Origin of the sequence: Alkalithermobacter paradoxus (assembly GCA_002029295.1) — a bacterium.
Taxonomy (GTDB): Bacteria; Bacillota; Clostridia; order Peptostreptococcales; family Peptostreptococcaceae; genus Alkalithermobacter; species Alkalithermobacter paradoxus.
Genome location: MZGW01000003.1, coordinates 288,357 through 334,557 on the forward strand (window position 1 = coordinate 288,357; position 46,201 = coordinate 334,557).

The following is a 46,201-nucleotide window of genomic DNA, read 5'->3' on the forward strand; positions in this document are numbered from 1 at the left end:
ATTTATAACTTGAAAATCTTTTAGATTAAATTCCTTTTGTATTATACTTTGTATATTCATGCTACTACCCCCATAAAATTCATCATAAAGCAATTATACCAAAAAAAAAAGAAGTGCTTAGCAATTTTTTTTGCTAAACACCCATATTTTGACTATATTTTCTAAATTTTAAGATTTTTAACCCTTATCCCATCTATTGCTGTCATTTACCACATAATCGTTAAGATGTCCTTTTCCATAAGTAGCTCCTGATACAATAGAAGGTCCTTTAGGTTTAGTACTTTCTTTTTTAGCTATCTCATTTCCTAATTCTACCCAAGCTTCGTATATAGGAGTTATAACTTTTATAGCGTCTTTGAATTTACTTTCGTCTTTTTTTACTTGTCCTTCAGTTATAAGCTTATTTGTGTATATATACAAACTTCTCAAATTATTAGCTATATCAGAGTTTCCTTTTAATGTAGCTAAAAGTTCGCTTACTATATCTCTACATTTATTTGCAGATTTATCTAGATTCTCTTTTTCATTTTTATTTATATAAGATATTCCTTCATTTAATGTATCTATCAATCCTTCATACAGTATAGCTACAAGCTGTGCATCGTTAGATGACATAACTCTACTAGCTAAGTATTCCTTTTCTATCATCTATTATACCTCCTTTTAGCCTAGGAGCTTAAGTATAGCTTGTGGCTGTTGATTAGCTTGAGCAAGCATAGATACTCCTGCTTGTTGAAGTACATTGAATTTAGTAAAGTTAGCCATTTCAAGAGCCATATCAACATCTTCTATACGAGATAATGAAGCTGTTAAGTTCTCTGCTGTGTTATCTAGGTTTTGTATAGTATGTTCTAATCTATTTTGAGTTGCTCCAAGTTTTGAACGTTCAGCTGTTACTTTAAGTATAGCATTGTCTATAACTGTTATTGCTGCTGAAGCTTTTTCTTCACTTGATATATCAAGTGCGTATTCTATTCTATTAGCAGAAATTCCATCTGTTACATTAGCTATAGCTACATATGAAGCACCTTTAACTCCTGGGTTTCCATCTGGATTGTCTGAACTTATTCTTAAGTTAAGAGATCTTATATCTCCTATTTCAAGTCTAAATCCTTGTCCTGAGTTTGATCCTATTTGAAGATTTGTAAGGAATTCTTTAGGGGTTCCCTCTAAGTAAATTAAGTTTCCTTTGAATCCTACTTCTTCAGCTTCTATTTTAAGTCTTGAAGGAACATCTGTATCTTGTAATAACTTTATTCCATCTATTTGTATGTTTTCTTCTATTTCCTTAACTATATCACTAATGCTTTTATATTGAGAGTTTTCACTATCATATATATCTATTCCTCTATTTGATCCTATATAAGGCTCTTTGCTGCTGTCATAAAACTCTATTTTTTCACTTCCTATTGTAAGAGTAGATTTAACTTGTGGAAGAGCTTCAAAATAGAAACTTCCTTTTGATTTATTGTTTGCATTTTCTGCTTTTCCAGTTGCTGTATAATTAGCACCTGCCGTATTATCAAATATAATATTAGCAGCACTTCCTGTTATTTCTATTTGACTTGATCCTCCAATAGAAGTAGTTCTTATTTCTATTGTATTGTCCTTTGTGTATATAGCTTTAGCTGATTCTCCTAGAGCATTATTTATAGATTCTAATAATACATCTTTTGTAGCAGCATCTGATCCATTTAATCTATTTAAATTTACTACCTTTTCTTCTCCATCTATCCATATAGAAAGATTTTTAGAAGCTAAATTACCTAGATTTTTAACATCACTATCATTAGCAAATGCTATCTTAGATACATAAGCAGCAGGCTCTCCTGTAGACATTCTATGAACTGTAGTATTACTATTTGGACCTTCATTTCCTCTTAATATCTTTCTTGTATTGTATTCTGTTCCATTTCCTATACGATTTATTTCTGATGTTAATTGATTTATTTCGTCTTGAACTGCACTTCTATCACTTTCTGTCATAGTTCCGTTAGCAGCTTGAACCGCAAGTTCTCTCATTCTTTGAAGCATAGCAGTAACCTCTGCCATAGCTCCTTCTGCAGTTTGTACCATAGATACTCCATCTAAAGTATTTCTTGAAGCTATTTTAAGACCATTTATTTGAGCTCTCATCTTTTCAGATATAGCCATACCAGCAGCATCATCAGCAGCTTTATTTATTCTTTTACCAGAAGAAAGCTTTTCTAATGATTTTGCCGCAGTTGTATTATTCACATTTAATATACGGTGAGCATTCATTGCAGATATATTATTATTAATTCTCATTATTTTTCCTCCCTAATCTCTTGAGTATTACATTTATTTTATCGACACAATATTTTAAAACTTTACTATTTTTATTTATTTAATTTGTCTATATTTTCTATAAATGAAACCATTCCCCCTACGAGCTCTAGTATTTCCTTAGGGATTTTTTTTTCTGCATTTTTATTTTCTACTTTATCCTTTTCATTAGCTTTGTTAGGCTTATCCATTTCACACCTCTAAATTTTTATATCAAGAAAACCTCTAGACATATTTATCTTTTCTTTTTCTTCTTCAGGTAAAGAAGTTATATTTTGACTTTTGTCTACATGAAAAGATATATTATTGATGCTATATCCTAGCTTTTCAAATATATTTTTCACTGTAGATTTATTATCTTCAATACTGCTTTTATATTTATCGCTTTCTAAACCGATTCTAAGATTTATATTCTTTTTGTTTATATCCATATATATATTTAGATTTCCTAAAGTCTGTGTATCTAAGTTCATAGCTACGGATACATTTTCTTTATTTATTTTTCCATTCTTACTTTTTTGATCTCTTATATATACTTGTAAATTAGACAATACATTGTTCATATATATAGGAAGCTGAAATAAATCACCACTCTTATTAAGGTTAGTTTGAAACTTCATACCTTCTTCTATTTGGTCTATTTTTTTACTCACTAAAGTCTCACTCTTACTATCAAGTTCATAAGTTTTTATATTTTTTATTTCTTTTTCTATTTCTTCATAAACATTTTCTATATCTATAGTTCCATGTTTAACATCGCTTGATATTTCTTTGCATATATTTTGAAGTCTAGTGCTACTTTCTTCTTTAAGAAGCTCCACAATATCCCCTATATTGTGACCTATCTGCTCTTTATTTCTTAGGAGCATATATGCACTTTTTATATTTTTCATAACTATGGGAATATTATTTTTCATAAGTAGCGATATAATATTTTCTTTTTCTTTATTTTCAAGCTTCATATTTGGTATCAAAGTATTATCTGATGTTTTATATTTTTCGTGTTTCAGACCTTCAGTCTCATTGCTTTCTTTAACTTTATAAGAATCTATATACTGTGATACATTTTCTATATCGATATTGTAAATATCTATGTTTGACTTCATAGTATCTATTACCATATTGCTCGATATATTCTCTTTTATATTGTTAAAGTACCCATACACTTGTTGTATCTTGCTTATATTTACCTTATTTATATTGAGGCTATTTTGCATCAGAGCCTTTACGCTTTCAAATGTAGACTTTATGTCTATTTTTTTATCTTCGTAAATACTGTTTATATTTTTATTTATATATTTATAAAGATCTAAAGCCTTATTATTATCAAGTTTCTTAGGCATTTGCAGTTCAGTACTTTGAATATTATTTGTTATTAATTTATGACTGCTTTCTAAACTACTTAGCGTCATAGGTAGCTTATTTTTTATCTGAAACGCTACTGTGTTAAGATCTAAATTTTTAAGACTTTCTAGTGTACTTTTCATCTTAACAATTGCATTTAGCTCTATATTGCTATTTATAGCTTTATCTATACTTTGTACTTGATCTGTATTTTCTTTTGAATTTATTACAATATTTATTTTGTCTATATTAAAGTCTATATTCTTTTTTATTAATACTAAAAGCTCTTTATCCGTAACTTTTTGTAGCGATTCTATTTTTTTTAGTATACTTTCTATACCATTTGTATCATCTTTATTAATAGTTTCTTTTGTATCTACATTTTGTTCTTTATTTTCTGTATTTATCTTTTCTACTAGCTGTCTTATATCAGTTTTTTCTATGTCTAATCCACTACTTACAAGAGCTGCAGCTTTCTCGCTATCAAAATTACTAACCAACTCTTTTAGAGCTTGTTTCATTGTGTGGATCTCTTTTATGTTGACAGTATTTATTTCTATATTATTTTTTATAAATTCCTTAGATATATTTATATTTTCAGTAGTTGCATCAATTTCTATATCATTCAATAATGTCTTTATATCTTCTTCTAGTAACTTAAGCTGTTTTTCTGTAACTTTCACAGGAGTCATATTTATATTTTCATATGCCCTTGTTAGTATTTTAGCTTCAGCACCCTTTACTTTTATTTCACTTTTTCTTACATAGTTTTTTAATTTATATATATTATCTATAGTAGCTTCTAGCTTATTTTTTAGGACGTCTACAAATGTAGAATTGTCTATATCTTTGATTTTATCTAGTTTGTAGAATGTGTCGTTTATTTTCTCTATATTTTTCTTAGTTATGCTTATATCCTTTTTATATAGAACTTTTATAATATCCGTTATATCCTTACCCATAGGGCTTCCGTATATTTTCTTTGCTATATACTCAGCTTCATCTGTACTTATTTCTTTTTTCTTAAATAATTTCATAAATGAAAATCCGTTTTTTTCATTTTTTACTTCATCTATTGCTAAAGATATCTTATAAAGTGAATCATTTTCTATATCTATTTCTTTTTCTATTATTTTAATAGCTGTATCGTAATCTAAATTTACGCATATCTTATCTAAGCATTCTTTACTCATTACAAAAGAAGTTATATTTTCTTTAGTTATCTTAATATTGTTAATATCTAGTGCTTTAGCAGCATTTAAGTTGTCATTATTAACTTCTATATCTAAATGATTTAATACTGCTTCATATTTTTCTTTATCTTCTTTCTCGATTACGGTATCATATTTTTTTATTATTCTAGAGCTAACTATATTTTTTTTATCTATTAATACGGTATCTCCCTTATCACACTCTATTTCTTCTCTAAGCTTTGCCTCTATTACCCTGTTATCTCCGATATCTATTTTTATTTCATCTTCATTTTTCTCTATCAATGTTCCCTTTATCTTATGTGTAGATTTAAATGAGCTATATGCTTCATTTGCTACAATATAAGAAGATACTTCTAACGCCTTAGCATCCAAGCAATATCCCTCCTATCTTCTTATTTTCATATAATTTTTATCGACTTTTTTTTATTTTTCTTTAATGCAACTTTTGGTATTAAAAATTTTCTTTTTAATGTCGATATTGTATATTATAATAGTGTGTAGGAAGGAGTTGATCCTTTGAATAATATAAACGAGATAAGGAACATAAATCCAATTAATAAAATAAGTTCACATAAGTCTAAGGATGTTCAAAGAAAAGAATTTATAGAAAAGTTTGAGAAGATAAAGTCCGATCAAGTTAAAGATCACTTAAAAGGAATTTATGATAAAATAGTAGAGGCTTCTGATAAAATAGGAGAAAAACTTTACTTAGGAGATTTGCTTCAATACAAAAAGCTCGTAAGAGAATTCTTAGATGTAGCTGTGAAAAATTCGCATGTGTTTCATAAGGAGAATTTCCTCGATAGGAGAGGAAGACATAGAGTATATTCTGTAGTTAAGCAGGTCGATAGAGAACTCGATTCTTTGACTAAAGAGTTTTTAAGTCAAGAAGTAGACAGGCTATCTATTATCAAAAGACTTGACGACATTAGAGGTATGCTGTTAGATACTTTTATGTAAGAAAGTCTTTCTTTGAAAGATTTTAAAGGTGAATTTTTTTGAAATTCATAACGGAAATTATAAGTTATCCACAATTCAAAAAGTTTATAATTTCCTATTCATTATAAAAAATTAAAAGTAGGGAGGTTAGCTCCCTACTTTTTTATGTGCTTTAGATATTCATTTATGAAAAGGTCTATATTTCCATCCATAACACTTTGTATATTTCCTATTTCAGCATTTGTTCTATGGTCCTTAACTAGGTTGTATGGATTGAATACATAAGATCTTATCTGACTTCCCCAAGTTATTTGCGTATACTCCCCTTGGATATCTTCTATCTTCTCTTTGTTCTCGAGCTCCTTTAGTTCTATTAACTTTGCCATAAGCATTTTCATAGCTGTATCTTTATTTGCGTGTTGAGATCTTTGATTTTGACACTGAACAACTATTCCTGTTGGAATATGAGTTATTCTTATAGCTGACTCTGTTTTGTTAACGTGCTGTCCTCCTGCACCAGATGCTCTATACGTGTCTATCTTAAGATCACTAGGATTTATATCTATATTTATGTCATCATCAAGTTCAGGTATTACATCTACTGATGCAAATGAAGTATGCCTTTTTCCTGATGAGTCAAAAGGAGATATTCTAACTATCCTATGAACTCCCTTTTCACCCTTTAAGTATCCGTAAGCATTTATTCCTTCAACCAAGATAGTTGCACTCTTTATACCGGCTTCAGGATCTGCAATCAAATCCAGCATAGAGAATTTATATCCCTTCTTTTCTGCCCATCTATCATACATTCTAAGAAGCATCTTAGCCCAATCCTGAGCATCAAGACCTCCACTTCCTGCATGTATAGAGAGTATTGCATTATTTTTATCATATTCTCCACTCAAAAGGGTCTTTATCTTCATATCTTCAAGCCTTAAGTACAGCTTTTGTACTAAAGTTTCTATTTCCTTTTCTAAAGTTATATCATTTTCTTCAATACAAAGCTCTATCATGACATTTACTTCTTCTAATTCATTTTCTACATTTTCAAAGTCTTCTAATGTTTCTTTTAAGGCTTTATTTCTTTGAAGAACTGCTTGAGCTTTTTCATTATCTTCCCAGAAATTAGGTTCTGACATTTCAACTTCAAAAGATTTTATAGCTTCCTTTATCCCTGCAATGTCAAAGAGAAACCCTCAATTCTTCTATTGTACTTGTCATGCTTTCTATCTTTTGATTGTACTCTTGTATATTAAGCACCTTATCACCTACTCTTTTCCACAACACTTTTTGTACTTCTTACCACTTCCACAAGTGCAAAGTTCATTTCTTCCTAATCTATCTTGCTTTACTACTGTTTTCTTTACATTTTCACCCTCTGATAGATTGTCTATGTCTATTACTTGCTTTCTTTCTACTCTTTCTTCAATAGTAAGATTTAGTAAATATCTTACTGTTTCTTCTTGAATAGAGTTAATCATTTCTTCGAACATATCAAATCCTTCAAACTGATATGCTCTTACAGGATCTTCCTGTCCTATAGCTCTAAGGCCTATTCCCTGACGAAGCTGATCCATAGCATCTATATGATCCATCCACTTAGTATCAACTACCTGAAGAAGAATTATTCTTTCTATCTCTCTCATTCTATCAAATCCTATTTCTTCTTCTTTTTTATTATATAAAGAATAAGAAAGATCTAGGATTATCTTTTCTATCTTTTCTTTATCTAATTCTTCTACATTTCCAAAATCGATAGATCCTTTAGGAAGATATATTGAATAAAGATGTTCTTTAAGTCCTTTAAGATCCCATTCCTCTGGATATTTTCCATTAGCTGTATATATCTCAACAGATCTTTTAACTATTTGTTCCATCATAGATGTAATATGATCTTTTATGTTCTCACCTTCAAGAACGCTTTTTCTTTCAGCATATATAATGCTTCTTTGCTTGTTCATAACATCATCATATTGAAGAACATGCTTTCTAGCAGCAAAGTTTTTGCTTTCCACTTTCTTTTGAGCACCTTCTATAGATTTTGAAAGCATCTTATGTTCTATAGGAGTATCTTCATCCATTCCTAGCTTTTCTATGACTCCCATAATTCTTTCACTTCCAAATAATCTCATAAGATCATCTTCAAGACTTATGTAGAATCTAGATACACCAGGGTCTCCTTGACGACCAGCACGTCCTCTTAACTGATTGTCTATCCTTCTTGATTCATGTCTTTCAGTTCCCAGTATGCAAAGTCCTCCAGCTTCTACTACCTTTCTTTGCTCCTCATCTGTCTCTCTTTTTATCTTTTCGTAAAGTCTTGCATATTCTTCTCTTGCATTTTTAACTTCTTCATCTTCTACATCTAAGTGAGATGTAACTAAAGATATAGCATAATCACTGTATCCTTTTTTCTTTAGTTCTCTCTTTGCTAAAAACTCTGGGTTACCACCTAAGATTATATCTGTTCCACGACCAGCCATATTAGTAGCTATTGTTACAGCTTTAAGTCTACCTGCTTGAGCTACTATTTCTGCTTCTTTTTCATGATGTTTTGCATTCAGTATCTGATGAGGAATGCCTCTTCTTTTTAGCATAGCACCTATAAGTTCTGAGCTTTCTATAGATATAGTACCTACAAGTATAGGTTGGCCGGTTTTGTGTCTTTCTTCTATTTCATTTATAACTGCATTAAACTTTCCTTTTACAGTCTTATATATAGCATCTGGCATATCTTGTCTTTGTATAGGCTTATTAGTAGGTATTTGAATTACATCCATTCCATATATAGCCTTAAATTCTTCTTCCTCAGTCTTAGCAGTTCCCGTCATACCAGCTATTTTTTCGTACATTCTAAAGTAGTTTTGGAATGTTATTGTAGCTAGTGTCTTAGACTCTCTTTGTACTTTAAGTCCTTCTTTTGCTTCTATAGCTTGGTGAAGTCCATCAGAATATCTTCTACCAAACATAAGTCTTCCTGTAAACTCATCTACGATAACTATTTCTCCATCTTTAACAACATAATCTACATCTTTCTTCATACGTGCATGAGCTTTAAGTGCTTGATTTATATGATGGAATATCTCTATATTAGATATATCAGTTATATTATCAACTTCAAAGAAAGCCTCAGCTCTATGAGTTCCTTCTTCAGTTAATGAAACTGAATTTGCTTTTTCATCTATTGTGTAATGCTCTTCATTTTTTAGTGTTCTAACAAAAGTATCTGCTTGGGAGTAAAGATTAGTTGACTTATCTCCTTGCCCAGATATTATAAGAGGTGTTCTAGCTTCATCTATTAAAATAGAGTCAACCTCATCCACTATAGAATAATTAAGTGGTCTTTGAACCATCTGTTCTTTGTATATAACCATGTTATCTCTTAAATAATCAAATCCAAATTCATTATTAGTTCCGTAAGTTATGTCGCAATTGTAAGCATGTCTTCTTTCTTCTGGTGTCTGTCCATGAACTATAACACCAACAGAAAGTCCCAGAAACTCGTAAAGTTTTCCCATCCATTCTTTATCACGTTTTGCTAGATAATCATTAACTGTAATTACATGAACTCCTTTTCCAGTTAAAGCATTTAAATAAACAGGAGATGTTGCAACTAATGTCTTTCCTTCACCTGTTTTCATCTCTGCTATTCTTCCTTGATGAAGAACTATACCTCCAAGAAGCTGAACCTTGTAGTGTCTCATTCCTAAAACTCTCTTTGAAGCTTCACGAACAGTGGCAAAAGCGTCTACAAGTATATCATCAAGTGTTTCTCCACCGTTTAACCTTTCCTTAAGTACATTTGTCATATTTTTTAATTCTTTATCGCTCATAGCTTCAAACTTATGCTCTAGAGCTTCTATTTTATCAACAATTTTATTTAACTTATTTATTTCTTTTTGTTGACCCCCAAATATCATATCTAAAAATCCCATAACTTTACCTCACTTTGTTCATTTTATATATTTTGTATAGTATATATTTTATCACATAAAAAATAAAGAGTGGAATAAAATATCCACTCTAAATATTTTGATATTATTCAGGCTCTATTATACCATAATCTCCTTCTTTACGCTTATATACTATAGCTAATTCATCAGTTTCAGCATTTGTAAATACGAAGAAATTATGACCTAAAAGTTCCATTTGAAGTATAGCTTCTTCTTCACTCATTGGCTTAAATCCGAATTTCTTTCTCCTCATTATTCTAATATCATTATCATCTTTAACTTCCGGCTCATCACTTATATTCTCAAATCTTATACTTTGATGTCCTTTATCTATAAGTCTTGTTTTATATTTTCTAAGTTGTCTACTTAATTTATCGACAACTCCATCTATAGCTGCGTATAAGTTTTCTTCACTTTGCTCAGCTCTAAGTATACTTCCACTTATAGGAATAACAGTAACTTCTATAGTTTGTCTTGCCTTTTTTGCTCTTACAGTAGCTCTTATTTCAACTTCATTGGTAAAATACTTCCCAAGTTTTCCTAATTTATCTTGAATTGAAGTCTTTATTCCCTCTGTTAGGTCTATATTTTTCCCTACTATCTTTATATCCATTACTTCATCCCCTTTCGATTTTAAAAACATTAAAAACTTTTTCAATATTACTTATTTATATTTTACCCAAGTAAAAATTATTAAAACATTTTTATTTAACACATATATAACACTAAAAGCCATTATATTCACATAAAGGAAACTCAAATATAATTTTCTAGCATTCGCAAAATACTACATATTTTTTATATTTTTATAATTTTGTAATAACTTTATCTTTTATTCAGTGGATAATGTGTATAGTTTTCTGTGGATAATGTGCATAACTTTGTGAATAACCTATATTTCAATGCTCTTTCTGTGGATTGTTATGTTGAGAACTTGATATATGCCGTCGATCACACTGACATTAATCTACAAATTTCTACATAAAAAAAGAGCACCCAATGGATGCTCTTTTTTAGCTATAGCTGACCTGGTCTTTGACCCCACACTCGCCTGCTGGAGGGTTCGCTTGGGATTGCCGTACTACTAACTCTCTCGACTTTAATGTCGGCAGGACTTACTTCTAAGCCGCACCATGATCGTCAATCCCCTTTTGGATTAACTTACGTGGATTCTTTCGCCTGCGACTGGCATGAACTTTCAACCACAGACCTATAGCTGCATTTCTGTATTTTATCACAAAAAAACTCAAATTTCAATTCTATTTTTTATTATCTATAAATATACCTTGTACATCTTTGTATCCAGCATTATATCCTTTATTTGCCCTTACATTGCTTCTTAATGACTTTATATCATTTTTTACTTTATTAAGCTCTTCATTAGCCTTTTCTTTATTTTCATTGTCTATAATGTCAATCTTTCCTAATACACTCATTATCTCGCTTACTTTGTTTTTTAGATTCTTTAAGCTAGGGTAATTATTTATGCTAATTTCTTCTATAGAATTTACTCCTAAAGACTTTTTTATATTTGAATATATTTCATAAAACTCTTTATCAAGTTCATTTATATCATCTATTCTAGATTGCTTTTTTTCTATACTATCAAGAAGTGCATTGTCATCTTTTTCTTTTATATATTCTCTTTGTCTTTTTGTTATTTCATACATTTCTACAAGCAAGATATATTTTTTTTCACTTAGCTCTATTAACTTCTCTATGCAATCACTTGTATTCATAAAAAATACCTACTTTCCTTTACGAGCAATAATCATAGCTTGTTTCCAAGTATCTCTAAATTCAACCACAAATTCCTTTACTTCTTCTAATATATCTTTGTCCTTACTTATATTTGCTTCAACTAATCTTCTATTTAGATAATCATATAAAGCTCTTAAATTCTTAGATATCTCATAGTCCATATTGAGAGTTATATTAAGCTCATTTATTATATTTTGAGCTTTTATTATATTAGTATTACTTAGTTCTATATTTTTTTGATCTATGCCTATGATGGCTAAATTTATGAATTTTATACATCCCTCATAAAGCTTTAAAGTAAGGTCTTCTGCTGTTGCTGTATTAACTGATTGATTTTTATAAGTTGCATATGGATTATTAAGTGCCATACAATCTACCCCCTAAATAATTATTACATTCCACCCATTTGAGCCATAAGCCATCCACTTTGCTCTGACATCTTAGCCATAGCTTTCTCAAGGGCAGTAAATCTTCTCCAGTAAGAGTCTTCTATTCTAGCAAGTCTACTATTTTCTTGATCTATTTGTCTATCTATACCAGTTACATCTCTATCTAACAAACTTATAGATCCTCTTTTAGTAACAAAGTCTATAAGAATATTCGCCCTAACACTTCTATATAAAGATGCATTATCACCAGTACCTGATCTATCTATAATTCCTTTCATACCATCTATTAAATCATCATAAAGCCTATTTATAGTACCAGTTTCTTTTCTCTTTTGAGATGGATCAGATGCATTTGACGTCTTAAATAATAAATTTATAACTCCATCTATATCATCTTGAATTGCTTTCTTTAGCTTTTCTTCATCTATAGTAAGCTTTCCTCTATCTTGATAATTTCCTGTAGTTATACCTATTTCAGTTAAGTGTGAAAATCCAGATAATCTATTATCTCCACCACTATATACACTCTCATAAAGCCCTGATCTTGTTGAGTTTAATATCCTATTTATAACTTCATCGCCTCTTAAAAGGCCAGATTTAGCCTTCTCTTCCCAAAGCTTTATAGTATCCTGATCTAGTGCTTTTCTTTCTTCATCTAAAAGAGGCTTGTAATCCCTGTATCTTTTTTCTGTAACAGTCTTATTAAGACTATCAACAAGTTCATTGTACTTATCAACAAAAGACTTTATCTTGTCATATACCCCATTAACATCTGTATCGATTCTTATAGTATGAACCTCTCCTGGGCTTGCAGACTTTAAATCTATATTTATACCATTTATTCTGAACTGATTAGTGCTGTAAGTAATATTTTCTGCACCATTAAAGTCTATTACAGCATCTACTCCTTTATACATATCAGGGTCATTTTGCATATTTAATTTAAACAAAGTATCATTTCCAACAAATAAATTATTATCATCATTACTTATATTTATCTTAGAATTAGATCCAGTATTAGTAGTAGATAAAAATAATCTCCCTATGTTAGAATCGTAACTCGCCCTAACCTTTGTAGTAGAGGACTTGTCATTTATAGCCCTAACAACATCAGACATTCTAAAATCTGAATTTAAAGTTATTTCTTCTCCATTTATATTTATACTAAATTCACCTATATCTCCAAGACCTAATTCACTTAAAGTCTTATTCTCTCCTCTAGCTTGAATAGCTCCTACACTTGCAACATTCACTCCACCAGCTAGGCTTTTTACTCTTATAGTATGAGTTCCATTCATAGCTGAAGTAGTTGCAGTAGCACCAAATACACTTTCATCAGAAGATATAGCTCTTTTGATCCAAGTGAAATTGTTTGTAGAGCTTGTAAGTGAACTTACCCCAAAGCTTTGTCTGCTATCTACTATAAAGTTTGCTATACTCTTATTCACATTGTTATATGCCTCCTGAGTCCAAAGCTTAATCTGTCTACTTTGATTGAACTTATTAAGCTTTATCCTTTCGGCATCCATCAACTGTTTTATAACTGATTCTGTATCTATTCCAGAAGCTAGGCCCCCTATTCTCAAATTATATCACTCCTTATACTTTCTTATCGATAAATATTCCCGTCTTTTCCATTATATCAGATATCATATCTAATACCTTCTCTGATGGAATTTCTCTTATAACTTCTTCTGTTTTATTGTCTATAACTTTCACTGTTATTTGTTTTGTTTTTTCATGTATTGAGAATTTAAGACTTGTATCCATTCCTATAAGTTCTTTATTTGATTTTTCTATTGCTTCTATCAGTTTTCTTTCGGCTGGGAAAGATACATTTTCTTCTTTGTTTTTTATTTCTTTTGACACATCTACTTTTTCATTTGATACCTTAACTTGAGTTGTATCTTGGTTATTTGGAATCATATTGTTTATAGGTGAAGAATCTATTCTCATATTAATCCTCCTTGTATATTTTTCTATTTAGTTTATCGGCAAAGTTTTGGGATAGTTTATATTTACATATAACAAAAGAGCCAGAGAAAATTCTCTGACTCTATATGATTTTATTACTATATTCAGTTTAAGGATACTCAACTCTCTCTCGTTCGCTGAGTAGGTTCCACTACCTAAATCATAGATTTAGAGTGTCACTTATCTTAATAACTGAAGTACTCCTTGTGGAGCTTGATTAGCTTGAGCTAGCATAGCTTGAGCAGCTTGTTGAAGTATATTGTTCTTACTTAAGTTCATCATTTCTTTAGCCATATCAACGTCTCTAATTCTAGATTCTGCTGCTTGAAGGTTCTCAGAAGCATTATCTAAGTTCTTGATTGTATGCTCTAATCTATTTTGCCATGCACCTAACTGAGACCTTTCAGCTGATAATGTCTTTATAGCATCATCAAGTGTTGTTATTGCAGTATCTGCTCCAGCTTGATTAGATATATCAACAGTATCAACACTTAATCCACTAGCTGTCATATCTTGAATTTCAATTTCTAATGCTTGACCTTCATTAGCCCCGATATGAATTTGTTTCCCTGTAAATGATCCATCTAGTAGCTTTTGAGTATTAAACTCTGTATTTTCTCCAATTCTATCAAGTTCTTCAATTAATTGTTCTACTTCTTTTTGTAATTCTGCTCTATCATCGTCTGTATTAGTGTCATTAGCAGATTGAACCGCTAATTCTCTCATTCTTTGAAGAATTGCATGAGACTCATTTAAAGCTCCTTCAGCTGTTTGAATTAAAGATATACCATCTTGAGCATTTCTAGAAGCTTGATTAAGTCCTCTTATTTGTCCTCTCATTTTTTCAGAGATAGCAAGTCCTGCTGCATCATCTGCTGCACTATTGATTCTTAATCCTGAAGATAGTTTCTCCATTGATTTTGCAGCATTGTTGTTTGAAATTCCTAATTGTCTGTGAGTGTTCATTGCCATTAAGTTGTTGTTAATTCTCATTGTTTTTTCCTCCTTGATTTTTTATTGGCATCCTTGCCTTAATTTTGTGGTTACTGGCCAGTAACTCTTACAATATATATATCGATAATATTTTCGTATACTTTATAGTAATTTTTATTTTTTGAATAAATTTTTTAATTCATTTATATTTATCTTTGTAGTTGCTTCTTTGTTCTCACTTTCTACTGCTTCTTTGACCTCACTTCTTAATATTTCTATATCTTTAGGTGCCTTTATTCCAAGCTTTACTTTTCCGTCAGAGGTTTCTAGTACTGTTATTTCTATATTTTCATTTATTATTATACTTTCATTGTTTTTTCTTGTTAGTACTAGCATTTTATGCACCTACCTTTTGAAATATATTGTATCTTAGTGGGTAGTTGTCATCTAAGATTATTTGCCTTCCTTTTCTTTCTTTGTTGTTTATTATTATAGGTGCTTGAAGATTTGTTCTTATTTGTTTTATATCTTCTGGTATTGTAACTACTGTGTATATAGATATATCTTCGTGAGATTGTATATTAAGCTTTTTAACGGTGTTTTCATTTATCTTAAAGTCGTACTGAGGATTTACTATAAATGGATTTATTAAACTTAAAGTCACATCTTCTTCTATAGATTGTAGCCACTCAAATACCATATCTTCTTCTTTTATTATTACAAATTTGGTTAAATTCTCAAATCCAGGTATTCCATCTTCAAATGTTATTATATCTTCTTCTTTTATATTTATTTCTCCGAAGTTAATTGTACTTATTTTCAATTTATACACCCCTTCAAAATAAGCTACCAATATAATGGTAGCTTTATGATTTACTTAGAATAAAGAATAATTTATTATCTTAAAAAATCTATAAGAGTAGGCTGGATAACTCTAGCTCCTATTGCAAGAGATGCTCTATATACACTTTCATACATATTCATTTTCATTATAGATTCTCCTATATCTGTATCTTCAGTTTCTGATAATAATCTCGTGAAATTTATCTTAGTATCTTCTATTCTATTTCTTATTACTTCTATTGTAGATATTCTAGCTCCTATATCTCCTCTTAGCCTTAGTATATTAGATATATTATCATCTATATCCTGTATACTATTAGATACCTCTAGATTATTCCCTCTTTCAAGGCTAGTTATGAGCTTGTCTATATCTGATATTAACTTTGGCTTATTATCATCTTGTATAGCACCGAATACTTCACTTCCTGTTAGGTTAACCTTAACTCTAGCTGATATTCCTATTTGGTATTCTATGTTCTGATTATTTAAATTTCCATAATCTATATTTACATTTACAGTTCCATCTTCATTTAGTAACTTCTGCTCTGTTGAAAATCCTGAAAATAAGTGTCTTCCTACGTAAGTGTCATTACCTGCCCTTATTATATGTTCCTTAAGCTGAACTACTTCAGCTTTTATCTTGTCCATATCATCAGGCGTTATAGTTCCATTAGATGCCTGAACAGTAAGTTCTCTTATCCTTTGTAATACATTATTTAATTCATTAAGCGAGTGCTCTGTTTTTTCAAGAATTGACTGTGCATCTCCTACATTTCTGTTGAACTGATCATTCTGGGATATATCAGTTCTTATCTTTAATGACCTTGACACAGCTATAGGATCATCAGAAGGCTTGTGAATCCTCACTCCAGAAGCCAAGTCATTTTGAATTCTATCCATACGCTTTAGGTTATTGCTCATATTAAGCATCATTCTATTCATCATCATAGAGTTAGTAACTCTCATATTTATCACCTATCCTTAAAGTCCTACTCTTCCTAACCTATTTATAATAACATCTACCATCTCATCCATTGCAGTTATCATTCTTGCAGCTGCATTGTATGAATGTTGGAATCTAACCATATTTGCCATTTCTTCATCTAAAGAAACTCCTGATATAGATTGTCTTTGATTATCTACCTGATAAAGTAATACTTCTTGATTTTCAGTCATTCTTCTCGCTTCTTGAGCATCAACTCCTAGATTTGATACTAATGACTTTAAGAAATCGTCAGGAGATCCCCAAGCGAACATATTATGATTATCTCTTACTTCAGATAGTAAAAGTGCATTAGATCCATCTCCAGGTATACCCCTTCCATCTGGGTAGCTTGAGCTTGCAGCTGCTATATAATCAAGATCTTGCTCTATAAGATTTGATATTTTTATGCTTTTAGCTGGTACATCTCCTATTTCAAAGAAGTTATTTCCACTTCCTGCATCATCTAATCCATATCCCTTAGAGTGTTGATTATTAAATTGCTCTACAAATATCTTCGTAAATTCATTTAGCTTTTCTATATAATAAGGTATTCCTTTAGCTTTTCCATCTTCGTTATCTCTCATGTCAAGCTGAGCTTTTAGCTGCCCATTAAGGCCATCTACATTTATAGCTGATCCCGAATCCCATCTTAAAGTTCTAATTAAGAGCCCTGGGACATTAGGATGTTCTATTTGATTGTCTATATTAAGCAAATCAACTTTATCGTGAGATACTAGTGCTTGTCCATTTATGAGTATACTCATTCGCCCTGATCCTGAATTTAACAAATTAGGATCTTTAATTTCCGTCATCTCTACTTTAACAAGCTTTGAAAGTTCATCTATCAGAAGATTTCTTTGATCTCTAAGGTCATTTGCACTGCTTCCATCAAGCTCAAATCTATATATAGCATCATTAAGTTTTGCTATATCCTTTGCATAGTTATTTATCTGAGATACTGTTGTTCTTATTGCAAAGTCCATATCTCTAGTCATTTTTTCAAACTGATTATACATATGATTTATAGTGTTAGAAAGAGCTATCCCTCTTTGTCTAACTAATGCTCTTACTGTAAGAGATGATGGGTCTTTGCTTAGTTCCTGTATAGAACCAAAGAATTCATCCATTACATTTCTTATACCACTATTACTAGGCTCATTTATTATAGCTTCTATCTCTGATAAAGTGTCGTATCTTGCTTTCCATTCTCCAAATGCATTATTCTCATTTCTATACTTAACATCCAAAAATTCATTTCTAACTTGAGTTACTGCTCTTGCTTCTACTCCAGCTCCTAACATACCTCTTCCACCAGGAATAGCTAAAGGTGTAAGCTGTGATTGTTCTACCCTTTGCCTACTATATCCTGGTGTTTGTGCATTTGATATATTGTGTCCTACAACGTCTAATGCTCTTTGTGCTGTAAATAGCCCCGATCTTGCTATATTAAATCCAAAGAAAGTGGATCTCATACTTTTCACTCCTTAATATTTTGCGTCAAAGAAATTTGTACTCGCTGAGCTTTCATTTGCTTTCTTGCTATAATTTTTAGGCTTTGGCTGACTCGTCAATAAATTAAAGTTAAGCTCTAGATATTCAATAGAAAGTTCTAAAAGCTTATTGTTAAGATCATTTATGTCTTTTAGCTCTGATAGTATACTTCTTAACTTATCTCCCTTTTCCTTTATTATATTAGCTTTATCACTGTCTATTTTATCTACTATTTCTGTTATGCTAGTTACTTTATCTACATTAAGATCTCTTTCTATATTAGAAATTACCGCTCCTCTTAACTTTTCAAATGTTATAACTTTCTTTACTAAACCTTGCTCCTGTGATGCTATGTGATTTAGCTTTTTAGTATCGTTATTTATTATTGCCTCTTTCTTTTCTTTCGAAAGGTCACGAAGCTTTTCATTTAGGATTATCTGCTCATTAAGTATTTCTATAAATTGGTCTATAGAGTGCATATTAAACATCTCCAAACTATATTTTGTTATTTATGATGGCATGTGCTAACTTTTCTATATCTACTGAGTAGTTTCCGCTTTGTATTTGCGCTTTTATTTCCTCTACTTTGTCTAATCTAATATCCGGTATATCCTTTATAGCATTCATTGCCATTTGAAAGTCTTTTCCTACTTGAGAGATTTCTATTTTGTCTTCTTTCTGTTGAGGTTTTGTTACACTTTGTGCTTTTGTTTTGCTATATGCCTTCATAACGTTTTGAATATTACTTACTCCACTTATTTTCATAAAAAAAACACTCCTCGTATTAAGTCTTCATATTATTATTATCGACCGAAGGAGTGTTTTCTTTACCCTATATTTACATTTATTTTTTACCTTTTGATATATGATAAATGCCTTTTTCTTTCTTAGATGCACTTATAGACTTTGCTGCATTTGATAATTCTTTTTGAAGCTCAGTTTTACATTTTTGGCAATATTTTCCACTCTTAATGCTTTTTCCGCACCTTTCACAAGAAAGAATTGCATTAGCTTCATCTGCTATTTCGATTCTTTCTTCTTTAAGAAACTTTAGTATCTTTTTTTCTGATACTCCTGTTTCTTCTGAAACTTCCTTGACTGTAGCTCCTGGATTATCATAAAGATAATCTCTAACTTTTATGAAATCATCATGATCATCATCTCTACATTTTGAACAATACTGTTCACCATTTACACTTCCAAATGCCCTTCCACATTTTCTGCAGTTTATAAGCTCCATGTAACCACTCCTTAATATATATTTCTTCCACTTGCAAATGACAATGCATATACTTTGTTTGCTCCGTTATTTTTTAAAATTTTTGCAATTTCACTGCTAGTAGTACCTGTAGTAAATATATCGTCAATTAATAATATATCTTTTGATACTATTTTATATTTTTCTTTAGATATAGTGAATGAATCCTTAAGCTCAATTTCTCTTTCAAATTTTGATAGTTTAGAAAGAAATCTTGTATCTTTATTTCTTATAACTATATCTAAAACTTCTTTATCCATAAATTTACCCAAATTCTTTGATATTAAAAACGCTTGATTAAATCCTCTCTTATTTTTTCTATTTTTATGGAGTGGAACAGGAACTATATAATCAAAATATATTCCTTCATAATGTATCTTATCTTTCATAATCTGTGCTATAGGATATGACAAGAAAGTATTTCCGCCGTACTTAAAAGAATATATTATCTTGTGTATATTATCATCATAAACAGTGCAACAAAATCCTCTATCAAAGTTGTATTCCTTATCACTACATACAGGGCATAAATCTTCTTTATAAAAATCAGTAAGAACCTTTCCACATCTATAGCAGCTATTTGTTATAAATTTTATTTCACGAAAGCAATCTTTACAAAGAGAATAAGAATTGCCTTTATCTATAGGACATTTACATACTATGCACTTAATATTTCTAGGATATATATAATCTAGAAAAATATCTAGCATATCACTCACTCTTTTCTATTATCCCTTCATCCCTGAACATAGAAAGCTTTCCTTTAAGATTAGAGTATCTATCATATATCTTATTATTTTTTATCATATAATTTAGATATTTGATATCTCCAACTAATACAACAAGTCTTTTTGCCCTTGTAACTCCAGTATAAAGGAGATTTCTAGTAAGTAGCATAGGAGGTGCCCATGCCATAGGCATAATAACAATAGGAAATTCACTTCCCTGACTTTTGTGTATTGTTGTGCAAAAACTATGATCAAGCTCATCTAGTTCACTGTATTCATATTTTACAATTTTGCTTTCATCAAATATTACATGTATAGTTTTTTCTTCTTTATTTATATAATATACATACCCTATATCTCCGTTGTATATCCCTTCCCCTTTTTCACTTTCATCTTCAGTTTCCCATTTTTTATTATAGTTGTTTTTTATTTGCATTACCTTATCGCCTACTCTAAATATCCTATTTTGAAAAACCTCCTCAGTCTTTAGTCTATCCTTTGGATTGAGTACCTTTTGGAGTTCATTATTTAAGTTTATAACTCCTAGATCACCTTTTCTCATAGGAGATAGTATCTGTATATCTTTAATTTTGTTCACTTTGTAATACTCTGGTAGTCTTTTATCAACAAGGTGTAATATTTCCTTTACTATATCTTCGTTATTAGTTCTTTGTATAAAATAAAAGTCCTTATCTTTTTGATTTAGCAGCAAACTTTCTCCTTTATTTATTTTGTGTGCGTTTACTACTATCATACTTTCTTTGGCTTGTCTAAATATTTCATCTAATTTTACTACTGGAACTATTTGTGAATCTATTATATCTCTAAGTACATTACCTGCACCAACTGAAGGTAGCTGATCGCTATCTCCAACTAATATAACTCTAGTTCCTACTTTTATCGCTTTAAGTAAGCTATACATAAGAACAACATCAACCATAGATACTTCATCTATTATTACAACATCAGCTTCTAGTGGGTCATCTTCACTTTTCATAAATACAAATTCATCATCATCTTGAGAGTATCCCATCTCTAAGAGCCTGTGTATTGTCTTTGCTTCTTTATTTGTTGTTTCGCTCATTCTCTTTGCAGCTCTTCCTGTTGGGGCAGCGAGAAGTATTTCCATGTTTAGATTTTCAAATAGCTTTATTATTGTATTTATAGTTGTTGTCTTTCCAGTTCCTGGACCTCCTGTTAGTACGAATACACCTTTTTCTAGAGCTTTTGTAACTGCATCTTTTTGATTTTTGGCAAGTGATATATCCTCACTTTCTTCTATCTTCTTTATTTCTTCATCTATATCTATCTCTAGTTTTTCAAATTCATGCTGTGATAGCTGTATTATTTTTCTGCATACTCCATTCTCACTTATATAGTAAGGTAGTAAGTATATATTTTCTTCACTGTATCCTTTTTCTATTTGAATTTGATGGTCTAGTGCAAGTGATGTTATTTCATCTTTTATATAATTTTCTTCTATTTCTAATATTTTTCTTGCTTCACTTACTAATTTACTTCTTGGAAGAAATGTATGACCTTCTCCTAGGCTCTGATTTAGTGTGTATATTATTCCTTGCATTATTCTATCTTTTGAATATGGGCTTATTCCAATTTTTTTTGCTATATCATCTGCTAATTTAAATCCTATTCCTCTTATATCTTGTGCTAGTCTGTATGGATTTTCTTTAACTATTTTAAGTGAATTACTTTTGTATCTTTTGTATATTCTAAGACAGTAGTTAGCCCCTATTCCAAATGATGCTAGGTTTATTATTAGATTTCTAAGTTCTCTTTCTTTTTCAAAGCTTTCTCCTATTTGCTCTGCTTTTTTTATTCCTATGCCATCTATTTGTGTTAGCAACTGTGGACTTCTTTGTATTATATCTATAGTATCTACTCCGAACTTTTGAACTATTTTTTCTGCTATTTTAGGCCCTATACCCTTTATCATTCCTGATGATAAATAAGCTATTATTCCATCTACTGAAGATGGAGTATCTATCATGAATGATTCAACTTCAAATTGAGGCCCATATATTTTATGATTTATCCATTTTCCATTTACTTTTATAGTTTCTCCAATAGATAATGTCGGCAAACACCCAACTATAGTTATTTCATCATCATTAGTTTCAAGTGTTGCAACTGTGTATCCATTATCTTCATTTTTGAATATTATTTCATTTATCATACCTTTTATGTTTTCCATAAATACACCTCTGTTTAATACCTATAAAGGTATTATACCAAAAAACAGAAAATACCCGATATCAAATATCGGGTATTTAAAATTATTCTCCTAAAGCTTCTTTTCTTAATATTTCAGCTTTATCAGTTTTTTCCCAAGGAACATCTATGTCAGTTCTTCCGAAGTGTCCGTAAGCTGCTGTTTGTCTGTATATAGGTCTTCTAAGATCTAAGTTTTTGATTATTGCTCCTGGTCTTAAGTCAAAGTGCTTTTTAACAAGCTCTACTAATTTCTCTTCTGATACTTTTCCTGTTCCAAAAGTTTCAACTAGTATAGATACAGGCTCTGCAACTCCTATTGCGTAAGCAAGTTCTAACTCACACTTGTCTGCAAGTCCAGCTGCTACTATATTTTTAGCTACGTATCTAGCTGCGTATGCTGCTGATCTATCAACTTTAGTTGGATCTTTTCCAGAGAATGCTCCACCACCGTGTCTTGCATATCCACCGTAAGTATCAACTATTATCTTTCTTCCTGTAAGTCCTGCATCACCTTGAGGTCCACCGATAACGAATCTTCCTGTTGGGTTGATTAGGAATCTAGTATTTTTATCTAATAGATTTGAAGGAACAACTTTATTTATAACGTGCTCTATCATATCTCTTTCTATTGTAGCATGGTCTACTTCTGGTCCATGTTGAGTTGATATAACTATAGTATCTACTCTAACTGGCTTGTCATCATGGTACTCTACAGTTACCTGAGTTTTTCCATCTGGTCTTAAGTAAGCTAATGTTCCATTTTTTCTAACATCTGATAATCTCTTAGCTAATTTGTGAGATAATGATATTGGAAGTGGCATAAGCTCTGGAGTTTCATTACAAGCGAATCCAAACATTATACCTTGGTCCCCAGCTCCTACTGCTTCAACTTCGTCTTTCATTTCTCCTTTTTTGCTTTCTAAAGCTTCATTAACTCCCATTGCTATATCAGGAGATTGCTCATCTATAGAAGTAAGTACAGCACAAGTGTCGCAGTCAAATCCATACTTAGCTCTTGTGTACCCTATTTCTTCTATTGTATTTCTAACTACTTTAGGGATATCTACATACTCACTAGTTGTAATTTCCCCAGCTATTAATACAAGTCCTGTAGTAACGCTAGTTTCACAAGCAACTCTAGCTTGAGGGTCTTTTGCTAATATAGCGTCTAATATAGAGTCAGATATTTGGTCACAGATTTTATCCGGATGTCCTTCTGTAACAGATTCTGAAGTGAATAATCTTTTTAACATTTGTTTGCCTCCTTTATCATTTCTTCATTTAGTATTACCTTTTTATGCAAAATTAAAGCCACTTCTTTGTAGAAGAGGCTAATTTTTTAAATTATCCTCATCTTGCAAAATTTTGCAGGAATTAGCACCGTACCCTAACGGGCGGTTGCTGGGTTTCATAGGGCCGTATCCCTCCACCTCTCTTGATAAGGCATCAAGAACTATGTAGTTTTTGTCGCTCAGACAATAATACTACACGGTATTACTCTTGTCAACAAATTTTTTATTTTTTCTTATATTAAGTGATACGACAGTGCAAGTACTATAAGCCCTGCTATTATATTTCCAATAGTTATTGAAATTAATGCATCTTTTATTCTAAATTTAAGAATAGATGCTATCATAGATCCACTCCAAACTCCTGTAGATGGAATGGGTAGTGCTACAAATAGCATTAATCCTATCATTTTATATTTTTTTACATTTTTACCTTTTCTATTTATCTTTATGTCTATGTAATGTCCAATTTTGTATAAGTACTTATTGCTTTTTACCCATTTTAGTATATGCCTAAATGTCAGTATTATAATGGGAGATGGAAGTATAGATCCTATAAGGCAAGTTATATATACGTGTATAGGATTAAATCCAAGTGCTATTCCATAAGGTATTGCTCCTCTTAATTCTATTATCGGCATGAAAGACATAAGCAAAAGCATGAACTCTTTTCTTATAAATTCTAGCAAATATATCACCCCCAGAGATTTAATTATAGCATATATTAAAGCCTATGAAACGCCTTCATATTTTATGTAAATAGCACATATAGTTTATTAGGAGGTGCTATCTAATGTATGTAGTTAAAGTAAATTACAAAGATGAGAACTGTGTAAGTATTCTAACCGAACTTTTAAAAACTATAATAACTAACAAAACTGTAATTATATGTATAGGTACAGATAGATGCATAGGAGATTCTCTAGGTCCTATTATTGGAACTATGCTAAAAAACAGCGATTATAAGTACCCGGTGTACGGAACATTAGAAAGCCCTATTCATGCACTTAATATATATGAGTCCTTAAAAGAGATAAGAGAAAAGCACCCAGATGGAATGTTTATAGCTCTGGATGCTTGTTTAGGTGATAAAGAGAATATAGGAAATATTCAAATTCGAAAAGGTCCTATCCTTCCTGGTAAAGGTGTTGGCAAAACACTTCCACAAATAGGAGATTACTCAATAGTTGCAATAGTTGATCAAATTGATGAAGATATCAAATTCACTTTCAACAACATAAGGTTAAACTTCATAGTTGAAATGTCTGAAATCATTGCCACTTCTATTATACTTGCAACATAATTATAAGTAGGGGTATTGTAATAACAGAAAATAGTGTTGTTAAAAATACTCCTTGCGATGCTAGTATGTGGTCATTATCATACCTTGTTGCAAATATTGCTGCATTAGCTGCTGATGGCATTGAAAATACTATAACGGGAATTCCCAAAAGCAAACCTTCTAATCTTAATACATTCCTTAGAAGAAAGTAAACACATATAGGTATAAATATAAGTCTTATAAATGATATTATAGTAAGCTTTACATTCTTAAATGCCATATCCATTTTTGATCCTGCAAGTATAGATCCGACAACTATCATAGCTAAAGGAGTAGTTGCGTTTCCTAACAAGTTAAGAGTATCATATATAGGTTTTGGTAGTGATATTGAAAGTAAAAATAAGCTATACCCTATAAATACTGCTATAAGACCTGGTGTTGATATTATTTTCTTTAATTTAAGATTGTTTTTGCTTTCTGAGCTTCTAGACATAATCATAACTCCTAATGTCCATATAAGTAGATCGAATATCATATTGAATATAGATGTATAAAATACCCCTATTTCTCCGTATATAGAATTTATAACAGGGTATCCCATAAATCCTACATTAGGGAATATTAGTAGAAATTGAAATACGTCTTTTTCTTTTCCTTCTATTTTAGACATTTTGGTAATCAAAAATGAAAATGAAATAGCTAGTGCATAAACTAATAGAGATATTCCTAATATCTTCATGCTCTTTCCAAACATTTCTCTTGAAAAGCTATACTGCATAGACTTTATTATAAGAGCTGGAAGTGTTACATTTAGTATTAATCCACTAAAATCCTTATTTGAATCTTTAGTTATAATTCCTTTTTTGTTTGCTATATATCCTATTAGTATTAATGAGAATAGCACTAATATTTGACTGAAAATTGTAATAAAGTTCATTTAATCACCTCGTCAAAATAAAAGGGCCAAAGGCCCTTTTTAATTATTTATAAAGTCATTCACTTTTGTCATTAGTCCATTTACTAAATCCTCTAAGTTGTTATTAACATCTTCTGAAGATACTCCCTTAGCTGAGAAGTAGAATTTAATCTTAGGCTCTGTTCCTGAAGGTCTTATAGCACACCAAGATTCATCTTCTAGTTCATAAAGTATTACATCAGCTTTTGGAAGATTATCTATTCCTTTGCTGTAGTCTTTCATTTTTGACACTTTAACTTTCCCTATATATTCTATTGGATTTTCCTTAAAGTGATGCATCATTTCTTTTATTTTTTCTGATCCTTCTTTTCCTTTTAGTGTTATTGATTTTAGCTCTTCTTTGTAGTATCCGTATTTTTCGTAAAGTTCTATTAACCCTTCATAAAGGCTCATATCTCTATCATAATAGTATGCAGCCATTTCTGATATAAGCATTGATGCTACAACAGCATCTTTATCTCTAGCGTGTGTTCCACATAAATAACCATAACTTTCTTCATATCCAAATATAAATGTTTTGTCTTTATTTTCTTCAAACTGCTTTATCTTCTCTCCTATGAATTTGAATCCTGTTAGAGTATCCATAACCTCAACTCCGTAGTTTCTAGCAACTACTTCTCCAAATTTAGATGTAACTATAGTTTTTATAACTACTCCATCATTTGGAATTTCATTTCTTTCTTTTTTATTAGATAATATGTACTCTAATAAAAGTGCCCCTGTTTGGTTACCAGTTAAAACTACGTATTCTCCATCTTTATTCTTTACAACTGCTCCAACTCTATCGCAGTCTGGGTCTGTCCCTATTATTATGTGGGCATTTTCTTTTCTTGCAAGATCTATCGAAAGAGAAAATGCTTCTTTCTCTTCTGGGTTTGGATAAGCTACCGTTGAGAAGTTTGGATCTGGCTTTTCTTGCTCTTTAACAACAAGTACATTCTTAAATCCTACTTCTTTTAGTACTCTTCTTACAGGAACATTTCCTGTTCCATGGAAAGGAGTAAATACTATTTTGAATTCATCAGCTACTTTATCTATTATATCTTTTCTTAATACTTGCTTTTTAACTTCTTCTATAAACTGTGTATCTTGATCTTCTCCTAATATAGTTATTAAATCTTTGCTTCTAGCTAAAGTTTCATCTATAGTTGGAATTAAGCTATAGTCATTTACTTTATTAACTTCATTTATTATTTCCTGTGCAATACCTGAGGCTACTTGAGCTCCATCTTCCCAGTACACCTTATATCCATTATACTCCGGTGGATTATGGCTTGCTGTTATAACTATTCCAGCTATAGCATTTAAATTTCTAACTGCAAAAGATAATTCAGGAGTAGTTCTCAAATCATCAAATAGAAATGCCTTTATTCCCATAGCAGCCAATGTCTTTGCAGTTTCAATAGAAAATTCCTTAGATTTGTGTCTGCAGTCGTGTGCTATAACAACTCCTCTATTTTTTCCACTTTGACCTTCTTTATTTATTATGTAATTTCCAAGTCCAAATGTAGCTCTTCTTACAGTATATTTATTTATTCTATTTGTTCCAGCTCCTATTATCCCCCTCATTCCAGCTGTTCCAAATTCTAAGTTCTTGTAGAATCTTTCTTCTATCTCTTTTTTATCATTTTCTATACTTTTAAGTTCATCTCTTGTTTCTTGGTCAAAGTATACATTATTCAACCATTCATTGTAATTTTTTATGTAGTCCATTTCATCCCCTCCTCATTCATCACTTTATTTTACCATAACATATATTCAAAATGCTAAAAAAAAATCCCCTAAATTTAGAGGATTTATTTATCTACTATAGCAAACATTAAGTTTCCACTGCAAACAAGTTCTTCACCGATATAAGCTTTTCCTTCCGCTTTTCCTATACCTCTTCTCATTGCAGTTAATTCTACTTCCATTCTTAATACATCTCCAGGTCTAACTTCTTTTCTAAATCTAACCCCGTCTATTCCTGTAAATACTCCTAACTTTCCTTTGTATTCGTCTAAAGACATTATAGATATAGCCCCTACCTGTGCCATAGCTTCAACTATAAGTACTCCTGGCATTAGTGGGTATTCTGGAAAGTGACCTTGAAAGAATGGCTCGTTTACTGTAACATTTTTTATTCCTACTGCTCTTTTTCCAGGTTCTAACTCTAGTATTTTGTCTACTAATAAAAATGGATACCTATGTGGTATTATTTTTTTTATTTCGTCGATATTCATCATTTTTTAAAACCTCCTTTTAATACCTGATACTAATTATATTTTATTATATCACTTTTACATATCATTTACAAAGAAAAAAAGATAAGAGAATCTCTTATCTTTTGATGTTTGTCTTTGTGAACTGATCGTATATAAGTTTTGCTAGACCTAGTTGTGAGCTTTGTGTAGTGCTTTGAATAAGCTCATCGTCATATAGTTCTTCGAATATTTTTCTTCCATGAGATTTTTCGTTCATTGAACTTTCAGGAACTGTCTTTTTCATTTCTTTGAACATTATTTTAGTGAATTCTTTCTCAAGCAATTTGCAAGCATGCATTAACTTATCTTTATCTTTAGTGTCGATATTAGTTGTTATCCTGTCTAGGTTTGTATTATTTATTTGCATCTAATCACCTATCTTCTAAGGTTATTTGCTATTTGCATCATATCATCTGCTGTTTGGATAGTTTTAGAGTTTATTTCATATGCTCTTTGAGCTGTTATCATTTTTATCATTTCATCAACTATCTGAACATTAGAAGTTTCTAAGAATCCTTGGTATATCTTAGTATTTCTTCCTTGCCCTCCTAGAGGAATTTCTTCTCCAGATGCTGGAGTCACTTTGAATAAGTTCTTTCCTACTGCCTCTAGTCCTTCAGGATTTATAAATTGTGAAAGCTTTATTCTTCCTAAAGTTTCTATTTCTCCATTTTGGTTTGTAACAGTTATATATCCATCTTCATCAACAGTGAAATCTTTGTGATTAGCTCCGATTATTATTTCTTGATTATTCTGTGATAATACAGAGTATCCTTCAGATGTAACAAGCTTTCTAGTATCTCCATTTATACTAAATTTAAATGATCCATCTCTTGTATATAACATTTCTCCTGATGGAGACTGAACAACGAAAAATCCTGACCCATCAAGTCCAAAGTCTGTTGCATTTTCTGTTCTTTCTAGGTTTCCATTTTGGAATACTCTACTTGTAGCAGCAGGCATAACCCCATGGCCTATTTGAAGATTAACAGGAGTTCCTTGTCCATTGTTTAAGTTAGTCTTTCTAACAGTTTCGTATAGAAGATCTTTAAACTCTAATCTTTGCTTTTTGTATCCTGTTGTATTAACATTAGCTAAATTGTTAGATATTGTATCTATATTAAGCTGCTGAGCTTTCATTCCACTTGCAGCAGTCCACATCGCTCTCATTTATTACACCCCCAATTATAATTTACCTATCTCATTCACAGCTTTTCCTAGCATCTCATCATAAGATCTTATTACCTTTTGATTGCTCTCGTATTCTCTTAGTATATTTATCATTTGTACCATTTCGTTTATTACATTTACATTAGAGCTTTCTATAAATCCTTGAAGTATATGGCCATCAAACTGTCCTATTTGAGCATCTATTCCATCTTCCATTTTATAAAGAGAGTGCCCTTCTTTTCTTAAAGCGTTCACGTTGAGTATGTTTACAACGTCTAACTTGTCTACAAATTGTCCATCTATAGATATTTCCCCGAATATATTTATATCAAAGTCTCTATTTAGTATTATAGGGCCATTTAGACCTAATACTCTATGTCCTTCGCTAGTTACAAGTTCTGATTTATCATTTATTAAAAATGCTCCATTTCTAGTGTATCTTATTCCATTATGAGTTTCTACCTTAAAGAATCCGTTTCCATCTATTGCAAAGTCAAGTTTATTTTGTGTTTCATTCATCTGACCTGACAAGAAGTTAGTCTGGATTTTGTCTAATCTAATTCCGCTATTTATTGTTCCTATAACATTTCTTGGAGGGTTATATATAAGATTAGCTACTACAGCTCCTCCCACTAATACATTTCCATTTTGATCTACATCTATATCTCCGTTCACTTGTATTCTTTTGCCAGTTTTGTCTAGTACATAGTATCCTGTTGTTGTATCTATATCTTTGTTTATATCTCTTGAATAAGTCTTTAGGTATCCATTTTCATCTACTGCAAATCTCATTTCTCTGCTGTAACTTTTGCCTGCACGACTTTCTACAGTGAAGAATGAGTTGTTAGTTTTAAGGTAATACCCTTCACCATCTCTTTTTATATCAACAACACTACTTGCAGGAACTGAAGTATTATTACTTCCATTTATCTTCATGATTAATTTCTCTGAGAATGCTTCAGTCAAAACTACATCTTTCTTGAACCCATTAGTATTAGCATTGGCTATATTGTTACTTACAACGTCTAATTTCTTTTGATTAGTTTGCATTGCAGAAGTAACAGTATAAAGACCTCTGAACATAATATCACTCCACGATTTTATTTTTACCTTTATTATATCGGAAAAGCTTGTACAAAGTTTAGAAGAATATAAAGGAAACTATATTATATTTTGGATCTTACTGTTCCACCTTTTTCTAATACTGCTAGAGAGTTTAGCGCCTCTCCAGTTCCTTTAGCAACACAAGATATAGCATCTTCTGCTACATGTACTTTTATTCCCGTTCTTTCTTGTATAAGCTTATCTAGTCCCCAAAGAAGTGATCCTCCTCCAGTCATTACTATACCTTTGTGGCTTATATCAGATGAAAGCTCTGGTGGAGTTTTTTCTAGAACGCTGTGAACAGCATCTGCTATTTGAGTTACACTTTCCTCTAGAGCCTCTAACATTTCTGTAGAATTTATCTTTTTAGTTTCTGGAAGTCCTGTAACTAAATTTCTACCCTTAACATCCATAGACACCTCTATTTTTCTCTTTGATGCCGATCCTATATTTATTTTTATATCTTCTGCTGTTCTTTCTCCTATTAGTAGGTTATGTTTTTTTCTCATATACCTAACTATAGCTTCATCAAATTTATCTCCTGCTACCTTTATAGATGTACTAACTACTACTCCTCCTAAAGAAATTACAGCTATATCAGCTGTTCCCCCTCCTATATCTACAACCATGTTTCCTGCTGGTTGAGCTATATCAAGTCCAGCACCTATAGCCCCTGCTATTGGCTCTTCTATTATATATACTTGTCTTGCTCCTGCTTGCTTTGTCGCTTCTTCAACCGCTCTTTTCTCAACTTCAGTAACTCCTGAAGGAACACAAACCATGATTTTTGGCATAAAGAATTTAAAGAATCCTTTTTTCCCTAAAACTTTATCGATGAAGTATTTTATCATTTTCTCTGTTGTATCATAATCTGATATAACTCCATCTCTTAAAGGTCTTATAGCTACTATATTTCCTGGAGTTCTTCCTATCATTCTTCTTGCTTCTTCACCAACTGCTAAAACCTTTCCACTTCTTTGGTCTATAGCTACAACTGAAGGCTCTTTAAGAACTATTCCCTTTCCTTTAACGTATACTAAAACTGATGCCGTTCCTAAATCTATACCTATATCCGGCGAAAATCTACCCATCATAACATCTCCTATCTCTTTTGTTATTTATTTCAATTAAATTATGCTTAAATCTTCACAGTCTTACCCTATTCTACAAAAATATACAAAAAACCTTCTCAAGTCAAGAAAAAAATCACTTCTTTCAAACTATTTACAATTTCCTTACAAAAAAGAATGTAGGCTTTTTAGCCTACATTCTTTTCATCTTTACTTATGTATTTTAACTTTGTAGCCATTCCACCTCTTATGTGTCTTTCTGACTTGTTTTTGTCTAGAATGTTTTTTACTTCTTTAGCAAGTACAGGATTTATCTCAAATAACCTTTCGGTTACATCTTTATGTACCGTACTTTTGCTAATTCCAAAGTTCTTGGCTGTTTCTCTGACGGTAGCGCCTTTGTCTAGTATGTACTGCCCCATTATTATAGCTCTTTTTTCTATATATTCTCTCAATATTCCCCCCCCTAAAGCTACCATTTTATTCATATATATGATGCTTTTAAGGGAAATAGAACAGGCTTAACCTCTAAAGAGATTAAGCCTTTGTAAATTAGTTTTTGCTTATTAAAGAAAGAGGATCTATATGCTTTCCATTTTTTATTGCTTCTAAATGAAGAAGCGGACCTTCTTTGCTTTTCACTATTGATGTATTTCCTACACCACCTATTATATCTCCAGCTTTTAAAACTTCTCCTTCTTCAACTAATACATCAGTAGATAAGCTGCTATAAATAGTATAAAGATCCTCACTGTGTTTTACTTTCACAGTTATACCATTTTTGCTATTTTGGATTATTTCTACTACTTCTCCGTCCATCATAACCTTAACAGGAGTTCCTTCTTTGGCTTTGATATCCACACCTTTATGTAGTTCCCACTGCTCTAAAGTTGGGGAATAACTAAGTTCAGTATCAGAAAACTTTCTAATTATTTCTCCTGTAACAGGCATAATAGCAGCATGTTCAGTGTTAGTTTTTTTAGCCATTTCTTTTTCTAATTTCTCTTTTGCTTTGTCTAAAGTTTCATTTGGATTAGTGCTTGTAGCAACTGCATCTTCGTCATCTTTTATTAGATGAATTTCTCCTTCTGAATCAGCAGTGTCTTTCTCATCTAGAAGTTCTGAGTACTCTAGATTCTTAAATCCACTATCTGTAGCTAAATTGTCTATGCTGTTTTTAGTAACCCAAACTGCAGTGAATGCTACTAAACACACACATAGGAATAAAACTAAGTAAAAGCTGTCTTTTTCTAATATTTTCTTTAATTTGTTGTTTTTATTGTTTTCCATTACTTCCACCTCCACATTGATATTTTTTCCCGTTTTCAGAATTCTATACAAAAAAAGAAGAGACTTTAGCCTCTTCTTAATATTTTTTTTCTATATCTACACCTTTAAAGTAGTGTTTTAGTATTTCATCATACTTATAGCCTTCATTTCCCATTCCATTAGCTCCCCATTGGCTCATCCCTACACCATGACCATATCCTCTGGTTTGTATATCTACGTATCCGTCTTTCACATTTATCTCAAAGTCAGCAGAATTCAAATCAAGGATACTTCTTACGTCCCTACCCCTTAGCTTAACTCCACCTATATTTATCTCTTTTACAGATCCACCTTCTGTTCTTGATAAAATCTTTATATCATTAGATAGATTGTTTGAAAATTTAACCTTAGGGTACGCACTTTTAAATTTGTTTATAAACTCTTTTTCTGTTATCTTAACAACACCTACAAGTCTAGGAGATCCTTCTTCAAATGGGCTTTCTACTGATCTTAAATAAGGAACCATGGCAGCAAATACTTCTTCTGAGTTTTCTGTTTTGCCTCCACTTGTAGAGTGGTATAGAGGCTCTACAACTTTTCCCTCATACTTTAGAATCATTCCTCTAGTTTGATCTACTGCATTTTTTACTTTAGGCCACATATTTTTTATCCATTCTTCTCCGTGAGCCTTTCTTAGCTGGTCTAATGAAAGATATTCCTGACAATGAGTATGATCTGTACATACAACGGCTCCAGGGTGTTTATTATTATTTTCTCCACCGTTTTCCATCTTATAAAAAACGTAAGATCTAGCCGCTATAGCCTGTGCCTTTAAAGCTTCTTCATGAAAAGCTGCAGGCATTTCAGATGCTACTACATTATATAAATATTCCTCTATATTCTTTTCCTCTATTTTCTTAGTTCTATGGTTGTACACATTTATGGTTGTAACTACATCACTAACACTAACTTTAGAATCTGTATTTACTGCTGCATCACCCCTATATATAGCAAGTGTCATAATTATAGGTAGTACTATAATTGCAATCAGTACATATATAGCAATTAAAAAAGGGTTTTTCATAGATCTCCTCCTTTGACAATATCACTTAATTGAAGTCTATGAAAAAACCCTTTATTTTATTCCTTATTCTTTAACTCTTTCTATGTTAGCACCTAATGCTCTTAGGTTACCTTCTATATTTACATATCCTCTATCTATATGATACGTTTCACCTATTATTGTTTCACCTTCAGAAACAAGTCCTGCAAGTATAAGAGCTGCCCCTGCTCTTAAATCCGTAGCATTAACACTTGTCCCTTGTAAAGTTGGAGTTCCTTGGATAACTGCACTTCTTCCTTCTATTTTTATAGATGCTCCCATTCTGTTTAACTCTTGAACGTGCATAAATCTATTTTCAAATACTGTTTCTATAACAACAGATGTATCATTAGCAACACTTAGAAGTGCCATAAATTGAGCTTGCATATCCGTTGGGAAACCTGGGTGAGGTAATGTCTTAATATCTACTGACTTTATCTCCTTTGGCCCTATTACCCTAACTGCATTCTCCATTTCATGTATTTCGCATCCTACTTCTCTAAGTTTTGCAATTACAGGCTTTAGGTGGTCTAAAAGTACATTTTCAACTAATATATCTCCTTTAGTTATAGCTGCTGCAACCATATATGTTCCAGCTTCTATTCTATCAGGTATTACTGTATGCTCTGCTCCTTTTAGCTCACTAACTCCTTTTATCTTTATCGTATTAGTACCTGCTCCTTTTACATTAGCTCCCATTTTATTTAAGAAGTTAGCAAGGTCTACTATCTCAGGTTCTTCTGCTGCATTTTCTAGTATAGTCGTACCTTCAGCAAGTACAGCCGCCATCATTATATTTTCAGTAGCTCCAACTGATGGGAAATCTAGGTATATTTTAGTACCTTGCAGTTTTTCGCATCTAGCTTCAACGAATCCATGATCCATTTCAACACTACATCCAAGAGCCTTAAATCCCTTAAGATGTAAATCTATAGGTCTTGTACCTATTGCACATCCTCCTGGCATAGATATCTTCGAAACATTGAATCTAGCAAGTAATGGTCCCATAACCAAAAAAGATGCTCTCATCTTTCTTACTAGTTCATATGGTGCTTCACAAGTTCTTATTTCACTTGCATCCACTGTTAAAGTGTTATCTTTATACTCAACTTTTGCTCCTAAATATCTTAATAAATCTGAGATAACATGAACATCTCTTAAATTAGGAACTTCCTTTATAACAGATGTTCCTTTCCCTAAAAGAGTTGCAGCTATTATTGGTAAAACTGCATTCTTAGCTCCATTTATCTTAACTTTACCCTTTAGGGGTCCACTTTTCCTCACAACTATATTAGCCAATCTTTTCATCCCTTTCTTAATATTCTAGCGCTATCAAAGGTGTTCCAATATAAATATATGTTTTATCCTCGTAATCACTGTATCTAACTGATACATTCAGGTTAACTTTCTTTCCAGCGTATGTTATATGTTCTTTTATTTTCTTTGTGTACCCTGTTAGAGAAATAAAATTCTCATCTTCTGCTCTTTCTGATTCATTAGCACTTAATTTACTAAATATATCACTGGCTATTATATCATATTGTTCATCTTCTATCTTTCCATCGAAAGACCCACTGATGCATGTATAAATATCTACCAAACTTGAATATTCAGACAATACATCCTTCATTTTTTTATAATTGTTCACTATACTTTTATACACTTCATTTGACCTAATGTCAACTATAATATGCGTTTCTTCCACATTTTCACTTAATTGGCTTTGAACTATTACTGATACATTTTCTCCTTGTCCATTACCCGTATGAGTATACACTTGTCTAAATCCTTCTTGCTCTGTTTGTACATATTCTAAGTCGCTAGAATTAATTCCATAGATAATGTTAAGCTTATTTATTATACTTTTCATTTCTTCAAATTCCAAAAACTTATTACTTAATTCAACATGTCCATTTATACTATAGCTTTCGAAATTAGAGTTTGTCTTATTGAATACATTTAATAACTCGTCATATCCACTTTCTCCTTGTGCTTGAGATATACTTAATATACTTACAAATAAAACTAAGATAATTGCAAAACAAAATAATCTTTTCATAATAAATACCCCCATCTAATTTGTATTTTGATATTAATCATTATTGACAAGTTAGATAGGGGTTATACCTTTAGTTTTGATATTAAGTTTTAAAAATCTCTGCCTGCTCCTCCACCACCGGAGCTTCCACCTTTTCCTGAAGACCCACCAAATCCTCCAGATCCCCCTTTATAATGCCCTCCTCTTAAAAGAGACCTTAGAATCATTCCTGTGAAAAATCCTCTAGCGAATCTATGATCTGCCCAGAATAAGAAAAACACTATAAACACTATTATTATCTTAGGAATCAAGCCTATATCTTCTTGATTATTTTGTACACTATATATGTTATTGTACTTTTCAAATATATTACTGTCTTCATATCCGTATTCTTTATTTACGTTTTGTGCTAGTAGGTAAAATATCTTTCTTATTCCTTCATCGTAATTACCATTTGATAAATCATCTTTTGCATAATCTAGTATTTCTCCAACCTTACCATCAGGAAGTATTCCTTCTAGACCATATCCTACTTCTACTCTTATCTTTCTTTCATTAGGAGCAAGTAGCACTAGTAGTCCGTTATTGTATCTTCCATTTCCTATTCTCCATTTTTCAAATAATTTTACAGAATAGTCTACAGTATCATTACCCTCTAGGCTTTTTATCGTAGCTACTACTATTTGGGGCATTTCTCTTGTTTTCTCATAATTTAGGTTTGTATTTATTATAAATCTTTTTGTGTCTTGAGATAAAACATTTGCAAAATCTGCTACATAAAATTCATTTGTTTGATTTGGTAAGTTTATGCTAAATACTGTGAAACTATTTAAAAGTAATATTAAAAATGCACTAGCTATTATCAGCAACTTATTTTTTTTCAATTTAATCCCGCCCTTTTAAAAGTTAACTTTTGGAGCAGTTTGAGCCTCTTTAGATGCCTCAAAGTAATTTCTAGTTTCAAATCCCATAGCCCTTGCCATTAAATTATTTGGAAAACTTCTTATCTTTTTATTGTAATCTCTAACTACTGCATTATATCTATCTCTTTCAACTGATATTCTATTTTCAGTTCCTGAAAGCTCATCCATAAGTTTTGATACATTTTGATTCGATTTAAGCTCTGGATAATTTTCCATAACTACAAGTAATCTTCCTAAAGCTCCTTCTAATTGATTAGATGCTAAGACTTTTTCTTCTGTAGTTTTAGCTCCTGCCATTTTAGCTCTTGCTTCAGCTATTTGACCGAATATTTCTTGCTCTTGTTTCATTGAACCTTTAACTGTTTCTACTAGATTTGGTATTAGATCATATCTTCTTTGTAATTTACTTTCAACATTAGCCCACTGGCTATCTACTTCTTCTGCTTTAGATACTAGGCTATTGTATGTTCCTATGAAAGACATAACCATAAGTCCTATAACTAAAGCTATTGCTATTAATATCTTAAATGAACTTTTCATATTGAAACCCCCTTCTTAATATACTTATGCTTATTATATCATTTTAAGGTACAATAATCTAAATTTATTACATCTATATTTTAAATTCTTCTAATTTACCATATATATCTAGAAAAGTATCCTAAAATAATAGAGAAGCTCAAGTTAGCTTCTCCTTTTATTAATAACTATATCTTGAATTTACTTATATTTTCTCTTAAATCAACAACTATCCCATTCAGGTTCTGAGCTGCATGTGATACTTCTTCAGATGAAGCAGTAAGCTCTTGTGCTGAAGCCGCTACTTCCTGTGTTGATGCTGAATTTTGTTCTGTAACAGCACTTACTCTTTCTGCTCTTTCCATAACAGAATCCTTAGCCCTTTGTATGTCGTCCATAGCTTTGTACGTATTTCTTATTCCTGGAGTTATATTCTCTATAGATCCTAATATTTCTTCAAATGTTTTTACTGTGTTCTGTATTAATCTTACTTGATCGTGTACAGATGATTCTACCTCTTTAGATGTATTTATAACTTCTTCTGTATCCTTGTTGACTGAATTTACTAAAGCTGTTATTTTGTTTGTGGATTTCTTTGATTCTTCTGCGAGCTTTCTTACTTCTTCTGCAACTACCGCAAATCCTTTTCCATGTTCTCCTGCTCTTGCAGCTTCTATAGCAGCATTTAATGCAAGTAGATTAGTTTGTTCTGATATTGACGATATTATTTCTGTTATGCCACTTATTTCTTCTACTGAATGAGTAAGAGCCTCTACTTTACCTGTTACAAGTTCAAATGCCTTCTTAACTTTATCTATCGTATTAACCAATTCATCCATTTCTTTTTTACCATCATTAGCTTTGTTTTGTGTACTTTCTGTTTCGTCTTTAACATTCTCAAGTTCTTTATATACATTGCTTATAGTGTCTGTAAGTCTTGTAAGCAAATCTAATACTCCTGATAAATCTTTTGCCTGATCTGATGCACCTTGTGCAACTTGTTCAACTGTATTTGATAATTCCCCGAACGAAGCTGCCATTTGTTCTGATGTTGCAGCTAAAGAATCTGAGCTCATACTAACTTGTTTAGATTTTGTATCTATATTATATATCATTTCCTTGATTGAAGTTTGCATTGCAGCCATAACTTCAGCAATAAGACCGAACTCATCTTTTCTATTTATAACCTCTGTAGGTATTTCTTTAGTAAAGTCTCCAACTGAAATAGCTCCAAAATAACTTTTCATAGATTCTATAGGTTTTATTACGAAAGAGCGAACTAAATAAAATGAAGCTCCTATACCTAATACTATAGCAATGACCATAGATATAAAATTTATAAATTCTGCATTGATATTATCATTTCTAAGAGCATACTTTAGTATATATGTTCTTCCAGCTATTATTCCGAAAAATACGGATGCAAAAGATAGTGTTAGCTTAGTTTGTAGGCCTAAAGTTGATTTTGTGATGTTTATCTTCTTTTGTGTCATTATTTAGGTTCCTCCCATTTAAAGTTAGTTCTTTGACCTTATTATATTTGATTTTATAACTTTATTCATTAAATATACGTAAAAACCATAATTTACATATATTTAGGACTATGCCCTAGCCATTATAAGAAATGATATTATATTTTGCAAATATCCATTCACTTTCAAATACTAAAGAATGATAAACCATCAAAAAAGAAAAGCTAATCTTAGCTTTTCTAAATTTTAAATTCCTGTGTAAGTTTTTCAAGACTATCTGATAATCTCGATAAATCTTTAGTTACTTCTGATATTTCCTCTATAAATCTATTTTGCTGATCCATTGTTGATGATACTTGCTCCGTTGATGCAGAGTTTTCTTCAGCTACAGCTGAAAGATTTTGAAGTATATATACTATTTCATCTTTGTTTTCTTTTATTTGTTTTCCTGATGCATTTAACTTCTGTGCTGCTTCATTAGCATTTTTTATTGCTTCATTAATCTGAATATATTTATCTTTACTTTTATATACAGAATTCTTTTGATGTTGTATAGTTTCAAATACTTTTTTCATTGTTTCAACTGCATTTTTTGAATTTCCTTGGAGCTGATTTACTACATCTTCTATTGTTTTTGTAGACATAGTAGAAATTTCAGCAAGTTTTCTTATTTCTTCTGCTACAACAGAAAAGCCTCTCCCAGCTTCTCCTGCTCTTGCAGCTTCTATTGCTGCATTTAGCGCAAGTAAATTTGTTTGGTTTGCTATATTTAGTATTACATTACTAGCTTCTTCTATTTTGCTAGCACTTTCATTTGTCTTTAGTATAACTTCATACACTTGTTTAGTTGATGATATACTATTATCTGCAATTTCTGTAAGTTTGTCTATTTCTAAAAGTCCTTCATTTACTATACTTTTTACTTTTGATGAAGTATTGTTTAAATTTATAACATATTGCTCATTTTTATCTATTATTTCATCTAATTGTATTGCCCTAAGTGATCCTTCCTCAATACTTTTAGCTTGATCTAATGCTCCACTAGCTACATTATTCATAGCTTTATTTATTTCACTTATAGATTCTGTAAAGCTATTTATATTTCTTTCTAATCTGCTACTTGTAGAGTTTACGTCATTTACTTTTTCTTTTACATCTTTTATTAGCTTTGATAATTTTGATATTGCTGTATTTGTTTCTATTGAAAGCTTAGAAAATTCATCTTTACCTTTTACATTTGCATTGATAGAAAAGTTTCCTTGACTTATGTCATTAAGTATTTTGATATGATGTTTGAGAGGCTTCATTATCATATACTCTGCAAAGAATAAAATTATTATATTAACAACTATTATGTTCATAGAAGCATTTATATATGTCGATATGTACCCGTCTATTATCTCAAGACTATTTAAAGCTGAATTAATTCTTGTAGCAATTGGAACACTAACAATAAGTGCTGATGTTATAGCTATTATTAGTTTTAAAGTTATACTATTGATAAAATTAAAACTTATTATGTCAGCACTTACATTTCTTGTCTCTTTTATATGCTTATTCATAAGTTTTCCCCCTTATGTAGTTTTATTATCACTATGATATACTATATTCCAAATTAATGCAACATTGCAGAAATTTAGATTCGTAATTTATATTGCAACTTTTTATTATTTTTGTTATATAATATATATAACAAGTCATATAAAGGAGGTAAAGATGTTACTAAGTATAGATTTTGAATCTGAAATTCCTATATATCAGCAAATAAAAAATCAGATTATCAAAGGAATTGCTACTGGTCAGTTATCTCCAGGTGAAAGCCTTCCATCCGTAAGACAGTTAGGTGCTGATATTGGAGTTAATTTTCATACTATTAATAAGGTATATACGCAGCTTAAACAAGAGGGGTGGGTTGTTGTCCATCGTAGACAAGGAGTTATGGTAAATCCTGAGCTTAATATGGAAACTACTCAAGATTATATGAACTTATTGGAATCTAATCTTGAAATTATTGCAGCCCAAGCGTATTTAAGGGGAATATCTAAAGAGAAATTCATACAAATTATAGATGAGAAATTTTCAAAATTCATTAAGAAAGGAAGTGAGTAAATGCTTTCGCTTGTAGTTTTTATAAATTTTTTTACTATATATCTTCCTCTTTTAGTATTTGGTATTTTAATGCCATACTACAGCAAAAAAACTTTAGTATTTGGAGTTAATGTTCCACAAAATGTATCTAATGATAAGAAAGTCAAAAAACTAAAAAAAATGTATATGATAAACTATAGTATATCTTTGACACTTGTTATGCTGATTTTTTATACTATAGGATTTAAGTATCAAATTCCTAATGCCTTTAATCTTAGCGTTTTTGCATTTATATTAGTTCTTGCAGCTAACTATATTTATGTACATCTTAAAATTAAGAACCTAAAACAAACTGAAGGCTGGATTATTGACAAAAAACAAGTTGTTATCGTAAGCACTAATAGTAATTCTTCGCAAAGAAAAATTTCTATGAAATATCATATAATACCTTTAGCCATAGTTGTGTTTACATTTGTAGTTACTGCTATTTTATATCCTAATCTCCCAGATCAAATACCTACTCACTTTGATTTTAGTGGAAATATAACTACTTACAAGGCTAAAAGTTTTGTTACAGTATTTTCTGTTCCTATGACTCAGCTTGGTATGCTAATTATGTTTTATTTTGTTTCTAATATGATAAGCAAATCCAAAATGACAATTGATCCTTCTAAGCCAAAGACTTCAGAAAAACAAAATCTAATAGCTAGTAGGCGCTGGGGATTCTTTATAATACTTACTTCTATTGGGGTTATAACACATTTTTTATATATTCAGCTTTGTATTTTAGGGGTTATAAGTCTATCTCCTATGTTTAATATAATCATAAATATTTTCGCTATTGTATTTCCACTAGTAGTATTAACTGTTTTTTCTTTAATAACTGGTCAAAGTGGAAGTAGAGTTAATGTAGATAGTGATGAGGTTGAGAATGAAAAATTAATTCATAGAGATGATGATAACTACTGGAAGCTTGGACTATTTTATTATAATCCTGATGATCCTAGCTTGTGGATAGAAAAGCGTTTTGGCATTGGTTGGACTGTTAACTTTGCACATCCTATAGGAATAGTTTTTGGTATTGCTACTATAATTATACTTATAGTGTCTATAATACTTGTTTTGAATAGTTAAATAAGGGGGGATTATTTTGCTTACTTTAAAAAATGTTTCAAAAAGCTATGATAAATCTAAAAAGGCAGTAGATAATATTTCTTTGGAAATAAATAAAGGAGAAATTGTAGGCTTTATTGGCCCAAATGGTGCTGGTAAAACAACCACTATAAAAATGATAACAGGAATGATATCTCCTGATGAGGGAAGTGTCATAGTAAATGGATTAGATATTACAAAAAATCCTGTAGAAGCTAAGAAAAGCTTCACTTTTGTTCCAGATCATCCTGCTATTTTTGATAGCATTAAGGGTATAGATTATCTTAACTTTATTGCAGATATGTATGATGTTTCTATAAATGACAGAAAAGAAAGAATTGAAAAGTTTACTAAGACATTCCAAATTTATGATGCTCTTACAAAAACTATTAACTCATATTCTCATGGTATGAGACAAAAACTTTTAATATCTGCTGCTTTACTTCCAAATCCTAAGCTATTTATTTTAGATGAGCCTTTAGTTGGCCTTGATCCTCATTCAGCTAAGATTTTGAAGGACTTAATGAAAGAACATTGTAAAAGTGGTGGTACTGTATTTTTCTCATCTCACTTATTAGAAGTTGTTGAAAATCTTTGCGATAAGGTAGCTATAATCCATAAAGGAAGTTTAATAGCTTATGATACTGCTGAGAATATAAAGAATAAATCTAATTCAACATTAGAAGAAATTTTCTTGGAGATGACAAAAGATGAATAAGATTATATCTTTAACTAAAATTCAATTAATAGATTTCTTTGCTAAGTACACTCAGCAGCTTAACGTAAAGAATAAGTATTTAAGGATTGTTTCAATCTTAATTCCATTAGTTATAATTATGCCTGTTATTCAGTTTGTCTTAAAAGTATATGATAATTTTGATCTTATAGGATATAAACAACTTACAATCACTTATGTATATATAGGTAGTGTTATGATTATGTTTTTTTCTAGTATTCCTCTTGTTATTTCATCATTTTTTTATTCAAAAGATTTAAAGTTTTTAACTACACTTCCTATCAAAGCTAGTAGTATTATATTTGCCAAATTAAGTTCTATTTATATTTATTTGTTTGGTATAGGGCTATTACTATTTGGATCATCTTGCATAGTTTATATGTTTAAATCAGGATTTAATCTATACACATTATTAGCTTGTATAATAGCTTTATTCCTTTTACCTATAGTTCCTTTGCTTTTATCGATAATAATTATATTGCCTTTTATGTCTTTCTTAGCTAAGACTGATAAAAGAAATTTTTTAGTTCTTATAGGTAATATATTTTTAATCGTTAGTATTATATATGTTCAGATATATTTAGCTAAAGTTCAAATGGATCCTGAAAACTTTTCTAATTTTTTACTTAAAGAAGATGGACTTTTGTATCTTATAGGAAGGAGATTTCCTCCTAGTATATGGTTAACTAAGATGATTCAAGGTTCATTTGTCAATACATTATACTTTATTTTCTTAAATATAGGTTTTGTATTTGTATTTTACTATATTTCTAGTTTACTTTATAAAAAAGCCTTACTTGTATTTAATCAAGAAAGTGGTTCATTAGTCCAAAGAGGAAAAATATATTATAAAAAGAAAAGTAAATCATATCAGATGATTAAAAGACATATACTAATAATCTTTACTAATCCCGTATTTCTTTTAAATACAGTGCTTACAATGATGCTTCCTATTATTATGTTTGTAGTTTCGTTTTTTACAGGAGAAATTACAACTGATATATTTAATTCTCCTGAGATTAAACCATATATTATATATATATATTCTCTAACAATTACAGCTCCTGCTATTGTAGGTAGCCTTTCTGCTACAGCAATTACTAGAGAAGGTAAGGCCTTTTGGGAAACAATGACTTTACCTCTATCTATAAAGGATAATATAAAGTATAGAGTTTATTCAAGTATATTGTTATCCCTTGCTTGTTCATTAGTTCTTGCTTTTTTCGGTGGATTTTATCTTCCAATATCTTTAAATGTAGTTGCTTTATCTTTAATATTTTGTATCTGTTCAACTTTATTTTTCTCTACTATTGATATGATTATAAACATAAAAAGACCTCTGCTTAACTGGAGTAATCCAACGGCAGCAATTAAAAATAACCTTAATGTATTTTTATCTTTGGGTGTTAGAGTTATTTTAGGTTTTGTTTATTATTTTATTTATAAAATTATGATAAACTTTAGCGAAAGCGTTATTGTTTTAATATTTAGCGGAATATTCTTTGTACTTTATATAGCTACTAGATATATTCTTTATAATTACTATACTAAAGATTTCATGAATATAAGTTAACAAAGTCTTCCTTAAAAAATTAATAAAGAAGACTTTGTTGAAACACATTACGGAAATTATAACTTTCTCACAATTTATTAAAGTACATAATTTCCTATGTGTTATAAAAAAAAGTACGGTTATATCAAATGATATAGTCGTACTTTTTTGTGTTTATGAGATATTGTTATTTTTCAATAACTTTTTTAGTTGCATCATAAATAACCACTAATCCTAACATAAGAGAAATTGTTCTCATTACAAACTCAGCAATATGCAATCCCCCTATAGCATTTGAAGAATTATATAGCAAGTTTCCTGTGATTATTGAAGGAGCTAAAATAATTAATATTCCCAATACATATCTAATAATATTTAACATATCTTCACCTCTTATCTTATATTATAGTATCCTTGTGTATAAACATATTTATAATGATTTGAAGAAGACGATACTCCAAAATTTATAGTAGCTGATTCGTTTATTTTAATTTCAACTCCACCATTAACAGTAGTAGTACCATTATTAAAAAAGTCTCCATTTACAATCCAAAAAATTCTTCCCGCATTTTCTAAATGAGTAAATACAGTCCCAGCAAACTGTTTGCTCAAGCCTTTGTAATTTCTATCCATTCCTACATTTAATATTTTAACTATTCCCCAAAAATAACCCCCTTCACTCGTTTGACAATAAAATTTTAAAGAAGGCTTATATTCAGAAGTAACAGTAAAAGAAGAACTAACTGTTCTATATGTAGCATTGTACGGTGATATGCTTGATTTATTGAATAAAAAATTATTATTTTTATTAAAACTTTCAATGACCTGTTTTTCAGCTTCTGCTAGTGAAATATTATTGTCTACAGCTATCATTTCTACAATTTCTTCGAAAGTTAAAGCCTCACTTATAACTGATTGGCTGTCATCAATGTTATATACACCGGTAATAATATTTTCGTTCTGTTGCTCATGATTTAGTTGTAAAGCAAATGAACTCAAATTAGAAAATAAAATCATACAAAAACTTAATCCTAACACTAAAAGTTTCTTTTTCACTATAAAACCCCCCATTAGATTTATGTTTTTTATATTTATTCAACTCAGTTTTTAATTTTCCTTTATAACTTATAAAAAAACTGTAAAATGTTAATCAGCATCCACAGTAGAGATAAGGAGAAAGGGAATGGTTTTTATTCAGACTCGATTGACTTGAAAATCCTATTATAACAAGATTTCTCTCGCTTTATTTAATCATCTCATCCGGCAAAAAAGAACCGAAATGTCGTAACAACGATGCTATTCCCGATTCTTTTATGGATTTATACACAGCATTTACTCCCTCTTTTCTTCCCGTTCAGATATCAACTTAATTACTGCAAGTACGAAGTTAAATTACGATGGAAGAACGTAATTTTGAGATGTACACTCCAAATAAACTCCACCGAAAAACAGGCTCTTTCATGAGCCTTTTTCCTTGAATTCAGGCTCTAAAAATTACAATAAAGTTGACCGAAGTTTAGGGATAATGTTCAAGAATTTATGGTTAAGATTGGGGCTTTTTCTGTTATGTATTTCAATAAAATCAATCAATATAAAGAATTAATACATGGATTAATTCCTTTATTTTCAATGGTTTTATTAATATTCTTTTGTATAATACAAAAAAAGTTCACCTAAAAACTCCACCACCCTCAACCCCTTTTCCCATCATCCTTTCAGCCCATTTTTTATCCATTTTTCATTTTCAAAATTACAATAAAGTTCACCGAAAAACAGGCTCTTTCTTGAGCCTTTTTCCTTGAATCTTGGCTCTAAAAATTACAATAAAGTTGACCGAAAGTACAGGGATAAGGATCAAGAAATAA

General features: G+C 30.7%; 48 protein-coding genes and 1 riboswitch (1 of these 49 running past the window's edge). Of the genes, 6 read left to right on the forward strand and 42 right to left on the reverse strand.

Annotation, left to right across the window (positions count from 1 at the left end; all coding sequences use genetic code 11):
* From CLOTH_RS06000 to CLOTH_RS06015, 5 genes are all read right to left on the reverse strand, one after another.
* On the reverse strand, positions 1 to 60 hold the 5' end (the start) of the coding sequence (locus CLOTH_RS06000) for a Tex family protein (protein WP_079412130.1). The gene continues 2,085 nt to the left of window position 1, outside the view; only the first 60 of its 2,145 coding nucleotides appear in the window; its start codon is at positions 58 to 60; the stop codon falls past the left edge of the window.
* A gap of 117 nt (positions 61 to 177) precedes the next feature.
* On the reverse strand, positions 178 to 648 hold the full coding sequence (fliS, locus tag CLOTH_RS06005) for a flagellar export chaperone FliS (RefSeq protein WP_079412132.1): 471 nt from the start codon (positions 646 to 648) through the stop codon (positions 178 to 180).
* A 15-nt stretch (positions 649 to 663) separates the two neighbouring features.
* Positions 664 to 2,289 carry a flagellin N-terminal helical domain-containing protein gene (locus tag CLOTH_RS06010; RefSeq protein WP_079412135.1) on the reverse strand — a complete coding sequence of 542 codons (1,626 nt, stop codon included), beginning with the start codon at positions 2,287 to 2,289 and terminating at the stop codon, positions 664 to 666.
* A gap of 71 nt (positions 2,290 to 2,360) precedes the next feature.
* Positions 2,361 to 2,498 (reverse strand): hypothetical protein, encoded by a 138-nt coding sequence (locus tag CLOTH_RS10600; RefSeq protein ID WP_158080473.1) that lies wholly within the window; start codon positions 2,496 to 2,498, stop codon positions 2,361 to 2,363.
* 9 nt (positions 2,499 to 2,507) lie between these two features.
* A complete protein-coding gene (locus CLOTH_RS06015; RefSeq protein WP_079412137.1) occupies positions 2,508 to 5,237 on the reverse strand; it encodes a DUF6240 domain-containing protein in 2,730 nt (909 codons plus the stop codon).
* A gap of 144 nt (positions 5,238 to 5,381) precedes the next feature.
* On the opposite strand from CLOTH_RS06015, the gene CLOTH_RS06020 reads away from it, so the two are divergent.
* Positions 5,382 to 5,825, forward strand: a complete 444-nt coding sequence (locus tag CLOTH_RS06020; RefSeq protein ID WP_331722028.1) for a YaaR family protein — start codon at positions 5,382 to 5,384, stop codon at positions 5,823 to 5,825.
* 134 nt (positions 5,826 to 5,959) lie between these two features.
* On the opposite strand, the gene prfB is transcribed toward CLOTH_RS06020, so the two are convergent.
* The 19 genes from prfB to CLOTH_RS06115 all read right to left on the reverse strand — a co-directional run bounded on the left by prfB (position 5,960) and on the right by CLOTH_RS06115 (position 24,329).
* Positions 5,960 to 7,064, reverse strand: a protein-coding gene (prfB, locus tag CLOTH_RS06025; protein ID WP_334293162.1) for a peptide chain release factor 2 whose coding sequence is annotated in 2 segments (ribosomal slippage) — positions 5,960 to 6,988 and positions 6,990 to 7,064 — 1,104 coding nt in all. Because the reading frame shifts where the segments join, the coding sequence is not laid out codon by codon here.
* Between the two features lie 8 nt (positions 7,065 to 7,072).
* Positions 7,073 to 9,739, reverse strand: a complete 2,667-nt coding sequence (gene secA, locus CLOTH_RS06030; RefSeq protein ID WP_079412141.1) for a preprotein translocase subunit SecA — start codon at positions 9,737 to 9,739, stop codon at positions 7,073 to 7,075.
* A gap of 103 nt (positions 9,740 to 9,842) precedes the next feature.
* The gene (gene hpf, locus CLOTH_RS06035; protein WP_079412143.1) at positions 9,843 to 10,370 is read right to left on the reverse strand and encodes a ribosome hibernation-promoting factor, HPF/YfiA family; all 528 of its coding nucleotides are present in this window, start codon (positions 10,368 to 10,370) and stop codon (positions 9,843 to 9,845) included.
* Between the two features lie 646 nt (positions 10,371 to 11,016).
* Positions 11,017 to 11,496, reverse strand: coding sequence for a flagellar protein FlgN (locus CLOTH_RS06040; protein WP_079412145.1), 480 nt, complete (start codon positions 11,494 to 11,496; stop codon positions 11,017 to 11,019).
* A 9-nt stretch (positions 11,497 to 11,505) separates the two neighbouring features.
* Positions 11,506 to 11,886: a flagellar export chaperone FliS gene (gene fliS / locus CLOTH_RS06045; RefSeq protein ID WP_079412147.1), complete on the reverse strand. Its 381-nt coding sequence runs from the start codon at positions 11,884 to 11,886 to the stop codon at positions 11,506 to 11,508.
* Positions 11,887 to 11,909: 23 nt separating this feature from the next.
* Positions 11,910 to 13,493 carry a flagellar filament capping protein FliD gene (fliD, locus tag CLOTH_RS06050; protein ID WP_079412149.1) on the reverse strand — a complete coding sequence of 528 codons (1,584 nt, stop codon included), beginning with the start codon at positions 13,491 to 13,493 and terminating at the stop codon, positions 11,910 to 11,912.
* 13 nt (positions 13,494 to 13,506) lie between these two features.
* Positions 13,507 to 13,863 (reverse strand): flagellar protein FlaG, encoded by a 357-nt coding sequence (locus CLOTH_RS06055; protein ID WP_079412151.1) that lies wholly within the window; start codon positions 13,861 to 13,863, stop codon positions 13,507 to 13,509.
* A gap of 198 nt (positions 13,864 to 14,061) precedes the next feature.
* Complete coding sequence (locus CLOTH_RS06060) at positions 14,062 to 14,874, reverse strand: flagellin N-terminal helical domain-containing protein (protein WP_079412153.1); 813 nt, start codon at positions 14,872 to 14,874, stop codon at positions 14,062 to 14,064.
* A gap of 114 nt (positions 14,875 to 14,988) precedes the next feature.
* On the reverse strand, positions 14,989 to 15,210 hold the full coding sequence (gene csrA / locus CLOTH_RS06065) for a carbon storage regulator CsrA (RefSeq protein WP_079412155.1): 222 nt from the start codon (positions 15,208 to 15,210) through the stop codon (positions 14,989 to 14,991).
* Between the two features lies 1 nt (position 15,211).
* On the reverse strand, positions 15,212 to 15,637 hold the full coding sequence (gene fliW / locus CLOTH_RS06070; protein ID WP_079412157.1) for a flagellar assembly protein FliW: 426 nt from the start codon (positions 15,635 to 15,637) through the stop codon (positions 15,212 to 15,214).
* Positions 15,638 to 15,711: 74 nt separating this feature from the next.
* Complete coding sequence (gene flgL, locus CLOTH_RS06075; RefSeq protein WP_079412159.1) at positions 15,712 to 16,623, reverse strand: flagellar hook-associated protein FlgL; 912 nt, start codon at positions 16,621 to 16,623, stop codon at positions 15,712 to 15,714.
* A gap of 15 nt (positions 16,624 to 16,638) precedes the next feature.
* Complete coding sequence (gene flgK / locus CLOTH_RS06080) at positions 16,639 to 18,114, reverse strand: flagellar hook-associated protein FlgK (RefSeq protein ID WP_079412161.1); 1,476 nt, start codon at positions 18,112 to 18,114, stop codon at positions 16,639 to 16,641.
* A gap of 12 nt (positions 18,115 to 18,126) precedes the next feature.
* On the reverse strand, positions 18,127 to 18,612 hold the full coding sequence (locus CLOTH_RS06085; protein WP_158080474.1) for a flagellar protein FlgN: 486 nt from the start codon (positions 18,610 to 18,612) through the stop codon (positions 18,127 to 18,129).
* A 16-nt stretch (positions 18,613 to 18,628) separates the two neighbouring features.
* Positions 18,629 to 18,898 (reverse strand): flagellar biosynthesis anti-sigma factor FlgM, encoded by a 270-nt coding sequence (gene flgM / locus CLOTH_RS06090; RefSeq protein ID WP_079412165.1) that lies wholly within the window; start codon positions 18,896 to 18,898, stop codon positions 18,629 to 18,631.
* Between the two features lie 79 nt (positions 18,899 to 18,977).
* Positions 18,978 to 19,373 carry a TIGR03826 family flagellar region protein gene (locus tag CLOTH_RS06095; RefSeq protein WP_079412167.1) on the reverse strand — a complete coding sequence of 132 codons (396 nt, stop codon included), beginning with the start codon at positions 19,371 to 19,373 and terminating at the stop codon, positions 18,978 to 18,980.
* Between the two features lie 11 nt (positions 19,374 to 19,384).
* Positions 19,385 to 20,101, reverse strand: coding sequence for a ComF family protein (locus tag CLOTH_RS06100; protein WP_079412169.1), 717 nt, complete (start codon positions 20,099 to 20,101; stop codon positions 19,385 to 19,387).
* Position 20,102: 1 nt separating this feature from the next.
* A complete protein-coding gene (gene recD2 / locus CLOTH_RS06105) occupies positions 20,103 to 22,331 on the reverse strand; it encodes an SF1B family DNA helicase RecD2 (protein ID WP_079412171.1) in 2,229 nt (742 codons plus the stop codon).
* Positions 22,332 to 22,413: 82 nt separating this feature from the next.
* Positions 22,414 to 23,604, reverse strand: coding sequence for a methionine adenosyltransferase (gene metK / locus CLOTH_RS06110; protein ID WP_079412173.1), 1,191 nt, complete (start codon positions 23,602 to 23,604; stop codon positions 22,414 to 22,416).
* A gap of 94 nt (positions 23,605 to 23,698) precedes the next feature.
* A riboswitch (SAM riboswitch) is annotated at positions 23,699 to 23,796 on the reverse strand.
* Between the two features lie 80 nt (positions 23,797 to 23,876).
* Entirely contained in the window at positions 23,877 to 24,329 is a 453-nt protein-coding gene (locus CLOTH_RS06115) for a COG2426 family protein (RefSeq protein ID WP_331722029.1), read from the reverse strand.
* A gap of 104 nt (positions 24,330 to 24,433) precedes the next feature.
* Between CLOTH_RS06115 and yyaC the strand changes: the two genes are divergently transcribed.
* On the forward strand, positions 24,434 to 24,943 hold the full coding sequence (gene yyaC, locus CLOTH_RS06120) for a spore protease YyaC (RefSeq protein ID WP_079412175.1): 510 nt from the start codon (positions 24,434 to 24,436) through the stop codon (positions 24,941 to 24,943).
* On the opposite strand, the gene CLOTH_RS06125 is transcribed toward yyaC, so the two are convergent.
* The 16 genes from CLOTH_RS06125 to CLOTH_RS10605 form a co-directional block, all read right to left on the reverse strand.
* The gene (locus CLOTH_RS06125; RefSeq protein WP_079412177.1) at positions 24,927 to 25,859 is read right to left on the reverse strand and encodes an AEC family transporter; all 933 of its coding nucleotides are present in this window, start codon (positions 25,857 to 25,859) and stop codon (positions 24,927 to 24,929) included. The genes yyaC and CLOTH_RS06125 overlap by 17 nt on opposite strands.
* Before the next feature lie 39 nt (positions 25,860 to 25,898).
* Positions 25,899 to 27,611, reverse strand: coding sequence for a phospho-sugar mutase (locus tag CLOTH_RS06130; protein WP_079412179.1), 1,713 nt, complete (start codon positions 27,609 to 27,611; stop codon positions 25,899 to 25,901).
* An 83-nt stretch (positions 27,612 to 27,694) separates the two neighbouring features.
* Positions 27,695 to 28,123: a 3-hydroxyacyl-ACP dehydratase FabZ gene (fabZ, locus tag CLOTH_RS06135; RefSeq protein WP_079412181.1), complete on the reverse strand. Its 429-nt coding sequence runs from the start codon at positions 28,121 to 28,123 to the stop codon at positions 27,695 to 27,697.
* Between the two features lie 94 nt (positions 28,124 to 28,217).
* Positions 28,218 to 28,508 carry a rod-binding protein gene (locus tag CLOTH_RS06140; protein WP_079412183.1) on the reverse strand — a complete coding sequence of 97 codons (291 nt, stop codon included), beginning with the start codon at positions 28,506 to 28,508 and terminating at the stop codon, positions 28,218 to 28,220.
* Between the two features lie 8 nt (positions 28,509 to 28,516).
* Positions 28,517 to 29,311: a flagellar basal-body rod protein FlgG gene (flgG, locus tag CLOTH_RS06145; RefSeq protein ID WP_079412185.1), complete on the reverse strand. Its 795-nt coding sequence runs from the start codon at positions 29,309 to 29,311 to the stop codon at positions 28,517 to 28,519.
* A gap of 15 nt (positions 29,312 to 29,326) precedes the next feature.
* The gene (locus CLOTH_RS06150) at positions 29,327 to 30,394 is read right to left on the reverse strand and encodes a flagellar hook-basal body complex protein (RefSeq protein ID WP_079412187.1); all 1,068 of its coding nucleotides are present in this window, start codon (positions 30,392 to 30,394) and stop codon (positions 29,327 to 29,329) included.
* Positions 30,395 to 30,477: 83 nt separating this feature from the next.
* Complete coding sequence (mreB, locus tag CLOTH_RS06155) at positions 30,478 to 31,506, reverse strand: rod shape-determining protein (protein WP_079412189.1); 1,029 nt, start codon at positions 31,504 to 31,506, stop codon at positions 30,478 to 30,480.
* Between the two features lie 167 nt (positions 31,507 to 31,673).
* Positions 31,674 to 31,940: a sporulation transcriptional regulator SpoIIID gene (gene spoIIID, locus CLOTH_RS06160; RefSeq protein ID WP_079412191.1), complete on the reverse strand. Its 267-nt coding sequence runs from the start codon at positions 31,938 to 31,940 to the stop codon at positions 31,674 to 31,676.
* A 97-nt stretch (positions 31,941 to 32,037) separates the two neighbouring features.
* On the reverse strand, positions 32,038 to 32,775 hold the full coding sequence (locus CLOTH_RS06165; protein WP_079412193.1) for a M23 family metallopeptidase: 738 nt from the start codon (positions 32,773 to 32,775) through the stop codon (positions 32,038 to 32,040).
* 76 nt (positions 32,776 to 32,851) lie between these two features.
* Positions 32,852 to 33,838, reverse strand: coding sequence for a stage II sporulation protein D (gene spoIID / locus CLOTH_RS06170; protein WP_079412195.1), 987 nt, complete (start codon positions 33,836 to 33,838; stop codon positions 32,852 to 32,854).
* A gap of 63 nt (positions 33,839 to 33,901) precedes the next feature.
* Positions 33,902 to 35,155: a UDP-N-acetylglucosamine 1-carboxyvinyltransferase gene (murA, locus tag CLOTH_RS06175; protein WP_169835133.1), complete on the reverse strand. Its 1,254-nt coding sequence runs from the start codon at positions 35,153 to 35,155 to the stop codon at positions 33,902 to 33,904.
* 16 nt (positions 35,156 to 35,171) lie between these two features.
* Complete coding sequence (locus tag CLOTH_RS06180; protein ID WP_158080475.1) at positions 35,172 to 35,915, reverse strand: YwmB family TATA-box binding protein; 744 nt, start codon at positions 35,913 to 35,915, stop codon at positions 35,172 to 35,174.
* 89 nt (positions 35,916 to 36,004) lie between these two features.
* Complete coding sequence (locus tag CLOTH_RS06185; RefSeq protein ID WP_158080476.1) at positions 36,005 to 36,778, reverse strand: TPM domain-containing protein; 774 nt, start codon at positions 36,776 to 36,778, stop codon at positions 36,005 to 36,007.
* Positions 36,779 to 36,793: 15 nt separating this feature from the next.
* A complete protein-coding gene (locus CLOTH_RS06190; RefSeq protein ID WP_079412203.1) occupies positions 36,794 to 37,357 on the reverse strand; it encodes a LemA family protein in 564 nt (187 codons plus the stop codon).
* A 167-nt stretch (positions 37,358 to 37,524) separates the two neighbouring features.
* Entirely contained in the window at positions 37,525 to 38,829 is a 1,305-nt protein-coding gene (locus CLOTH_RS06195; protein WP_079412205.1) for a methyl-accepting chemotaxis protein, read from the reverse strand.
* 218 nt (positions 38,830 to 39,047) lie between these two features.
* Positions 39,048 to 40,370 (reverse strand): methyl-accepting chemotaxis protein, encoded by a 1,323-nt coding sequence (locus tag CLOTH_RS10605; protein WP_079412207.1) that lies wholly within the window; start codon positions 40,368 to 40,370, stop codon positions 39,048 to 39,050.
* A 154-nt stretch (positions 40,371 to 40,524) separates the two neighbouring features.
* Here CLOTH_RS10605 and CLOTH_RS06205 point away from each other — a divergent pair, with 154 nt between their 5' ends.
* From CLOTH_RS06205 to CLOTH_RS06220, 4 genes are read left to right on the forward strand one after another with little or no spacing between them, the layout of a single operon-like run.
* Positions 40,525 to 40,917 (forward strand): GntR family transcriptional regulator, encoded by a 393-nt coding sequence (locus CLOTH_RS06205; RefSeq protein WP_079412209.1) that lies wholly within the window; start codon positions 40,525 to 40,527, stop codon positions 40,915 to 40,917.
* Positions 40,918 to 42,030, forward strand: coding sequence for a DUF1648 domain-containing protein (locus CLOTH_RS06210; protein ID WP_079412211.1), 1,113 nt, complete (start codon positions 40,918 to 40,920; stop codon positions 42,028 to 42,030).
* 16 nt (positions 42,031 to 42,046) lie between these two features.
* On the forward strand, positions 42,047 to 42,766 hold the full coding sequence (locus CLOTH_RS06215) for an ABC transporter ATP-binding protein (RefSeq protein WP_079412213.1): 720 nt from the start codon (positions 42,047 to 42,049) through the stop codon (positions 42,764 to 42,766).
* Complete coding sequence (locus CLOTH_RS06220; protein WP_079412215.1) at positions 42,759 to 44,357, forward strand: ABC transporter permease; 1,599 nt, start codon at positions 42,759 to 42,761, stop codon at positions 44,355 to 44,357. The genes CLOTH_RS06215 and CLOTH_RS06220 overlap by 8 nt, the downstream gene beginning before the upstream one ends.
* A gap of 166 nt (positions 44,358 to 44,523) precedes the next feature.
* On the opposite strand, the gene CLOTH_RS06225 is transcribed toward CLOTH_RS06220, so the two are convergent.
* Both CLOTH_RS06225 and CLOTH_RS06230 read right to left on the reverse strand, forming a co-directional pair.
* The gene (locus tag CLOTH_RS06225; protein ID WP_079412217.1) at positions 44,524 to 44,718 is read right to left on the reverse strand and encodes a hypothetical protein; all 195 of its coding nucleotides are present in this window, start codon (positions 44,716 to 44,718) and stop codon (positions 44,524 to 44,526) included.
* 11 nt (positions 44,719 to 44,729) lie between these two features.
* Positions 44,730 to 45,392, reverse strand: coding sequence for a hypothetical protein (locus tag CLOTH_RS06230; RefSeq protein WP_079412219.1), 663 nt, complete (start codon positions 45,390 to 45,392; stop codon positions 44,730 to 44,732).
* Positions 45,393 to 46,201: the final 809 nt, after the last annotated feature.

Coding starts and splice junctions, on each gene's coding strand:
- CLOTH_RS06010 (WP_079412135.1), bottom strand. CDS start 2,289: ATGAGAATTAATAATAATATATCTGCAATGAATGCTCACCGTATATTA.
- metK (WP_079412173.1), bottom strand. CDS start 23,604: ATGTTAAAAAGATTATTCACTTCAGAATCTGTTACAGAAGGACATCCG.
- CLOTH_RS06190 (WP_079412203.1), bottom strand. CDS start 37,357: ATGAAAAGTTCATTTAAGATATTAATAGCAATAGCTTTAGTTATAGGA.
- fliS (WP_079412132.1), bottom strand. CDS start 648: ATGATAGAAAAGGAATACTTAGCTAGTAGAGTTATGTCATCTAACGAT.
- yyaC (WP_079412175.1), top strand. CDS start 24,434: ATGTATGTAGTTAAAGTAAATTACAAAGATGAGAACTGTGTAAGTATT.
- CLOTH_RS06140 (WP_079412183.1), bottom strand. CDS start 28,508: ATGCAAATAAATAATACAAACCTAGACAGGATAACAACTAATATCGAC.
- CLOTH_RS10605 (WP_079412207.1), bottom strand. CDS start 40,370: ATGAATAAGCATATAAAAGAGACAAGAAATGTAAGTGCTGACATAATA.
- CLOTH_RS06165 (WP_079412193.1), bottom strand. CDS start 32,775: ATGGAAAACAATAAAAACAACAAATTAAAGAAAATATTAGAAAAAGAC.
- CLOTH_RS06095 (WP_079412167.1), bottom strand. CDS start 19,373: ATGGAGCTTATAAACTGCAGAAAATGTGGAAGGGCATTTGGAAGTGTA.
- secA (WP_079412141.1), bottom strand. CDS start 9,739: ATGGGATTTTTAGATATGATATTTGGGGGTCAACAAAAAGAAATAAAT.
- CLOTH_RS06100 (WP_079412169.1), bottom strand. CDS start 20,101: ATGCTAGATATTTTTCTAGATTATATATATCCTAGAAATATTAAGTGC.
- CLOTH_RS06125 (WP_079412177.1), bottom strand. CDS start 25,859: ATGAACTTTATTACAATTTTCAGTCAAATATTAGTGCTATTCTCATTA.
- CLOTH_RS06130 (WP_079412179.1), bottom strand. CDS start 27,611: ATGGACTACATAAAAAATTACAATGAATGGTTGAATAATGTATACTTT.
- fliS (WP_079412147.1), bottom strand. CDS start 11,886: ATGGCACTTAATAATCCATATGCAACTTATAAAAATCAATCAGTTAAT.
- CLOTH_RS06210 (WP_079412211.1), top strand. CDS start 40,918: ATGCTTTCGCTTGTAGTTTTTATAAATTTTTTTACTATATATCTTCCT.
- CLOTH_RS06060 (WP_079412153.1), bottom strand. CDS start 14,874: ATGAGAATTAACAACAACTTAATGGCAATGAACACTCACAGACAATTA.
- flgL (WP_079412159.1), bottom strand. CDS start 16,623: ATGAGAGTTACTAACTCTATGATGATGAATAGAATGATGCTTAATATG.
- flgG (WP_079412185.1), bottom strand. CDS start 29,311: ATGAGAGCGATGTGGACTGCTGCAAGTGGAATGAAAGCTCAGCAGCTT.
- CLOTH_RS06205 (WP_079412209.1), top strand. CDS start 40,525: ATGTTACTAAGTATAGATTTTGAATCTGAAATTCCTATATATCAGCAA.
- CLOTH_RS06040 (WP_079412145.1), bottom strand. CDS start 11,496: ATGAATACAAGTGATTGCATAGAGAAGTTAATAGAGCTAAGTGAAAAA.
- flgK (WP_079412161.1), bottom strand. CDS start 18,114: ATGAGATCCACTTTCTTTGGATTTAATATAGCAAGATCGGGGCTATTT.
- fabZ (WP_079412181.1), bottom strand. CDS start 28,123: ATGATGAATATCGACGAAATAAAAAAAATAATACCACATAGGTATCCA.
- CLOTH_RS06150 (WP_079412187.1), bottom strand. CDS start 30,394: ATGTTCAGAGGTCTTTATACTGTTACTTCTGCAATGCAAACTAATCAA.
- CLOTH_RS06195 (WP_079412205.1), bottom strand. CDS start 38,829: ATGACACAAAAGAAGATAAACATCACAAAATCAACTTTAGGCCTACAA.
- CLOTH_RS06225 (WP_079412217.1), bottom strand. CDS start 44,718: ATGTTAAATATTATTAGATATGTATTGGGAATATTAATTATTTTAGCT.
- CLOTH_RS06055 (WP_079412151.1), bottom strand. CDS start 13,863: ATGAGAATAGATTCTTCACCTATAAACAATATGATTCCAAATAACCAA.
- flgM (WP_079412165.1), bottom strand. CDS start 18,898: ATGAAAATAAGTGGAGTAAGTAATATTCAAAACGTTATGAAGGCATAT.
- spoIID (WP_079412195.1), bottom strand. CDS start 33,838: ATGAAAAACCCTTTTTTAATTGCTATATATGTACTGATTGCAATTATA.
- hpf (WP_079412143.1), bottom strand. CDS start 10,370: ATGGATATAAAGATAGTAGGGAAAAATATAGACCTAACAGAGGGAATA.
- csrA (WP_079412155.1), bottom strand. CDS start 15,210: ATGCTAGTACTAACAAGAAAAAACAATGAAAGTATAATAATAAATGAA.
- CLOTH_RS06085 (WP_158080474.1), bottom strand. CDS start 18,612: ATGCACTCTATAGACCAATTTATAGAAATACTTAATGAGCAGATAATC.
- CLOTH_RS06220 (WP_079412215.1), top strand. CDS start 42,759: ATGAATAAGATTATATCTTTAACTAAAATTCAATTAATAGATTTCTTT.
- mreB (WP_079412189.1), bottom strand. CDS start 31,506: ATGGGTAGATTTTCGCCGGATATAGGTATAGATTTAGGAACGGCATCA.
- CLOTH_RS06180 (WP_158080475.1), bottom strand. CDS start 35,915: ATGAAAAGATTATTTTGTTTTGCAATTATCTTAGTTTTATTTGTAAGT.
- recD2 (WP_079412171.1), bottom strand. CDS start 22,331: ATGGAAAACATAAAAGGTATGATAAATGAAATAATATTCAAAAATGAA.
- CLOTH_RS10600 (WP_158080473.1), bottom strand. CDS start 2,498: ATGGATAAGCCTAACAAAGCTAATGAAAAGGATAAAGTAGAAAATAAA.